Origin of the sequence: Natronomonas amylolytica, from assembly GCF_037031205.1 — an archaeon.
In the GTDB taxonomy this organism is placed as follows: Archaea; Halobacteriota; Halobacteria; order Halobacteriales; family Haloarculaceae; genus Natronomonas; species Natronomonas amylolytica.
This window is the reverse complement of the sequence record NZ_JAYEZM010000009.1, coordinates 1-57,671: the sequence shown is the minus strand read 5'-3', so window position 1 is coordinate 57,671 and position 57,671 is coordinate 1. Positions and strand designations below refer to the sequence as shown.

Sequence of the window (57,671 nt, the reverse complement as noted above, 5' to 3'; positions counted from 1 at the left end):
GACGTGCAGTTCGATTTGACGGCCCACATCACGCCGAAGAACCAGGAGCGGGCGCGGAACGAACTGCAGGATATCGCTGACGACCTTCAGGTGGACGCTGACCTTGAACAGAGCGTGCGGAGTGCCTACCTACAGGAACGCGCCAACGAGGCCGCAGCGACGTACAAGGCCGTCGAGAACGGCGCGAATGTCTTCGACCAGGGGATGTTCATCACGGTCCGGGCCGACGAGAAGGAGGACCTCCGCGACGCCGTCCAGAAGGTCAAGAGCGCGCTCCGCGACGACCCGGCGAACCTCACGCCGAAGACGGCGATCTGCCGGCAGGATCTCGCCCTTCAGTCCGCCGCACCCATCGGTGACAACGAGTTCGGGCGGACGTCGATTGCGCTCGGCGGCGCCGTCGGCGCGCTGCTGTCCTCGCCGCACAACGCGACGATCCTCGAGGAGGGCGGCGTCGAGTTCGGGATTCACAAAGACAACCAGAGCCCGGTCGTCATCGACCCGTTCGCGCGGGACAACGGGTACGCGATGTTCACCGTCGGCGACACCGGCTCCGGGAAGTCGTTCAGTTCGAAACAGAACTTCATCCGGTCGATCGAGCAGAGCAAGGACCGTATCGGCATCATCCTCGAGCCGTTGAACAACTGGGCGGGGGTCGCCGAAGCGCTCGATGCCAAACGCATCACGGTCGGCGGGACGCTCGGGCTGAATCCCTTGGAGATTCGGGAGACGCCCGAGCACGTCCAGCGGGCGATGGGCGAGGACGCCAGCCCGTTCAACGAGAAACTCGACGACGCGATGAGCTTCCTCACGAACTTCTTCGCGCTGCGGGGCATCTCGCTGGGTGACCGCCGAACGACGCTCGAACTCGGGCTCAAGCGAGCGTACAAGCGCAACGGCATCACTGACGACATCTCGACGCACGACAACCCGAGCCCGACGATTCAGGATATGATGGACGTCTTCGAGGAGATGGTCAACGACCCCGAGGAGTTCGTCGTCCGGTCCGACGAGGAAGCGGGGAAGATCAAGGAGGACGCGACGTGGCTCCTTGACCAGCTCCGCCCCTTCGAGGACGACGGTCGGCACGGCAACCTCGGCCAAGAGTCCGACTTCGATATCCGCGACGAGAAGGTGATCTACCTCGACCTCGCCCAGCAGGAGGGCAGCGTCGACAGCAGCACTGCGCTGACGATGCAGCTCCTGATCTCGCTGGTGTACGAGCGGGCGAAAGTCTCGGAGAAGGAGGTCGTGTTCTACATCGACGAGGCGCGCTACATCATGCAGGACGCCGCGAGCCTGGCGTTCCTCGAGACGGTGTTCCGTCACCACCGGCATCACGACCTCTCGATCCGGCTGGTCACGCAGACCGTCGACGAGTTCTTCGAGCACGCCGAGAGCGAGGCCATCCTGGACCAGTGTGCGGTCAAGCAGTTCCACCGCCTCGACGGGATGGACGAGGAGTGGGCCGACGAGTTCGGCCTGAATTACGCACAGATGCGGTTCGTCCAAGATGCCGTGCCGGGCAACGAGGACGCCGGCTTCTCCGAGGCGCTGGTGGGCGTCGACGGCGAGTGGCGCGGCATCCAGGTCAAAGCGATGCCCAAGGAGAAGCAAGTCATCGACTTCGACCCGACCTCCCAAGTTCGGGCCTCACTCCCCGGCGCCGGCGATGAGGCCGTCGATACCGAGATGCAGGAGTTCCAGGACGAGCTCGAACATCGAGCAACGAACGGAACGAACGAAACGAGCGAACTGAACGAGGAATCAGACGCCGTCGAAGCTGAGCCAGACGGCGGGTCAACGGAGGACACCAACGATGGCTGAGTACCTGCGCGTTACGCCGACATCCGAGCGGCTTGACCCGGAGAGTATCCCTCGAGTCCTCGATAGCCTACACAAACTGACCACGCCCGGCTCGTCGGGCCTCGGGGCGAAGCTGAACCCACTCCACAGTGAGACACCACCCCGATTCGAGTTCCTCGCAATCAGTGATGGCCCCGACGACCCAGTGGAGTTCTTCTACGGGGCCGATGCCCACCTCGATACGCTTGAGAAGCGCCTCCGCTCCATCTATCCAAGCACGTTCGACATCGAGCGCGTCGACGTCGACGTCGCCGCTCGGCTCATTCAGCCAGTCGAGTTCACACCGCAGGAGTTCGTGGAACACTACGAGGCCGGGCGGCTGCAGTACGAATTTGGCCCGGCAGAACAGTACGACATCGTCGACGAGGAATCAGGGGACTCCGAGCCAGCCGAAGCAGACCCCGTTGTCGACGGCGGTACGGCATCCACGAGCGTCCCCGATCATCACGTGACTGTCGGGGACTCGGCCCTGGAACTAGCGCCGCCCGATGCACTTCCAGACGACGAGGAAGAGCGACGGGCCATCGAGAAGCCAACGATGACACCGGCGGGAACGATTCTGGCTCGCCCGGCTCAAGACGCTGTCTCGCCGCTCGGTGTTCGGTGGTGTGGATCCGCGTCGCGGAAGCAGGACTGGATGACCTCGCTGACGCCGTTCACGGCGGAGGAAACGAATGGCGACCTCTCGTCCGTCGACGAACCGGGCGCGGCGCTGGCGTCGCTGATCGACCACCTGATGGAGGCGACAGCGCCGACCGCGTTCCAGGTCGTCTTCCAACGGCGTGCCAGCTGGCAGTCCGACGCGGAGGTGCGGAAAGAGGATCTCGTCGACGGCCGCGATACGTTCTTCCAGGAGGTCGTCGGGTCGTTGCTCGAGGTCGAGGACCAGCGGAGCGATCAGGACGATCGGCAGCTGAGCGAGGCCGTCGAGAAGCGGATCGAGTACATCGACGCGAAGAACGCCAAACGGTCGTTCACGGTCAACATCCGGGCCGTCGGCGTCCCCACCGACGACACCCGCGACGACCTCGATGCCCGGATGGACTCGCTCCTCCCTGTGTTCGACCCGCTTGATGGACCGTTCTACGAGGTCGAGGGGCAACGCCTCCGGGACAGCGGCTTCCGTGAGAAAACGAAGGAGAAGAAGGCGCGGGCCTCTCTCCAGCGCCTCCTCAATCGCGAGTTGACGACGGGACGAGGGAAGACCCGCCCCGAGCTGGTCCTCAGCGGGACGGAGCTCGCGAACTTCGTCCTCGTCCCCTCCTCCGAACAGTTGACCGTCGAAGGGACGCGGGGAACGAGGGCCGAACAGCAGAGTCGGAACCCGCTCCCGTGGCCGAATCCGGATCTAATCCAGCAGTTCCAGGACGGGATGGCCATCGGCTACGCGCTCGACGAGAACGGTGAGCCACGGCCGGACCCCATTCGGATCCCGCCGGACCTGTTGCCGACGCATTACGGGCGGTTCGCGTCGACTGGTGGCGGGAAGTCCAAGGCCATCATCAACGACGCCCTCTCGCTCCGCGAAACGACTGGTGGCCCCGTCGTCCTCGTCGACCCGAAGGGCGACGGGATGTGTGAGAACTACCTGCGCTGCCACTACGAGCGGTTCGGTGGCCTCGATGACGTCTACCACTTCCGCGTCCCAGAGACAATCCCCGCGTTCTCCTTCTTCGACATCCGGCCCGCGCTCGAAGCGGGTCGCAACCGAGAGGACGCGATTCAGGACAAGGTCGACCACTTCCACGACATCCTCCGGATGATTATGGGTCGCGAGCAGTACGGGCAGGCGTTCGTCGCGAACGAGATTCTGAGCTACCTGATCAAGGCGCTGTTCGACGAGGAGTACGGGAGCGACGTGTTCGGGCTGGACGACCTCTTCGCTGCTGCCCTCCGGATGCAGCGCGACCAGACGATTCCCCCGGTCTCAGCGGACAACCAGAACATCGAGGAATCGCTGACGCGCCACTTCGCGAAGGACAACCACCAGTTCCAGGTGTCGATGGACGCCGTCGGGAACCGCCTCGACAAGCTCAAAGAGGACGCGCATCTTCGGCGGATCTTCAGCCACGTCCCCGAGCAGAACGAGGCCGGCGAGTACGTCGACAACCGCTTCGACTTCCGCGAATTCCTCGATGAAGACGCCACCATCATCTTCGACCTCGGTGACCTCCGACCGGAGGCACAGCGAGCGATCACACTCCTGCTGTTGAGCAACCTCTGGGACGCCGTGCAGGTGCGCCGGCGCGATGGCCAGACCGACTACGAGAAGCTCACGAACCTCATCATCGAAGAGGCGGCGCCGGTTGCGTCGACGAAGCTCGTCTCCGAGCAGCTACTGCCGCAGGGCCGATCGTTCGGGCTGAGTATGGGGCTCGTGATGCAGTTCCCTGAACAGGTGCGGAACCGGAACGAGCGGGCCTACGACGAGGTGCTGAACAACATCAAGACGAAGCTCATCGGCAATATCTCGATCGAGCGCGACCTCGCGGAGTCGCTTGCCCACGAGGACCTCAGCCCGACCGAACTCCGCAACCGAATCAACACGCTCCCAAGTGGCGAGTGGATCGCCCAACTCCCGAGTCCATCGTTCGGCGAGACTGGTCCGCCGCCATTTTCGCTTCAACCGCTCCCGATTGCGCCGGGGCATCCAGAAAGCGATCAGCCGCTCACAGAGCCCCAGGAAGACCATTTCGAGTCCGTGTCCCGGCCACGGATGGTCGAGCGGACACAGGCCCAGTACGGGCTGACAGAGCCGACTGAGTCGAGCACTTCCCCAGAGGAGACTGGTTGGGGGAGTTCGGGGGCTGAGACGACTGGCTCGGCTGCCGACGGCGACTCAGGAACGGACCCGACGCAATCCGCGTTCATCAGCGAATCGACGACCGAGGACGCGTCGACGTCGACTCCGCAGCCCGAGACGGACAGCGACCCAGATGCAGACGATTCCGAGATGAGTCCCCTGTTCGGGCAGACTACCGAGACGGACGAGGAGTCAGCTGCTGACCAAGCAGCGGGGCCGGAGAACGGGGCAACACCCGTTCAGGAAAGTAGCGTGCCCGTCCCCGATGACGAACTCCAACAACGCGGGCTCAGCCGTGACGACGTCCGATTCCTGAATCGGGTCCTCGACGTGATGAACCGAGAGGACGACGAGTACACGCTACTGGACAGGATGAGCCAGCTCCGGGACGAATACGACGACCTCCATATGGAGCGGCTCACGGAGCAGGACCTCCTGGAAGCGGACTCCGCGGCCGGGCGCAAGTACTACACCGTCCTCCCGGACGGTCGAGACCTCCTCGGGAGAGAATTGAAGGCGGGGCCAGGAGCGGGCGATCTCGGCGAGAAAACGCCGCATAAGGTTGGCGTCCGGCTCCTCGAGCTGTGGCTCCAGCAGCGGGATGACGTCGGTCGCGTGGACCCGTACTACGAAACCGACGACGGCACGGTACTGGACGTGGCCGGCTTCGACGAGGACGGCGAGCTTGTCTGGGCCGGAGAAGCAGAGCTCGCGAGTAACAACCGGCACGCCCCGGTCGAGGATTACGACAAACTCAGCGCGGTGGACGCCGACGCAATCTGGGCCTTCAACAATCGCGAGACGGCGCTCGATGTCCTGGAGAGCCTTGCCGACGCGGATCGGATCGGCGAGCGGGTCAGCGGGCGGGCGGCACGGTCGTTCGCGACCATCAGAGACGCCGTCGACGAGTTCGATGCTGCGGGCCTGACTACCGTTCGGGGCTTCAAAAATCTCGACCAAGAACTCAACCAATGACCTGGCGACAGGCGACCCGCGAGGAGATTTACGCCTACTACGCCGAGGAGTTCCCCCGCTATCTGGACGACCTGCCGGAATTCATCACGGCGACCGGTCCGAAACAGTACGCCATCGCCTTCCGAGAGTCCCACCCGGTTCGCAAAGACGAGGTGCCGGCCAAGGACTTCATCCGGCGGGATACGTGGCAGACAGATCCGTCGGGGGACCGAACGACATCCGAGTTCAACGACTTCGAGGACGTCGTCGACTTCATTCAACACCCCGCTCGCAACGACCCATTGGGGCGGAGCGAGTTCGCACTCGCTGATCCGGAGGTGCTGGAGAAACCGGACCCACGGCCCGACGCCGTCTACTACGCGCTAGATCACTGGGAACGACCCTGGGTCCTCCTCGTTGACATCGACGCGAAAGAGATCGCCCGGGCCCGAGCGGACGAGATGGTCTCAGCGGATGTCGACGATCGGGACGACGATGCGCTCCTCGACGCTGCGGGCATCCTCGACGCCGCTCCCGAGGGGTATCCGTACGCCTTCGAAGATGTCACCCGCGCCATCGAGTACGGGTTCGAGCTGAGGGATATCTTCGAGGACGATTTCGACGCCGAGGAAACGATGGTCGTCTACAGCGGGCAGGGTGTCCACGTCTACCTACTGGATACCGATCCGGCGCACCGATACGACGAGCAGAGTCGCGAGGTGTTGAACGACCTTCTCCTCGAGACGTACGACATCCCGATCGACCCCGTCGTGACCGCTGACCGCCGGCGGGTCGCCCGCTTGCCCTATTCACTTCACGCCGACGTCTGTAGCATCGTCCAACCCATCGAGAGCCCGGCGTTCGACGTTCGGTCGGCGACACCGGAGGTGATCGACGAATGAGTCCGAGTACGCCCACCGACGACGAGGACATGGCGTATCGAGTTGCGGCACTCCCACTGGAGTACGGTGAGACCCGCATCAACCAGCTGTTTACGCGTGGGTACAATCGATACGTCGTCGACGGCGAGGACCAACCCGAGGACCTCGTGAACGACGTCGAGCGGTTCGGGACGGCGGCGTTCAAAGAGCAGGTTCGTGCCGACGCCGCTGATGAGCCGTTCGTCGACGAACCGGGGACGCTCACTGTGCTCGCGACCCTAAGTGCGATCTGTGTGAAAGAGCACCCGAAGTTCGAACACGCGTCGCCTCGGAACATCCAGGTGCTCTACGACATTCGAGAGCTGTACGTCAACAATCTCGCCTCCCTCATCCGCGCCCACGGCGATGGGTCACTCCAGCAGGACATCGCCGACGTGCTGTACAGCAAGGAGCCCGGTGAGGATGGCCCACATCCGGGTCGGGTCTGTACGGGCATCACGGAGATGCCGGAGTTCGGGGATGGCCTGTACCTCGAAATCCCGATGGCGGCGGCGTCACGCAAATGCCTCGTTCGAGAGGGCAAGTCATCGACGGGGAGTGACGATGGCGGAGAGATACTGACGCAAGTGAAGGACAACAACCTGTACGTCCCGGTCGGTGATTTCGACAGCAAGTATCGGGACTACGCTGAGCGGGCGTTCAAGAAGTTCCTGCGGGTGCAAGAAGACGGGCTCTCCGACGACCAGCTGACGTGGCTGACCACGAACGAGTCGGCAATTACGGAGCGGATCGACCGCTTCCTCGAGACCGGCCATCACGAGCGCATCTGGCGGAACTGGGACCGTGGGGAGCGGACGATTCGCGTCCTCCGGCGGGCCCTGAGTGACGCGCCCGACGACGTGGCGCAAAAGGGTGAGTTCCACACGGCGAAAGAGCTCTATCGAGCTGTTACGGCGTACGATGCGGAGGACGACTGGGAGTCCTCAGTAACAGACTGGATATCGAGTCCGAGCAGTCTCGCGAAGACGCTGGCTGACCACGAGTCCCACTCGGCCGTCACGATCGATCGCGACGGGCGCGTCAATACGTACCGAATCGGGCGAGCCGGGGCCAGCGCCGAGCAGATCGAGGTGCGGGAGATCGAGGACCTCTTCGAACTCCCGTGTATGGCGAATATGGAGGAGCGGCTACACGAGAAGAAGCCCGTTCGGAAGGACCTCTACAACTTCGCGCGGATGGTGATGTGGTTACCGCAGTATCAGGACAGCAGCCTCGACGAGATCGTCGCGGACCTCAAGGGCGTCTTCTCTCGGTGGCCGTGGTACGACGAACAGGAGACCGAGTACCAGGTCCGCTACGAGTTCTCGAACACCATCGACGGGGACACGCCATTGCCGATGAACTGCGATAACGACGATCTGCAGCGCTACTGTATCGGCCAGGACCAGTGTCCCTACTCGATCTGGGGCAGCCTCCCATTCCCGGATGAGATGTACGAGCAAGTCGACGAGGAATCAGCTGGGCCTACTGATCAATTCTGAACTGCTGATTTCATTCTTAGTTTGAATACTATCGAATAGTACCCTTTCCCGTGAAACGGCTGATAGACCCGTACACAATTACTGCTGGAAACTCCAGCGTTTGTGATGCATATTCTCGCTCAACGCCAGATACAGCTAGAGGTATGGTATAACCGCTATAAAAGTCGATTCCAGGTCCGAGATAAGAAACGGCTATTCTCCCCTTCCTATTAGTATCAGTTGTGCTAAACGGGTGATATCTGGTGACTTGGAGGGATGAGATCATTCATCACGAGGGCCGGAAGGAAACTCAAGGACCTTTTCGGAGGTGATCAGGAGGTGGAGACAGATTCGTCACCCTTGGCAGTCAGTTATGTCCCACGGGAAGGCGTCCAAGAACAGATAGTTCAGCGCCTAGACGGAGAGAAAAATCTGTTTCATATTGCGGGCGAGCCAGGTGTTGGGAAGACCTTTCTCCTTGACTGGGTGGAGGACGAGTTCGGTGACGAATACGCGGTCGAACGGGTTGAGTTAGGCTCTCACCACAGTATCCAGACGGTGGCGCAGAAAATTTACCGGACGATACTTGGTGATATCCCAGAATCGGTGAAGGAAGGCGACCGAGAGATCACCGGTATCTCGGGAAGCGCTAGCGCTGGCGGGTTCGGAGGCGGGGGCGGGGTCTCATGGACACGAAACCCCCCAGAGTGGGCGGAAGATAGATTCCAATATATTGAAGCACTGGATCAGATGGCTGACTACATCCCAGACGGTCATAAGCGACTCATCTGTCTTGATGACATCCACAACGTTGACGATGACGAGAAGAAAATAAAAGATTCTCTCAGCGAGATTGCCGAAGTGCTTGGACCGGAAGTTACCTTACTGTCAGTAGGCCGACTACAGTTCAAAGGCCAAGTTCCGGTAATCCGACTTTCTACGTTCAGTGAGGCACAGTCCGTCGAACTCCTGATGAACGAAGTACCTGAAATGGAACCAGCGACGGCACGGGAACTCCATGACCGGGTGAGTGGCCATCCATACTACTTGGGCCTCTTGGCAGATATCGAGGATCCCGCCGCCGCTATCGAGGTCCCTGAGGAAGACATCCGTGACTATATTGAAGAGGAGTATCTGGAAGCGCTGGGTGGAGATGAAGAGCGGTTCCTCCAGGCGACATCCCCGCTGACCGAGCTAGATGAGTATGTTTGTAGCGCTGTATTGGCGGACGAAGACGGGTTTGATCAGGTTGGTGTCCGCCGGTTGTTACGTGATCTCAACAAGCGGGTGATCGTCCAAGACAAGAGGACCGGCCCCGACGGGACGACTCGGTACGCGATCCACGACAAGTTCAGAGAGTTCTTGCTCCGCCAGGAGTCGAATCCGGGTGAAATCCACGTAGCAGCGTTTGAGTTCTATACAGATCAGCTTCGAGGCCAGATTGCGTCTGATGAAACTAATTTCGAACAGGGGACACAGTCCACCACGCTCTGCACCCATCACCTGTCCGCTCTGATCGAGTTACAGGAGCAACAGCAGAGCGTAGCTGGTTTTCTGGAAAGAGCATTAGGAGAGGATGGATTGCCGTTCTATACGGCGACTGTTCTTCTTGACGAGCTCAAAGCGTGGCCGACAGATGATGTACCGGAAACCGTCGTGTCGACGGTGCTGTCTACCTTGGAGGATCGAGAGCCGCTTGCACGGTACTTTTTCGACGAGAAAGTCGATCGATCGTGGGCCGAACAACTCTACGATCAAGAAGTCTTCGCTGATCCAGGTATCCCTCACATGCAGTACCTGTCCAGCATCATCGACGTTCACCCGGACTTTGTGGTCAAGGTTATTACTAATCTCGACAGCGAAGATCCGAACACGCGACGGTGGCTAATCAGCATCGCAGGCGATCTGCCCGCGGATGCAGCGGCTGAGACGGCTACTATTATCGAGTCGTGGGTCTCAGAATCAGAGTCGTTCCACCAACTGGATTTCTATGCGATACAGCTAATCCAGCATTTGGTTGAACATGACGAGATAGAGGCCGCAGTGACCGTGTTAGGCGGTGTACTTCGGGCACCACAACGCGATGCCGACCTCGACTGGCAGCAGGACGAGCAGTTCGAACAGTATGAACTCCACGAGCTGTTTCAGGAGACACGTGAGATCTTTGTTGAGGCGTGTGGCCACGAGTTCCTCAATGCATTAGATGAGGCATTACGAAGGATCTTGGATGCCGGAACGGATCCTGAAGGAGAGCCGATTTATGAATCAGTAGCTAGCCGAACCCCGATACCGGACCTTGATTACGGTGAGAACAATTCCGGTGAACGGAAGCATATCCTCTTCACGTATCTGAGCCTCGCTGCCAACCAGTGGGTTAGTGCTGATCCAAACGAAGATAGCCGGGAAGATTTGATCACATCATATCTAGAGGATCCTATTCCTGCGTTCCGGCGTATCGGCTTGTTTCTCCTCAGTCAGCACCCTGATACATATCAAGACCTCGTTGCCGATGAGTTAGGAGAGGAGACAAACTACGACGATGATAATATCCAGTATGATTTCTATAGACTGGTAGAAACCGCGTTTTCCTCTCTCGACGACGACCAGCAGAATCAGGTTTACAAGGTACTCCGCGAAGGGCCACAGGATAGACAGTGGATTGAGGACCGGGCGGCCCACGAAGCGCCAGATCGTGAGCAGTCTGAAGACGAAATTGTACAGGAGCGTGTGGAGCGGTGGCGATTGAAACGCTTGTATCTCCTTGATGGAGAAGTCTCAGCTGACCAGCAGGAGTATATTGACTTCTTAGTCGAAAAATACGGGGTTCCAGAAAGGACTGCGTCCGAGCCGTATACACCATCGGTCCGTGGTGGTTTTGTGGATGAACGAGGACCGGAAGATCTTGAGACGCTTCGTACTTGGTCCGCTGAAACCGTCCTACAGATGTGTGTGGACTGGAAACCACCTGAAGACCAATTGTGGTCTTTCGATGATGATGAGCGGGTAGAGGTCAGTCACTGGGGGTTTGCCAAACAGCTCTCCCAGTTGGTTAAGGAGCAGCCAGCTTCGTACGCAGAGAGAATCAATATTCTGGAAGAGGCGAAACCACAGTACGCGGATGTCGTTCTGGACGGGCTTGCTGAGGCGCTACAGAACGATGGGCGGTTCTCCTGGCAGCCAGTCCTATCGTTTTGCGAGACGGTGACAGATGAACCAGGTCAGTGGCCGTCTCGGTGCCGTACCTCAATTGCCCGGCTTCTCCGAGAGGGTATCCAGTCAGACCAGACTGATTTCCCCAGGAAGTACTTAGTCCGCGTTGAGGGGCTGTTGGTTCATTTGCTCACGGAGGTCGGTCTTGAGACAATTGAAGAACTGCCGCATAGTTGGAAAGGTGGCGTCGGTGACCCTGAAGAGGAAGTACGGAGAAACGGGGTCAGTACAGTTGTCAGTTATATATGGTGGAAGGACCAGAACGATTGTTTAGGTGACGATGGGTTAGATGAGCCTCTCCGAGGAGCAATCCAGACAAGGATAATTGAAGATAGCGCTGTCCCGGTGCGGACGGCTTTGGGCAGGCATTTCCAGACGTTCTGGGCAGCAGATAAAGATCTGATTCAGTCACATTTGGACGACCTCTTTCCAAGAGGCGATGAAAACGAGGCGAAGCAGCTGTTTTCGGCAGTGTGGAACGGGTACACTAGAGGTAACCCACTCCTTCAACCAGCATTCTCCGAGCTACGGCCTTTCTACAGGCATGCATTAGATTTGCTGGCCGAAGATGAGTCTGATGAGGGATGGATCACTGCAGCGACGACAGCGTCCCATATTGGTATGGCGTATGTCGTTGAAGACGAATCACTTGACGACGATGAGAGTTTAATACGACAATTCTATGATATGATGCATTCGGAGACAACAGCAAACGTGGCCGATGCATTCTCACAAGTCCTTGATAACGAGGACAGCCCGCTCGACGATCACTGGGACGCGATCCGTGAGCTCTGGCAGTGGCGACTTGGTCAAGTCGAAAGTGAAATAACCGATATCGAAGATGCCGCCGAGTACCATAAAGAATTCAGATATTTCCTTCAATGTCTTCAACACACTGATGCAGCCAGTCTGGAGGACGAACAGGACCTTGTGGAGCGGACTGCTCCTTTCCTCGTTAATCAAGCCCCGCATGTGCGGATTCTTGAGGAATGGTTAGGCGAACAGTCAGCGACCTACCCTGCTGCAGCGATATCCGTTTACCACGCTGTTATTGAAGCGGTTCCTGATGGAGAATGGCACAATGTTGCCCGTTCAAGCAAAGACGAGATGCGAGAGACGCTGTATACAAACGCCATCCACGCAGGGGATGAACCAGGATCCCATGCGTACAAGGTCGCAAACCGATTCGCAGCAGCCGGGTACGAGATAGATAAAGAGTTTCTTGACAGCTACCTCAGTAACGACGATTCCCGCTAACATCCTTATTTAAATCGACTACATAAACCACCCCATCTGAATTTTTTTAGCAATTTCACAGAGCCAGACGTCTCTCAGATAACCGAAAGTTAGACTTTAGACCAGAACCAGAAACTTCTGATTCCCGTCGAGCTATTTTCAGCACCTAACACGACCGAAACCGGTGGAATATAGGGGATTTCGCGATTCGAAGTGCCAAGCCGAAGAACCTCGAGAGATTCAGACCCGGTGAAGCAACGGTTCCAAAGTATTCAGATACGTCCGTAATCTCCTTCGTTACCCCGCCGTCGAGCAATTTTTCAAATCACAGTATTATCCTGGAACTCGTCGAGGTACTTTCTACGCGCTCAAATCGGCCCGACGGGGTTCTTCTACGATTTGAGGTCGTTATTTCGCCTTTCATATCGCGGTTTTCGTCCAAAGAAAGAGGCGATATGCAATGTGCGAAGGCCGCCGGCTCTCTCAGGCCGAGGGGCCGTCACAGGGGTAGCGGACCTACGGAAGTATCAGATTTAGCGCATAGGTTGACCGAGTACGTTTCGGTGGTGTCTGTTGCCCCCGCGAGGGGGTGGCGGGGCGCATCACGTGCCCCCGATAAACGATGGCTTCGGACCAACGCAGCAAGAGACGAGTAGCGGATCACGCAGCAACTACCACTGACGGTGAGGCGCCGTGGGCGGACCTCGAGATGACGGTTCCGACCGACCGGGATCACGCATCGGTCGTCGCGCTCGTGGAGTGTGCTCTCGTCGAGCTCACACACGAGGCCGTGGGCGCCGTCTTCGTCTCACGGCAGGTCGGGCGATCGACGCGGACGCAGTATGTCGCTGCCGGCGACGTCGGCGAGCAGTTCCAGAAACGGCACTTCGACGAACGGCTGGGCTGGCACGAGACCACCATCCCTCGACGAGCCGTTCGCGACGAGCTCATCACTCAGCTCTCGCGGTCGGCGTCGACGGCGGCGGAGCGGTCAGGTGAAGGAGCAGCCAGCGGCTCAGACATCTTCGTCGTGAAGCCAGTTCGAGAGTTCCGAACGCCGTAGCAGCTAGCCTTAACCAACATTTCCGGCCGATACCGGCACAGTGTTGGTTAACGGTGGGCTGGATCCACTCCCTGGCTCCCACCCACCGCCCGACTCCTCCAGTGAGTGTATCCTGGCGGCCGGGCGATCCGAGGAGGTGCCGAATCTGTACGCCATGAGTTGTTTGTCGGCGCCGGAAGGCGTGCAGCGCGCAACAGCGTGCGCTGCGTGACTCACCATGCCTGGTCCCGATCCTCACGACGACACGAGTCGCGACTACGAACAGTTCGAGAAAGAACTGCTCGCCCAAGACCGCGACGCCGCCGGCGGCGACACGGCGGACGTCGACGACAGGACGGCCCAGAACCTGATCAACGACCTCGTCGACGCGGACATCGTCACTCCGGTTCCTGAAGACCAAGTTCTGGTTCACGAGCCGAGCGGCACCACGTTCGACTCATCGACGCAGCTGGCCGTCTTCCATCGCGGCTGGACGGCCGGCCGCGACGCCGACACGGAGGGCGAGTGATGCAGCAGACCCTTGTCGGCTGTGCGTTTTGCGACGCGCCGCCCGGTACCGAGACTGGCAAGGCCCACACCTGGGGGCAGGACGAGCGGGTCACCCACCCAATCTGTGTCGACTGCGCGATTCAGACGGAGCCGGATCCCGACGAGCGCGATCACGTCGCCTGTGACGGCTGTGGGCTGGTCGTCGATACGCTCGCAGCGCTCACGCGATTCCGTGTCGAGCTCGGGCATCTGGAAGGCCCGTTGCAGTTGTGCGCCCGCTGTAACCCCGGTGGCCTAGCCACCTACTGGACGCGTGACCTCGAGGAGCATCTCGTCGCGGCGCCGGCGGATTGACCCCAACACTCTTTACTGTTTCGCTGTAAACTGTAATCAAGAACGAATCGTGTCACGCACCTCAAACCGCGCGGACGGCGACATCGTCCAGGACTTCCTCTCGGTCGCCGATCTCCTCGAGGAGCCACAGCTGGCCCAGCTGTACGCATACCTCGCTCGGGAGGGCGAGGCGACCGTCCAGGACGTGATGGACGACCTCGAACTCGCCCAGGGGACGGCCTACAGCTACGTCAACCGGCTCGTCGACGCCGGCGTCGTCAACGTCACCGACGACGAGCAGCCCCGCCGGTACGCCGCCCGTGAGATCGACCTGACCGTGACGACGGCCGCCGGTGACCGCGAGTACACGATCACGCCGGCGCTGATCGACGCCGTCGGCCGCCGCGAGACGGACGCCGACATTGACACCTACATCGACCGTCACGGCGTCGCCGGCCTCGCGACCGCGCTCACCTACGCGGTCGCCCGTGAACGCGGCGAAGTGACCCACCGACTGATGGCGGAGGACCTGGACATCTCGCCGCTGGCTGCGGAGATGATTCTCCAGGCGCTCCGGCCCGTCGTCCACGAACATTACGAGATAGAGGAGTCAGGGGCGGGACTCGACGAGTTGGACGTCGGCGACGCGGCTGACGACGCGTGAGCCGGCTCCACATCGCCGACACCGGCCTGTTCGTCGCGATGGGACAGCCGTCGAACAGCCGGTACAAGGCTGTTCGGCGATTCGCTCGCCGGAACGACGTCACCTTCGTCCTGCCCGAACGGGTGTACGAGGAGCTGACCGCCGACGAGTCCGACGTCGAGGCTCCACCCATCGACACCGCGATCGACGAGGGCTGGGCGACGGTTGCGTCACCGTTGGAGTTCTCCGAGTCGGTCGTCTCGCGGGTGATGGACGGTGTCCAGCGGTACATCGCGAACGCGGACGACCGGCCTGCCGACGAGGTCGAGCGTGCCGACGCCGCCCTCGCCGCCCTCGCTGCCCAGCATCTCAACGCGGGGACGGCAACCGAGGTCTACATCTACACGACCGATATCGCGGCCGGCGAGGGGGCCAAAACCGTCCTCGCGAGCGAGGGCTACGGGGACTCGGTGACGTTCGTGAACGGCTTCCGGTTCATCGAGGACCTGGTCGCCGGCGACAGCTGACTGAATGCTAGGCTGATTCGGTGGAAGAGGACACTCGAAAGCCCTCGGCCGCTCGACGTCCCGCGACCGCCGCTGCGCGCCTCGTGCCTGCGGTGCTTGCGGGGTCGGGGGACGCCCGAGACGGCCTCGCCCTTTCTGAGTCCGCCAGGACGGTAGCTGGATCGCCGAGCGATGTGGCCGGCTGGACAGGTGTGTACGTATCGGCCCGCCCCGCTCGCCGCTGCCGCCCTCCGCGAGAACTCGGGGAGTCGAGAGTTGCGAACTAGAATTTATACGATTTGGTCTTCTGGAAGCCGTATGAGCAACGGATCGCTGGGGAAGCGTCGTGATTTTCGGTCGCTATTTGATGAACTGGACGGCGTCGCTCTCTGGACAGCGTCCGAACCGGGGGAATTCGAGTACATCAGTGCGGGCTTCGAAGATATCTGGGGTATCCCACCTGAGGAGATCGAAGACGACATCGGGAAACTGATTGAGTCGATTCATCCCGATGACCGAGATCGCGTTCGCGCAAACATCGAGGAATCAACCCGCGAACTCCGTGATACGGAGTATGAGGGGCGCGTTGTTCGCCCGGATGGTTCGGTCCGGTGGACGCTCAATCGGCAAGTTATACTACAGGATGAGGCGGGAAATGTCTCGGAGATCATCGGCATTTCCACCGACATCACCGATCAAAAACGACGCGAGCAAGAGCTGGAACTATTGAATCGGATTGTTCGGCACGATATCCGGAACGATATGGCGGTCGTGCTGGGCTGGGCAGAAATGCTCGACGACCACGTCGACGACGAGGGGCGCGAATATCTGCAGAAGATCCTTGCCAGCGGTGAGCACGTCGTTGAACTGACCGAGGTCGCGCGTGAGTACGTGGAAACGGTCGTCTCGGATGAAGCGGTCGCCGTGGAACCCGTGCCACTGCGTTCGGTCCTGGAAACCGAACTGTCGCTTCGCGAGGAGTCCTTCCCGGAGGCAGAGTTCAGCCTGGAAAATTCGCCGCCCGACGTAGAGGTCGCTGCCAACAGTATGCTCAGTTCGGTCTTCAGGAACCTCCTCAACAACGCTGTCCAACACAACGACGCGGATACCCCTCATATCGAGGTTTCGTTTGAGGTACGAGACGACGAGGTTAAAGTTCGAATCGCCGACAACGGGCCCGGAATCCCCGACGACCACAAAGACACCGTGTTTGGCAAAGGAGAACGGGGGCTCGGAAGTCCCGGTACGGGAATCGGTCTCTATCTTGTTGACACGCTTGTCACCGAATACGGTGGCGAGATCTGGGTGGAGGATAATGAGCCGTCAGGCGCTGTCTTCGTTGTCCAGCTCCCACTCGCAGAGTAAATACATCTACTCGGCAAATTGGTACGCTGGATTGTTCTTGGGGACAACTGAGTAAGTAGAGCGACACCTCGTGTCAGTGCCGGCGTCGACGCGGGGACCGGGATTTGATGCGAATACCCATTGTATCGTCTGTAACTGCTAAGAACACAGTATAGCCTCACCGGCTCGCACCGCTCGCCGCGTTCCGCCCTCCACGTCGCTCGCGACTACATATCTGTGGTGGACTTAAGAAAGATTGATAAGGTTACTTGTCTTTATGGAAAGTATGGTTTCCACTAGTACCAAAATCACCGCCCTATTCATTGGTCTCGCGGTTGTCCTCTGGCTCGGAACTATTCAGGTCACCGACGATACAATCATCCAAGGGATCGTTCTGCTAGGTGTCGGGATTATTCTCCCCACCGCGATTAATGAGTATCGTCGACAGAACGCAGGCAACACGGAATAAAACACCTGAATACATCGAGATGAAACTGTTACCTCTCAAATACAACGCCTTACTTTTCGGAGTGACTGCTGTTATTACAGCGGGTTTGTATACACTGCTTGGCGAATTGAATCCGGTGATGATTTGGGGAACTCCCATCGGGGCTGTCATCGGGATTAATATCGGATATACAACCCAGTATCGACGAGGGTCTGCAAATCTATTCGATGAACGAGACTACGAGATTCTGGATACAGCAATGGCGTGGGGCTTCGTGATCGTCTTACTCGGCATTCCCGCAGTCTTAACGTATCGAAGCATTCAGCCGCCATCAAGTGTAACTGATTTCATCTGGATCAGCCTGCTTGGGATTATCGTTACCGGCTCGGTCGCAGGAGTATTAGAACTACAGCATCGGAATCTGGCGTGAGGGTTGTATGAATAACCAACTCAAAGTGTACCGGGCAAAACATGATCTAACTCAAGCGGATCTCGCACAGGCTGTTGGAGTGAGTCGGCAAACGATTAATTCAATTGAGAATGGTCGATATGACCCCTCGCTTGAACTTGCATTCAAGCTCGCGGACTGTTTTGATTGCCATGTCGAAGAACTCTTTCAGCCTGATAGCGCAACATCGACAGCAAACCCGACCACTGCTCTCGACAGTGACGTTGAACCGAGTTGAATGTCTGACTGACCGGAGATACTAACGACATTAAGCGTAGTTTGTGAGCGCCTGCAAAGGGTGCAGGCGCGTTCGGTCGTGCCTGTACAACACAGGTGATTCGAGATGCGACACCACCAGCAGCGACAGGTGTATCGTCAGACGGAGGCGCAATGACCGATGGCGGTCGAACTGGACGAAATCGAGGAGGCCGAAGTCGAACTGGAAGAGTGGCTAGTCGAACAGGCCGAGAACGGCGTCCCGGAAATCGTCCTAATCGGACTTCTTCGGGACTACGCGGACGACATCGAACATCTCGGCTACGTGCCGCGAATGTGGGGTGGGTCAGAGCGATGAGACGGACCAATACCTTCGAGGTCGTCCCACAGTCGGAACAAGACGAGGCCGTCCTTCGACGCCTCCTCGATGCATCAGCGAGCCTCTGGAACCAGTTGACGTATGCGCGCCGGCAGCAGTTCTTCGCCGGCGGGAGCATCTGGGAGTGTGACGGCTACTACGACGAGTACGTCGATGTGTTGGGGTCGGCGACGACCCAGCAGGTTACCCGCGTCAACGACGCCGCTTGGCGGTCGTTCTTCGAGACGGTCGAGGAGGCCGACCAGGAGGTCAGCCCACCGGGCTACTGGGGGAACCAAGCCGACGGACGCGACCTGCGGACCTACATTCGCAACGGGGCCTACACGATCAGCTGGGGCGAGCGCTCCAGGCTCGAAGTGCCCATCGGCAGCCAGCTCAAAGACGAGTACGGCTTCGGTCAGTTCGAACGGCTCCGGGTTGCCGTCCACGGTGAACCGCACTGGCAGGGCGAGCAGGGCCGTCTCCACCTCACCTACGACGACGTCGACGAGACTTATCGCGCCCACCAGCCGGTGACCGTCTCCGAGGCGGAACAGGCGACGCCGACGGGGACGGACGTCGCCGCGCTCGATATCGGCGCGAACGTCCTCGTGGCGTGTACGACGACGAGTGGCGACCAGTACTGGTACAGTGGTCAGGAGCCGTTCCGGCAGTTCCGTGAGACGACCGAGCGCATCGCCGACGCCAAAGCGAAGCTGCCGGCGGGCCAGCAGACCAGCAACCGAATCCAGCGGCTCTATCGGAAGCGGTCCCGTCGGCGCGACCACGCCGTGAACGCGCTCCTTCGTGATCTGGTCGAGCGACTCCACGACGACGGTGTCGAAACCATCTACCACGGCGACCTCACCGGTGTCCTCGGCGAGTACTGGTCGGTCGAGGCGAACCTCAAAGCGCGTACCTTCTGGGCGCATCGACGATGTCTCGACCAGCTCGCGAACGTCTGCGAGGAGTACAGCATCGAAGTAGCGTCGGTCTCCGAGGCGTGGACCTCCCAGACGTGTCCGGAGTGCGGCGAACGCGAGCAGACCCGCCGGCATCGCGAGACGCTGACCTGTCCGTGTGGCTTCGAGGGCCACGCCGACCTCGTCGCGTCGCGGACGCTACTCGAACAAGCGACGAACACCGAGGTCAGGCCGACGGCACGGCCCGTGCGGTTCCAGTGGGACGACCACCAGTGGTTCCCTGTCGAGGAAGCCACGGTGGCTCCCAACGAATAGCGCACAGACCCGCAAGGTGCCGCCGTGGTGTCGCCGTGACACCAGCGAGCGGACGCTCTGGTTTTCCAGAGTGGATGTCGATCCGCTGGTCGATCGCTTTTCGACTTGACTGTATCCCGTATTCGGTACGATATTTTAGGACCACTTCACCATCGGATATCGGGGCGAGCAATAATACCCTCTACTGTCTATTCTCAGTCAAGGTTAGATACCAGAACAAGTCCTCTCGAATTCCTGAGAATCTTCTAACGGGTCCCATTGGATCATCAAACCGTACATCACGAATGGATTGTGCAAAAGCATCTTGTATCCGATCCAGGCTCAGATTGTCAAATGACGAATGGTTTGGAAGAACGGTATATTCAATGCCAGCTGAGCGAAGTGAATTCGCAGTTTCCTCGGTCGGAGACTCCCAAAACATAAATTCGAGAGCGGTTGTTCCATCGTCTTGTAGTGGTCGCGCTTTGGAACGGAGTTTTGGAATTTCATCACTGAATCGTACCGCACCGGGATCTGCCTTACATTCGATTACACGATATTGGTCCTGTTCTATGACCAGAAGATCAACTTCTCCAGCACCAAGATCTTCAGACCAAAATACTGGCAGATCGCCCTCCTGAGCAGTTAGAGCGAAGTACCCCAGTAATTCTAAAAGAACTCCTCGAGCCGAATTGAGTTTCATAGACGCGTCTTGTGCCTCAAGCTCATTTTGAAGATAATCATCTGCAAGCCGAGTTGCCATCAGTCGGCGAAATTCCTCAATCCCAATTGTTAGTTCACGGACCTCGATTGGCCAGAAATCTTGAACTTCAGCAATACATTTTTCAATATATTTAACAGCAGCTTCTGACCCCGAAAAGTCGGTGCCCACCTCGTAGAAAATAAGCCATCCTGAAGGATCGCCAATGCCACGGTGTCCCAGTCGTTGAAGGAGGGCATACGAATATCGGTTCCCCTCACCACTCTTTACAGGATGTTTGAAACGAGCAACGTGAATCGGGAAGTCAGCATCTTCCCGAAGGAATGTAATTGCAAGTCCCCAGAGAGTCGTCTCAAACGTTGCATCCTTGCTGAAAGTGGTTGACCCCAGCCATTCGGCATTATTCCAGAATAGCACATAATCAAGCTCCTCCTCGAGTGTAAGTTCTGATCGACTGGGTGGTTCTACACTCGTTAAAAACGGGGAGAGTACATCCTCTGGGATTTCTGAACGAGCTTCGAGTATGTCATCGGGTTCAACCAATCGTCCCCCGGTTAGTGATTCTAATTGCTTATCAATTGGCGTGAGAAATTGTCCCCGGATATCACCGTAAAAGGTCTGTAACGAGAGCTCAGAACTATCTCCTCTATGGTCGGATGACCACGTAGTTACTTTGTTCAAATCAGGAAGAACTGAATCCTGATACGTATTTTCGTCCTGAAGGAGTTCTCTCCATACAAATTGAACCGTTCTTACATAACCACTGATAGCGTTCTCTCTTGGACCGCTCAATAACCAGCGATCCAAATTTGTTGGTCCATATCCACGAGGACCATATTGGCGAGTGTTAGTATATCGATCCACCAATTGAATACGTGTAGCGTACTCAATAGCGGTATCTTTTGAGAGATTAGCCTCAGGAACAGGTTCGGCGATTTCTATTAATTTCGCTGAGAGATCAAGAAGGGGTGCTACTGCGTCCTGTACTGTAGATATGTTCTCCCAGTCCGTTACTGGTCTAATCTGTTGTTGAATCTGTTTTAGATTCCTAAAAAAGTCTAATCGTTCATTTGATTCGGGGATTTTGTCAGGGTCGATCATCTCTCCTTCTGCTCGCTGAAGGACATACGGATAATCCAGATCAAAAACTGGGCTGATACTACCACCAACCGCAAGTGCACGGATACCTGTCTCGAAGAAGAACACATACCCAGGAACCAGGTCATCCAAGTCATCCTCTTTGTTTTCGCAAATCCATTCCTCGAAGTGTTCAGTTGAGCTCGCAATCTTGAGGGGGTGAAGAAGACTTGCGATATAACCCACATCCGGCGAAAGAGCCGGGATCTCTTCTTCCGATTCCATTCTGGATACACAAATACCGTGGTGAGATAAGTCTCTTATCCACCATTTCAAGTTCGTACTAATGGCCCGGATTCGTATTTGACAGATTCAATGGCGGCAATTTCAGAGGAAAGAATGCTCCCGCGCGGCCCGCACCGCTCGCCGCATTCCGCCCTCCGCGTCGCTCGCGACCGACCATTCCGGGCTGCCTGCCTGCAGTAGCGGGCGGGCTGCCGGGCTAAAGTGCATGTGCCCTCGACGCCAGCGCTTCACCCGTTCGGGTCCTGCGGACCTCGGCAGAGCCGACCGCGACGGACGTGGTTGCGTCGCGGCGAACGGGGAATGCGCTGGCCGCTCGCTCCGGGCGGGTCGGCGCGCGGTGCTGGTAGGAGCCACCTCATGCAGGCGCGCTCTCGCTCGCGCCCGGTAGGGCGCTCGCGAAGGCGCGAGCGAGAGCGCGCAGATGATTCTGTCGGTCGTTGTCGTCGGAAAACCGCGATGTTGGAGCATCGCGGAGTCGGCGCGTGAGCGCCTTCGGTCTTTGGTGAGACCAATGTCAAGTAACAGCTCTAGTAGCAAGGTCGTTACGGTGGATGAACAGGCATTCGAGAAAGCGGGCGGTCAGGCGGTCGATGAAGACGGCTTCCCGGTCGTCGACGAGACGCCGGAGTTCGAGGCCGCGGTCGAGCAGGAGACGCAAGCGAAGGTGGATGCGAACCACCCGGACGGGATCGCGGACACGAGCACCGAGCGGATTCACGGTGTCACCCTCGAACAGGAGGAGCGCATTCGGGCGCGGGAAGCCGAACTGGAGCGCATCAGTGCCCAGGCCGAGCTGGGCACGCAGGACGGTCGCGAGCAGCGCACGCGAGAGGTCGTCAGCGAGCAGTGTGGTCGTGACGAGCCGGCGCCGGCGGAGCGCACGGATCCCCGAGAGAAGCTGACGCAAGAGGAACTCGCGGCGGTCAACGAGCAGGCGATGCGGATCAGCGACGAAGTGCAGGGCGGCTGGTCGAGAGCGGTCGTCGCGAAGCAGCTGGCCGAGAAGGTGCAGCGCGGGCGGGACGTCACGAAGGCGGTGCTGGAGACCCTCGAGGAACTGAAGGCGGCGCCGGGGGCGATCGTGCCCATCACGGACGTGCCGGACGTCCCGGTCGGTGAGGTGACGGTCGAAGGCACAGTGAGCGAACTCTGGGATCCCAGTTCCCCAGCCATCGCCCAAGTCGGACTCATCGAAGACGAAAGCGGGCGTACGAAATTCACGATCTGGGAGAAGAGCAAGAAGACGGTAGTTAGAGAAGGGCAGACAGTCCGGTTCCGGGCCGTCAAGAAGAACTGGTACCAGGGACGGTGCAGCATCGCCATCACGGGCTGGAGCAGGATCGAATTCCCAGAGCGCGGTCGGTGGTGGGAAGAGTAGACGAGCGCGTCGCCCTCCTTTTTTGCTGTGTGCCGGACCGACCCTGACCCCGCCGCCCCACCCTCCGCTCCGTGCTCGCTTCGCTGCGCGCGCAGCCACGACCTCGAGAACCGGATTTTCATCCAATCCAGAAACCTTGCGAAAGAGTGAGCAATCCAAGAGACTTGATCCGGATCCGGAGGGAGGAGACGAGTGTTCGGGGTTTACTTTCTGGCAGCAGATATCGTTCGGTAACATGGAGCCGTCAGGTATTGTCGACGACTCGTTCCGTAGCCTATTCGATAAGGTGGCAGAGATAATCCACGAACAGGGCGGCTTTGAGCAGGCACATAAAACACTGAACGAGCATTTCCGGTACTTGGAAAAGGGAAATAGCCGGGCAGTATATGAAATTCCGTCGAAGGTAGCAGACGAGGCTAATCGCCTCGTAGTGAAGTTTGCTCTTCCTGAATCCGGTAACTCTGGGACGGAAGAGGCACTATATCCCGAAGAGTATACGGAGGGCTGGATGTCGAATTGGCACGAGATCATTTTAACCGATTTTGCACCACTGGAGGACGTGATTGTTCCAGTACTCGATCACCACGAAGACGCGTTATGGACTGTGATGCCGTATGCTGAAACGTTGCCTCAATCTCAGGAGGTAACGCAACAGCTTGGGCCACTAACCGATAAAATCGAGGAGACGAACGTGGAGTTCGTGAGCCACGGTCAGACGACTGGTCAACCTGAAATATACCAAATCAAGGCGTGGGGGAATTACCAGGATGAGTACCGGCTTCGAGATTATGGTGGGATCGTGGTCGCTGATGAGGGATTCCTAGAACAGCTTCCATACCCGTTGTCAGAGCCGGATATCTAAATTTCAGCGGGGCCTTGATGGTCCCGTATTTCTAACTGCTTTGTAAGAATGGCTGAGGAGGAGGCTAAGGAATTTGATTTTGACGAGTTCATGGAGACGATTGAGGAACGGCGAAGGGAGCGTCGGGAGCAGGTTTCCTTCGAGTGGGTGGAATCCATCCGTGAGGCTGGCGAACTCTACCGGAAATTGGAGGATATTGACGCTGTGTCTGATGAGCTGAATCGCCCTGAGGAACGCATCAGGGAGGCTGTTACAGTCTACCGGTTGATTTTTGAGGAGCCCCCGGAGGAAGTCGCAGTGAAAGCGTCGACGCCTGGTCGAGCGTTCTTCTCGCTTGAGCAGGACGTTACTGAAGAACTGGATGATGACGAGGAGGAACCTATCGAAGACCTGCTACGGGAGTACGTGGGTGCGGTCTACCTAGAGCATAACGTGGACGAAGAGCCAATAGGCGAGCCTCCAGAGGGAGCAACGCCACCACCAGCGGTGGACTTTGCGGAGATCGGTGAACAGATAGCAGATAGCTTCACGTTTCCTACAGAGTCGATATTGGCTGCCAGTAGGATCGGGGAGTTTCAGGAGAGTATCATGGAACCGTTCGCCGCGAGTCAGGCGAGTATCCTCGCCAGTATCACGGAACCCATCGCCACTCAGCAAGCGAGTTTGATCGCGAGTATCGCGGAGCCGATGATAGCTCGCCAGGAGCGTATGGTTTCGTCATTAGTAGCTGCCAGTCTGCCAGATATGACGAAGCAGCTCCAGCTGCAGCAGTCCATCGTGAACTCGGCGATCTCGGGGGCGTTATCGGATGCGATGACTGACATACAGGTTCCAGAGCCTATTCTCGCTGATCTTGCTTCAATTCAGCCAGCAATCAACGCCGCTGCTGTCGCCGGAAGAGTAGAAGGTCATCCGGGCACTGGAAGAGAAGGTGTTGTTGAAGCTTCTACGACCACAGCAGAGGTGGAGGCACCGGGATCGACGATTTCGTCGGCAGGGCCTGCTGATGCGACGATGGAAGCCGCGACACCGAATGCCAATGCGTTCTCAACGGAACTAGCGTTCGAGATTCCGGCGATGTTGGTCCAGTCAATCCTGGGGACTGGGCCAGCTCGTGCCTGGTTTAACGGTCTGTCCAAAGGAGCACAACAGTCCGTAATTGGGGGTCTTATGGTCGGTTTGTCTTACTACTTCACCCAAGATTTGACTCTTTCCGGTATCGCAGCTACCGTCATGACTCCTGGTATTCGCGATATTTTGACCGATGACTAACGGCGTTTTCCTCAATCAGGTAGAAACCGATTGACAGACGTGTTCTGTATTTCGCAGCGTCGGAGGTCAATTACTGAAGCGAAGTCAAGATCCGGAGGCTACAATCCGCTGAGAGAGATGGACGTAACTCGGTTGATGATCCTCTTGGTGTATTCAATTGGTTCGAAGTCCTCGTACTCTTCCTCGGTAAGCACTCGTTCTTCGGGCGTACCCGAGGAGCCACCGGAGCCACCGGTCTTCCGGTAGTATATCTTCTTTCCAATAAAGACCATCACTGCTTCAAGCAGTGTTACCATGGCAATGGCGGTTACGACTGTAATCACCATTCCAACTGGGCTCGTTGTCGTAAACTGGTTGAGCGTCAGATCTGGTGCGATATAGGGATGGACGAACAGCTTGATTGCTCCACCCCCAAAGAGTGCGAGGAACGCCCAAACTGACAGAGTTTTTAACTCATCGATGGGCGACTTAGTGAGTGCAATTAGTGCGGCGAACGGTGAGAGGATGGCGAGGAAAGCGAGTACCGGATGGACGCTTCCGTTGAGGTTCGCCAAGTAGAGATCGAGCCCGCCGATTCCTGCAGCACCCACAAGAATGTGATGACGTCGCTCGAAACCGTATGACCACTTCACTAATCCACGTATGTCAAGCATAGCGACAAATTCGACTACAGTCCACTTCAATCTTCTTCCGCACAGAAATATTGAAAGCGGGTTATGAGCGCTACATACCGGGTATCCGTCCATGGATTTCTTATCTCTGACATTAGCTCACCAGGGTTGAACATCGATGGCGTAAAGATGATTTGAGAATTGACAAAGAGACTCTGCGGTCAACACAAATAGTTCCGGCCACGTTTCGGGACTCCTCGTTACTGAAGTGAAGAGTTGGGTGTCTATCATCCCCTCAATGGGTGAGGGGATCGCTATACTGGCGAGTTCCCGAATCACGGTGAGAACAATGGCAACCAGAGACATCTACGAGAGCGGATTCGACGAAGACGTCCGAACGGAATCGAGTGCGAACCAGTGTCCCGAGTGCGACGGCCGAGTCACTACGAACGCGGTCGAAACAGTCTGCGAGGACTGTGGCCTGGTCATCGACGAACAGCGTATCGATAACGGGCCGGAGTGGCGGGCGTACGACGACGAGGAGTGTGAACGAACGGGCGCCCCACTTACTGCGGCTCGCCACGATCGCGGCCTGTCGACGGAAATCGGTCGCGGCACCGATGCCAAGGGGAACGAGATCTCTGGAAAGAAGCGACGGCGACTCGCACGGATGCGCCGTGAACAGACCCGTGGTCGTTGGCGGTCGAAAGCGGAACGGAATCTCGCCCACGGATTGGGCGAAGTGCGTCGGTTGGCGAGTGCCCTCGAACTCTCCGATTCGGTCCGCGACCAGGCGTGTCAGCTCTTCCGGAGCGCCCAGAACGAGGATCTGCTTCGTGGCAGATCCATCGAGGCCATCGCCGCGGCCAGCGTCTACGGGGCCTGCCGGTGTAACGGCCTCTCGCGGTTAGTGGACGACGTCAGCGAGATGGCCCGCGTCGCGGAATCGCGAGTCACGAACGCGTACAAAACGCTGAACGAAGAGCTGGGCCTCCCCGCTGAGCCCGTCTCTCCCAGCATGTTCGTGCCGCGACTCGCCTCGGACCTCGAGTGTCCGGACGAGATCCGACAGCGGGCCCGAGCCCTCGCGGAACAGGCCGAGGAGCGCGGCGTCACGACGGGCGTCCATCCGGCCGGGTTCGCCGCGGCCTGCCTCTACAAGGCCGGTCGCGAAGAAGGGCGATGGTTGACGCAATCCGAGGCCGCGGACGTAGCGAACGCCTCGAAGGCGACTGTCCGGGCACACCGGGATACGTTGGAGGAACAGGTCGCCTGAGGCAGTCCCCTGTTTCTCCGTCTGTATTGCATATCGTTCGATCCACGCTACGATTTAAACACGAAGACGAGCCATGTTCTCTGTAGACTGCTCTATGAACGGTCGTTACTCCGACTTTGAGGAATTGCGGCCGACCGGCGAGGCATCCCACATTCCGGACACGAGGCTGGACAACGGGTGTGAAGGTGACCCCCGACGGCAACGCGTCGCGACGAGCGCTGGTGGCTATCCTGATGCGCCGACGGCCGCCGATGGCGAGTGCAAGTCGTGTGGGGCGTCAGTCCCAGCCGGCCAGACGAAATGCCGGTTCTGTCTCACTAACCATCTCGGGAGTGACGCCACTAACACGAACGAGGCAGCGTCGACGACGTGCCTCGGCATCGTACACCTGGTCGTCGAGTCGGCCACGTTCTACGGCGCCGTCGCGAGGGGCGGCGCGGCAGCAAACCTCCTCTCCGCTAACGAGGCGGAGCCGGTCGTCGACGACTACACGCTCATCTACGATCTCAACGAGGCGCCGGCGCGCCAGCTGGTCGAGCAATGGCCCTCACTTCCCGACGCGGTACAGGTGTCGTCAGAGGAGGGAGAGCGGCTTCTCAGTGCCGCCCGTGACCGGACTGGGTGGCACGGGCAGGGAGCATCGGAGCATCAGGAGCAGCCCCCGACGCGGCTCTACGACCAGCGTGGGGACGGCATCCGCGACGCGTCGCGTCTCGACGCGGTCCTCGACGACGCCGACGACGCGGTGTGGCTGGTTCCAGCGATGGCGCTAACCGAATCTACAGGTGAAGCTGGGGCTTATCAGCAGGAGTCGTCGGTACCGACGACGCAGGAACTCGACTGTCAAAACTGTGTACAGGCGACCGAGCATCGGTTCAAGACCCACGAGTCGGTCCCGGATGAAGCGTGGACGGGACAACCGATCTGGGAGTGCCGGGTGTGTGGCTCGGCTCGCTACGGCCCCAATCTCGAGTAGGGCCAGCGCTGGGCGTCGATTAACCAACAACCTGCGAGTAGCGTCGAGGTTCGTTGGTTAAGGCCGCGATCTCCTGCAAGCCCGACACCAGTCTCGATGGTGGGTCTTTCCGCGCCAGCGAGCGGTGAGGCGCTTCCGATGGAGCAAGAGTTCAAACAAGGGTACCGGATGCATCGTATACTCAGCAATCTCAACCGACTCGACATCGACCGATTGGACGATGCGGATCGAGAGCGAGTCGAGACCGCGAGAGACCTCCTGGAGGAGGTGAGTCTTCTCACGCGGCCGGGCGACGGAGCCGGGGCGGACGCCCACGCAGATTCCTAACTGGCGTCGCCGGCCACGCCCAGGGAGGCAGCTCTCACGTCGGTTTATCGCCCCCGGCAGAGGTGCGGGGGCGACCCCGTGAAGTCCAGACATGGCGACACTACAAGCTGCGACGACGTCGACTGGCGCGATCGTATCGGATCCGCAGGCAGTCCGCGAGCTCTGTGAGAGCTACTGCTTCGGGACGCTCGACTGGGAAGTGACCGAAGACGGAGAGCTCACCATCTGGGGATACGACGACTTCGAGGTGCACGAGGCGCGGGAGAACGGCCTGCCGGACTACGAAGGCGGGATCGTGACCCACGAATTCCTGCGAGAACTCGCCGACCACCTCGAAGCTGACGAAGAACTCGATATCCAGACAGCGGGGTTCACCAAGTGCCGCTTCCCAGTCCTGGCGAAGCGGTACGTCGTTCGCGACGGCGAAGTCCTCCACGCGGACCTCAGTTCCCCCGACCCGATCGACGAGTAGCGTTGTTCGTCCCCCGAGAGGGGTGCGGGGCGATCCAGTCGCGGTCGCCCCGTGAGGTGATTGCTCCATGGGACACCGCGCACTCGTTGCGTACGAACGCACAGACGGACAGTACACGCTCCACTACAGCCATTGGGGCCCAGCGAACCTCAAGCTCAAGCGCCGAATTTCGGCTGAATCGCCGTTCGGTGGTGACGACACCGACTCCAAGTGGGCGAAACAGCTGCTGGCGGAACTGGCCGATGGCCTCAAGGCAGAAGCCGTCGACGGCTACCTCGCCGGCGAGGATCGACCGTCGACAGTCGTCGAGCCGAAACCCCGCGCCACCGGGCTCACCCTCGACGAGATCGTCGCTGACCACCTCGACTACCTCCACCTCGAGGCGTTCTTCGTGGTGTCGACGACGTTCGAGGTGACCGCCTATCGGACGCTGTGGTTCGGGCTCCAGTACGACTCGGAGACAGTCGAACAGGGAGAGACAGTCGGGAACGGCGCGCTCGCGACGGTACGCTGGTATAACGGCGAGCCAGTCGGCGACAGCCACCTGCAGGGACAGTTCGCGGCCCTCAAAGACGTCGTCGGCGACATGATCGACAAGGGCGTCTTCACGCCGTCGACGGCGAGACAGTACCTGAAGCGGAAGCTCGCTGAGCGGGTCGGAGACCGACAGGAGCTGCTCATTCCGACTGGTGAATCTCCCTTCGAAAAAGCCAATCTCGGCAAGTCGTAGAAAATTTGCTAGAGGGCAGAACAGCTCTCCTCACCTGTTTACAGGTGATTGCTACTCTCGACCGCTACCTTAGCGCTGGGGGACTTGTCCTATACAAAAGCGGGGCGAGATGGTGTAATTCTACCTTATATAGTGTATCTGAGCGTCACTCCTCCCAGTGAATTGCACGCTCAACAACCTCTTGTTCTTCCGGATGGAACTCGGAAAGCTTCACTTGAACCTCCCTACTCTGTGACCGAACGGTTCGCTCGCGCGAATCGAGCGTTGAGAACGGGTTCGGGACCTGAATCAGTCTCGCATCGCCGCTCTTTCCGGATTCAAGCTCCACTGCGACGTATAGATAGTATGCTTCTCGGAGGTTTTCGTTTCGTGCCGACTTCCACTCGTTCCAGCTGATCGACGGCCGCCGCGTGTTCGATCCAGACGATTTTAGCTCGATACACCGTTCTGGCTCGCTGGTGTCTCGAGCTACCACCAAGAAATCGAATCCTGGATATGGCTTGGATATCACGCCCCGCTCCTCCAATGATTCCAGAACTGGGCCGGCGATGTCGTCATTCCTCGCTTCGAGGTAGAGGTCACGCGTGTGTACGTCGTGGACGTACTTTTCTGGCTCTGGACAGCCCTCTTCGCGAAGACGCTGAAGTTCAGCGTGGTACGTTGCCTCCATCCCAAACTCATCGACTTTGTCGATATAGTTCGCCGTCACCTTGGTCTGTCGCGACGAGGATGCTTTGGAACCTCCACCACTAGTGTTCCCAGATGCTTCCGAGTGTGAACTGCCACCCGTATCCGTGTTCCCAACCGAGAGCGTGGAACTGTCGCCAATTCCGGTCAGCTGTTGAGCTGACGGTACTCGTGACCCATCCCGAACCGTGGTACCAGAGTCCGAGGACTCGGATGAAGGTTCGTCCGAGTTCGTAGACCCAGTAGTGGTCGACTCATTTCTACCCGTCGTGATCTGCTCACCGTCGAATCCGGCGTTGGCGACTGTTTCAATTTGACGTTGTTCTGCTCGTCCCTCGTACGCTGCCCGCCTGGCCTCAAGCTCTCTCCGACTAGCTGGCGCGCCAGCCGCCTTCAGTTGCGATTGCATCGCTCCTCTGTCGGGCGCTTGTTGCAGGAGTACGTACAGCGACTCCCAGCTCCCCAGGCCGTGATACTCTGCGAATGCTTTCGATATCGATTCCACCGGGGCGTCTCGAACCGGATCGGAGCTGTCCGCAACGACGTACACTCGCGTCCGATTCCCGTGATCGTCCCGCTCGATGAAGTACTCCGCCGGCCGCGTCAAAGGATCCGCTTTCGGACTATCCCGAAGCTCATAACTGACCTTCAGAGAGCCGACAAGGACTATTTGGTCGACGAACCGGGACAGTCCACCTGCGTCCTCCTGTTGGCTGCTCCGCGTCGCTTTTAACCGACAAAGTACGTATGGCGCCGCCACGTCCAGCCATTCCTCTCGGAATCGCTCTGTCACCGCAATGCGTTCCTCGTCGATCTGCGGCGTCTCCTTAACGGCCTCGACCAAGTCGATCATCCCGAAGTGCTTACCGATCGCCGGCGTATCCTCGCGAGTTAACGCGAAGATAGGAATCGCCAGTCCCTCAAACCGTAATGCTTCCTCGTGACTCCGCGTAAAGTATGTCGCTGAAGCCTCGTGGAACTGTATCTCATCACCGGCCATACAGGGGACAGGCACTGAATCGAGGCCGGTTTCAGTCGGCTCCCACCCTGAAGACTGGATCTGACCTTGGTTGTCAAGTGGCGGCAAGTCCTCGCTCAGATTGCTATACGCCGCTTCGATTTCAGAGAGATAATATGCGCTAGGATCAGTCTCGTTCTCCATTTCCGTGAAGACTGATCTGATTCGTTCTGCAACCGTTCTGGCGTCACATGGCGTGAGCGTCCGCGTCTCAACACGCCGCCGAATCGATAGTGCATCGAGTAAATCAGGAGCATTCTCAGCTAGTTCCCCATACACCTCTCGGCGAAGCGTCGGTAAGAGCGGATGTCGACTGTCGCCGATGTCAACCGAGTATCGCTGTAAGTCCCTGTCGTTGAGTAACCATGCGTCCTCAGGGGGGACTTGCCCGAGCGTACTCGGCAACCAAGGGGCACGCTGGAGCTGCCAGAGCCAGAGATTCGGTAGGACACCTTCAATCTCATCCTGATCGAACAGGTAGGTCGTCTGATACCGGAGTCGGTTGTTGGAATAGAGCGCTACGGTTGCGTCCGCGTGCTCCGAGATCTTCCCCCACCATGTGTACAGGTGCCCCATCAGCAGTTTGCCGAACTCCGGATCCTTCCCTGCCTCGAGTAGTGCGTGATCGTACTCTAGTCCGTTGACTTGCCAGATGTACGGTCGCTCCCCGTCATCTTCGCTCACCGCCTCGTATGCAGCAGACTCCAGCTTCGTCAGGTACGTATCGAGGTCGCCTTCGGAGAGCGTACTTGGACTGAACTGGCTCTCCGGATCAAGCGTGGAATTAGACCCAGGATCGATGTGTTCCGTGGCGCTGTAGCGGTGTGACTGGGTGGGATGGAAGAACGGTGTGATACGAATATGCTCGCAGACCCCGATCCACTGGAAGAACTCACGCCACTTCGACCAGTCGTCAGAATCGTCTAGCCCGAATTCCCTCGGCGGTGCCAGCACCGGTGGCGATACCCCTGCCGTCTGGAGGAGTTGCTCTACTCGGCCCGCAGTGGGCTTGTTACGCTGCCAGCTCGCACCGAAGTATACCTCATAGGCACGCGCCCACTCACCATCCGCCGTTGGGACCGGAAGCATACATAAGTCGTAGTAAGGGTCGTTGCTGCGGTACGTGTACGGTAGCGGCTCCTTTGGGGAGGCTGGCGGTTTCCCAGTCGTGCTGCTCGTCGCCAATCGCTGGACGAACTCGAGTACCTCGGGGTCACGTAGTGGGCTGTCGTCGACGTCGCCGGATGATGGCCCCGGGAGGAGTGGGAATACACCCTTTTCGGCAATATCCTGGAACCCGAAGTCGTTGATGTCCCAAAGTGCATCCAGAACGTTCTCGTACTCCCCACCGTCAAGGAGCTCAGTCCGAGCATCCGAATCGGCCTGTTGAGAGCCCTCCGTGTAATAGAGTTCATTCGGGAACAGACGAATTCCCGAGAGTGCATCCGTCGGGACACTCTGTTGTGGTGGGAAGAAGCATTCGACCGACTCCGGCGTCGGCTCGTGTTTGTAGTACTCGCCGTGCGTTCCAACCAAAGGATCGCCGACCGGGAACACCGCTTCCGCCCGAGCAGCCTCAGCGAGCCGTCGCTTATCCGTACTATCAGTAAGCGTTAGCCACGTTTCCGCCAGCGCGAACACGATAGGGTCGACTGTAAGTTGCTCAGGCGCGTCTCGATACTGAAGAATGGCATTTTCGTCCGGAGCGGCACCGAGAACAGCGGGGGTGTGATGAGGCCTGAGTCGAGTTGCCCCCAGCTCTTCAAGGATCGCAGCGACATCGTGTTCGAGAAGTGGTGTTGCGGGGAACCAGCCTCCTATTTCAGCCTCATCGTTCACCAGCTCAAAACGGTCCTGCCCGTACACCATCGCCGTAAGAGGACCGACTCGTGCTGCGTCCGGATGCGTGTATGGAAGAACAATTTCAGAAAGTGGCCGCCGATCAGCGTCGGACGTCGAATCGCCAGACGCCACTTGTTCTAACCGAGGAACAAAGGCCACTCCTTCGAAGGCATCCTGAAGTGCCTCCACAAAGCAACGGTTCACCGGGTTTGTCCGCGTCGTCTCGTCGGCGTTTACTGCCGTAAAGTCGATCGTCCGGAGGAACTCGTCGAGCGCCGTATCGGTCTCTTTTACGAAGGATAGGACGTCAGCGGCGAGGAGGTCGGCCACCCGCTGGAACAGCCAGCCATTCAACCCCATGACGGCACCAGTTTCCGGGTTTGTCGGCATATTTAGACTTCTTCGAGAGGTGCTCACCTGGAATGTCCCATTCAGCAGCGCGGGAATAGGGCTTCGCTCCTCGGTCGGCAAGAAAACGTGGACGAACGGGCGCTCATTCGCGTCGTCGCCGACAAACAACGGTCTAAGAGATGTATTGTCGTCATCCTCGAGTCTGAACGCGACACTCAACCGTAATTTACCGATATCGTCGAGAATAGCCGAGTCGATTCCTGCAAACGACCGATCCGGAACATCATACTCGCGGGCGAATGAGATGAGTTCTTCCGAGATCTCTTCAGGAGTGTCCGGATCAAGATCACCACGTCGTTCGATCCCGATAACGGATGCTGCAGTCTTTCCTCGCCAGTCCCGCCGAGTCTTCTCCCAGACACGTTGACGGTTACCGACGGCGAACTCGACACGATCCGTTTTCGGAAGCAACGCAACAGTCTCTCGCGTGACCTGCTCCTTGAACGTCGACTCAATCGTCTCGAAGATCCGTTCTTGATTCTCGTCTTTGAGCGGTAGTCGAAACACCGTCGAATATCCCGTTTTGAGTAGTTCCGACACGCGAGTACCGGGTTCACTTGGGAACGGAATCGACATCAGCGGGACGTTGTCAATCTCTCCGTCGGTCTCGACGCCCTCCTTACGCAGTTTCTTCTCGATTACGTCACGTGTCTTTTCCCGGTCGAACTCGGCAGCAAGCAGCCCGCCACCATTCTGCGAAAAAATCGCCGGGTTCGATGTGATATCCAGAATCGACGTTAAACCCCTCCCCTTGTGCCCGATAGTGGCTTCATCACCTTCGTCACCTTTCGTTGTCTGGGTGAGCGTCGTAATTGCATCCAGATCCGCAGCATCGAATGGCCGCCCAGTGTTGGCAACAAGCAGACTGTCTCCGCGCAGTTCGAATCGAACCTTTCGTGGCTTGTCGCTGTCTTCCGGCATCTCGTCATCCGCATTCTGCAAGAGTTCGAACACAAACCGTCGACTATAGTCTGCACTGTCCGCCGCCTCCAGTTTGAAGTCCTTACTCACCAACGGCGGTTCATTCGCATACGTTCCCAGCTTCGTTTCTCGTATATCCTGCAGATTAGTGATAGCCCGTTGTTCTGCCATTATCCCCCATTCAAACACGTCACACGCATAACGTTGAGGCACTAGCGAACCGGCAATCAAGAGGCATCATTTGAGTGCAGATTGCAGAAGAACCGTTTTCAGGCACCATTCACAGGAGCTGTTTTTCAGGGGTCGGAATGGGTGAGCCCCGCCATAGGCTCGTGATTCGATGACCTCAGACGACGACCCGTTTCACGACTGCGAGTTGGATTCCGAGGCGATCCTCGGAACACACACGTTCGAAGACGTCCTGTTCACCGATGAGACGGAAACCCCGGTGAACGTGCTCACCGGCGAGACACCGGCGCATTCGCAAGCAACTGTCGAGGAAGCGAAAGAGTTCGCTGCGAGTATCGACACGGCGACGCCCCAGATCGCGCTCCCCGCATCCGTCGAGTCGCAGGTCGAAACACAGAGCAAGCCCTACACGGCGGCCGCGTTCTTCCACTTCAAGGCGACTGGCTCGCTCGAACGGCACCGCGCCTACCACGCCGCCTACGAGGCGGACGCGTTCCTGGTCGACTTCGAGACAGACTACGCGTCGGGCGACCTGACCATCACTGTCGAACGAGCGGACGAATCCTGAGAATCCGCCGTCACGAGGAGAGTTTTTCGAGCGCCGGCGATGGGTGCCGGCGCAGCTGGAGCGAGCAACGACACCCGGTGCGTCGGTGTTTCGAGGTGTTCGAGATGCACATGGTGATTTACGCTCTGGTAGAGGCATCGACGCACGACGACGCCCTGGCCACCGGAAAGTCAGTGTTCGACCGCCTGGTCGGCGCGGACCCACACGCCGGCGCCGTCTTCGATTACTATGTGACCTTCGACGAGGAGGACACGTCCGTTGCGGGGAAGGCGCGATGGGGTGAGTTGCCGACTGCAGCCCCTGTCGACTCTGATGACGGCGAAGACCTGCTCGAGCGTGGCTGGGAGGCGACGAAGAAGGAATTCGAGCGGAATCTCGACCGGGTGAAAGAGGCCATCGAGGAGCTCTCCGACGAGGAGATCATGCGTGACGAGGACCTCGCCCGGCACGCCTTCCACAAGGTCGGTGCGTACGATGGCCCGACGGTCTTCCTGTACACCGAACACGGAACCGGCATTCGTCACCGTGGACAGCTGGATCGACTCCTCGAGGAGAGTGAAGAGCTCTGGATCGTACCCGCTGACGTCCACTTCTGAATAATGCCTCCCATCACTAATTGGCGACGCGAGAGCCGCTCGCCGACACTCGCGTATCGGAACACCGAGACCGGTGCGCGAGCCGTGCTGCATCGTGCGCCGGACTCCTACCGGTACAAGTGGCGCGGGGTGATTCTCGTCGACGGCTACCCGGTCTGGTCGCAGGGATACGATACGAAGGACGCGACATCGTTCCGTGACGAGCTCCGGGAGCGGTCCGCCCCGGCCCTCCGCTGTCCGGAGTGTCCGAACAACGACGTTCGCGTCGGCGAGAAGGCAGCAGACGGGGCGAAAATCCAGCGGTGGTTCGACTGCCCCGACTGTGGGTACGAAGCCCCCTCATGCATCGTCTACGGCGCAGAACGGTGAGTGAGTGAGCGGTGGGCGCTGTTTTTCGGCCGGGCACGAGGTGGTGGCCCGGTACGACCGGGTGAGTCAACCAATGAGTCTCGAAGTACTTGACCGACACAGCGAGGCACTGTTCGAGTTCCTCTGGTGTCCCGTCTGCGGGCAGGAGGTCTTCACTCACATCCCGTTCGAGGGGGTGTTCTGCAAGAACTGCAACACCCAGGTCGAACTCCAGGAATCCCGAGAGACGCGCGGCTACGAGGAGGCCGTGCTCGCCTGCTTCGATACAACCACGACCTGAAACCTCCACGTCGACGAGAAGCTACGTCGCGACCTGCCTGATGGATCGGTGCGCGTGAAGATCCTCGGCGCACCGGGCGCCTACAAGATAGACTGGTGGAGTCCAGAACCAGGTGAGGACTGGGAACCTGTGGAGCGCGGAGAATTCGATGACGTCGAGGAGCCAGACAAGGTGTCGCATCTGGCGTAGTGTCTTGTTGAATTTCAGTTTGTAACGATTTTAGCGGCTCCGCTGCATAGAGGGTCATATCGGTTACTATATCCACGTTTTATGTACCAGGCCAACTATCCCCACAGAAGCTAGTTCGACTCGCACACACCGGTGCCGCCCAAGTCAGGTCCGTTTGGCATCCAGAATTAATTCTCTGACGATGAAAATAAACACGAGTACGACGACGAGTATAGCCCCCCACACGAGTGCGGAAAAGCTGGTCGGACCAATCGCAACACCGAGCACAGCGATGACTGACGGGATCATTTGTTTTCCTCTCCGTTCCGACCCCCGTCGGCCATCGGTTCATCCAAGCTCCGGATATCGCGATCCACGCTGGAGAGGTCGATGTCAGCGTCCCAGAGGGCAATGGTGAGGATTGTCCCGCCGGTTGACGCGACGGTCGCCCCGACGAAAGCGGATAGAAACGCAGGGGCGGGGAGCAATGGGCCAAGCTCCGGAATTGACCCAATCGGCCCCCGCAGGAGCGGGAAGTAGGTGACACCAACCGCGAATCCAGCGAGACCCGAGACGACGGCCCCTGCCCCGGAAAGCCGCTCGGAATACAACCCGGCGAGAAATGGAACGAAAAGCGCAGCAGCGAGCAGGTCTGCCGTCAGGAACAGTTCGAGCACGCTGTATCCTTGTGAGCCGATAACAATTGACCCGATTCCGACTGTTCCGGTCAGGACGCGACTGCCAACCCAAAGGGTCCGCTGGGTCGGCCGATCGAGCAGCCGTGCGAGGTCGGCGGTGATGACGCTCGCGATAGCGTTAAACATCGTGTCCGCAGAACTCATCACGAGCAGGACTGCGAGGACGACAACCGTGAGCGTCACCCAATCCGGAAAGGCAGACTCAACGACGAGAAAGAACGCGATGCTGGCGCCGCCGGATTCAGTCAGGCCGAGAGCCGTGGCAACAATCCCGAACAAGCCGGCTAGTAGAATCATCGGAACCACTGTGACAGCCGCGACGCCGAATCCCCACCGAAGCGACGAGCCCCCGTCGGCAGCGTAAACACGTTGCCACATGCCCTGGTTCAGCAGGTTCGCACCGAGGATGGCGAAGGCAACGTAAACGCCGAATTTGAGCCCGGGACCGAACGTCGGATCCAGTAATGTCGCGTCCGCGGCAATCGCTGCAGCGTGTATTTCGCCAGCTCCACCCAACGCAAACACGGCGCCACCGAAACCGACGGCAAGCAGCGGGAGCAGGACAAGCGTCTGGACGGTATCCGTGACAATACTCGCCACGAGTCCCCCGTACGCCGTGTAAATGAGAGCAAAGCCGCCCACTAGGAGGGCCGTCTGCCACCGGGGAATCCCGGTGATGAGTGAGAGGGCGCCGGCGATCCCAGTCATCTCGGCCGCGAGGAAAATGAACATGTAGAACACGGATACGACGAGCACGAACAGGTACATCCCGGTCCCGAAGCGAGCGTAGGCAAATTCGGTGAGTGAATGACCGGCCGGAACGATAGCACGGATGCGTGTGCCGACCGGAATAAACAGGAGGAGCGGAATCGCACTCCCAATCGCGTAGCCGAGAATGGCCGGGAGACCGCCGAAGGCAGCCCCGGCCTCAGCAGGACTGAACAGGATCCAGACGCCCATCATCGAAGCGATAATCGTCGCGGTGAGGGTTCCAGGACCGGCTGAGTCGCGGGCGGAGATGTAATCCTCGACAGATCGAACCCGACCGCGGGCCGCGAACAGACCGAACGCGGTAACAGCCAGGATCGTGAGAATGACGGCGGTGAGTGCGAAGGCTGTTGAAATCATTACTGACCCCCCTCCCCATAGGTCTCACCAGCCGCGTAGGCATCGTCAAAGAAAGCAACTTCGAGGTCGACGGTCCGGCAGAAGATTCGCTCAATCTCTCGTTCCCGTGCGGGCGAGAGCGTGGGGCCGTAGGCATCCAACTGGCCGCGGAGCCAGGTCACGAATTCCTCGAAGGAGGGGTTTGCGTGTAGCTCTATCCAGTCGGCGAAGTAGAACGGAAGGTCGGCCGCCGCTTCGTGCGCTGAAGCTTCGCGTGTCGCCCACTCGGCGTAGATCCACTCCGCTGGAACGATAGCTGCGAGTGTTTCAGCATAGCCGCCCTCACGGGCAGTACGACCGAACAAGTCGACGAACGCGGCTGTAGTCGTGGACAATTCTGGCTGTTCCCACCGAGTATCATCGACGCCAAGTGCGCTGAAAGAACGCTCGAAGTAGTTGTTTTCCTCATCAGTCAGGGTATCGAGAAATTCGATGTGTGCGCGCTTCGCTGAGACATCAGGTGCTTGGGCTACTGCGAAGCCGAACGTACTCACGAGGACGTCCAAGAACGCGTAGTCCTGGACGAGGTATTCGCCGAAGACCGCCTCGGATAGCGCGCCACGACCGAGCTCGCGGGTGAACCGATGATCGACAGCGTTCGTCCAGTCGGGGTCGGCACGCTTCCGCAGCCAGTCAGTGAAACGGGGGTCGCTGACGGTGGCCCGGTAATCGTCGTATCTATCGGGGACGTCGGTCATAGGCTCCAACCCTCCTGCGTGTAGGCCATCTCCCAGAACCGATATTCGAGCTTCGCGCTGGTTAGGAACGCCGCTCTCATAGCGTCGTGTTCACCGGGGAACCGTTCGCCACACCGGTCGACGAAGTCGCGACACCAGCTCGTTGCTTCGCGGAACTCGTCGCTGGTGTACATCTCGATGAACGGCGTGTACCGGTGTTCGCCGGAGGCGAGCGACGCCATATGCTCTCCGACGTCGAGGTAGCCCTGCATGCACGGGTACAACGCGGCAGCGATCTCCGCAATCGAGCCCTCGTACGCCGTCCGGATCAAGAAATTCGTGTAGGCCACGCATGTGGGTGCTTTCTCGACTGCTTCGAGCTCGCCGTCGGAAATCCCGTAATCGGCCGCGAAGTTGCGATGGAGATCCATTTCGTGGTCGAGCACCTGGTGGGCCACGCTGAGTAAGTGCGTCATCGTCTCCTCGTTGGTGGCCTTGGTACCCGCGAGCGCGAACAGTCGAGCGTAGTCTTGGAGGTACCGGTAGTCCTGTTTAATCCAGTGCTCGAACGCCGCTTCGTCGAGCGTTCCCGTCGCGAGTTCGTGGACGAAGGGGTGATCCTTCTGGGCCGCCCATACATCCTGTCCCGCCTCAAGGAGTGTGTCGCTGAATGGCACTACAGAGCCGTACCGTCTGAGAGAAGATATAACTTTCCTATATTAGTGGGTTATATCTTGGGCGTTGTCAACCGCTCCGAACCGATGACTGTCGGACATGTCACTACCGAACCGATACAACAGTTCCTGCTTCTGTTCCGATGGTCAGTCTAGCTCGAACGTTCGATCCGCCTAAGACCGGAGGTCCGACGGTGCTGTCCGTTCCTGGCGTGACACCGGGTCGTCCGTTCCTAGCTCGTTGGAATCGAACGCGTCGAGGAGAACGCATGTCGCGCGGTCGAAATATTCCGCGAACTGTTTCACCTCGACGGATTCGTGCTGGAGTAGAATGTTCGCGTCATTGACGAAGACAGCGTTTGGATCCGGGGCAGCGTCAAGAATTTCGATACCACGTTTCGCATTGTCCTTGGCAAGTACAACCGCCTCCGCCCCATCGGCCCCTTCCGCCCGAGGAGCATGCGCGTCGAGGACGCCGTGCCAGACACCTTGGGGAATGGTGATGAAACGGTCCAAACGACCGCCAAGGACCCGGCCGTCGCGTTCTAATTCGGGCGCGAACTCTAGAACCACGACCCTATCAGTTCCATGCCGGTCGACCCAGGCCTCGAGAGCGCGGGTAGTGAGACAGGTCTTTCCGGCCTGGGACGGTCCGACGATCAGCGTCGAACCGGCCAGCGGGAACGGACCCCGGTCACGCCAGGGACACCTCCTTGTGGACGTACTGTCCGAGGGAGACGAGCGTCGCGGCAGCGAGAACGAGCGCGAATGCAAGCACGAGTCCGGAAAGCAGATCCAGGCCGGTCGTAATCTGCTCCCTGACGAAGTTGGCCGCGAGACCACCCGAAACGGCGAGTAACGCGAGCCCACCGAGGTTCGGAGCGCTGAGTTCGAGGCGCCGACGCTCTCGGCGTTCAACAGGTAGAGAACAATAGCGATAGCGAAGGGCGTTCCGACCGTACCAAGCGCGAGGACGAGAACGAGCTGGCCGATGACTTCACCGCCGATGAATGCACCGAGTACCGACAGCACGGCAAAGACTGCGAGGAGCACCCGGTACCGCGTGTCGTCGACGGTTGTGCCCCAGCCAAGTTTGTCGGCAACGAGGAACGGCGGAACGATGGTGTTGCCGCCGAGCGTCGAGACGGCGGCGGCGCCGAGACCAAGCAGGAACAGCCACCTAGCGGCCGGGCCGACCAGCGGCCCGAGCGCCTGGGCCGCACCGACGGTCGTCAGATCCGGATCGGTTAGTGTACTCGCCGTGACGAGAAAGATGGCGATGCTGTAGATGCCGAACGCGACCAGCATCGACGCCAGAATGTCCACCGTCGCGAGGTCATAGTCACGTTCCGTCCAGCCCCGGGCACGCATTGTGTAGGAGTGCATCGTGATCAGCGTGATGTGGACGGCGCCCCCGAGGATCCCTGCCGCGACCAGTGCGCTGCCGCCGGGCAGCGTTGGCACCAGCCCTTGGGCGGCCTGGCCGAAGTCGATCGAGACAACAAATAGTGAGGCGACGAAGGCCAAGACGACCGCTGTGACAAGCAGCTTCGCGAAGAGCTCAACGAATCGGTATCCTCGACCGGCCAGACCCAAAACGAGGATCCCTCCCCAGACGATGCTCCAGAGGCGGGCGTCGATTCCCGTGATCGTCGCCGAAACTGAAGCGACGGTCTTCATGATGACGAGCTGGGCGACACCAGCCGCGATGACGACGTCCGCGACTAGGATCCACGCCCAGGTCGCTCCAAGATGTTCCTCGACGACGCCGACAATTCCCCGCTCAGTAAGCAGACCCAGCCGCATCGCGAGGTACTGTGCCAGGGCGCCGGCGAATGCTGAGAGCACGACAACCCAGAGGAGTTGATAGTCGAGGATCGCCCCCGCGACCAAGGATGGCCCCATTGCGCCGAGGTATTCGCGGACTGTCCCTGTGTCGAATGAATATTATTCACAAATAACAAGCCTAGCAGAAAAGGGTGACTCTATTCAGTCAGTGAGGAATCGGCCTGATTGGGTACGTCCCATCACTCGATGTTCACGGGTGCCGGTGCAATACGGATCTCGTTCACTAGTGGGTACGATTTATTGTGAATCGCTTGGTCCTTTCCGTATGTCACTTCACCTCCCAAGCGAGATCGTCGTTGAGCGAGTCCTCCCCACCATCCGTGTCTGTCTTGCCGGGGAACTGGCTAATCGTGGAATGACCCAGCAAGAGGTGGCGGAACATATTGGAGTCTCCCAGGCCGCCGTCTCGAAGTACATCAGCGGCGACGTGGCAGTCGAAGAACGCATCGAAGACCATCCTCTGACCGCCAAGACGGTCACGCGTATCGCCGAGGGATTCGCCTCCGGACAGATGGACGGATACGAGGCACTCGACGAACTGCTCGCGCTCGTACGTGCTTTTGAAGACCGTGGCCCAGTGTGTGAACTGCACGAGGAAGTGATGCCCTCGCTCGCCGGTCTCGGCTGTGACCTCTGTGTCCGTGGCACCGACGAGCGCCTTGCCGCAGAACGAGAGACGTTGACGGACGTCCGGACAGCGGCACGCATCCTGGCGACGGCATCTGGCATGGCGACATACATCCCGAACGTCGGAACGAACGTTGGATGTGCACTCCCCAGTGCAAACGACGCTACCGAGGTCGCTGCGATTCCCGGCCGGATCTACGCGATCGACGGCCGCGTCGAGATCCCAGCAAACCCGGAGTTTGGGGCATCGAGACACGTTGCGACGGTCGTGCTGGCTGCGATGTCTCAGGACGACGAACTACGTGGCGCGGTCAACATCGCAACCGACGATGAGCTCCTCTCTATCGCTCGGGACCATGGCTTGGACCCGATGGAGTTCGACGCCGAGTACGATGACCGAAACCAGAGACTCCTGGAACGGTTCGCGTCTCGGGAGGTCGTTCCGCGGATTATCTACCACCGCGGCGCATTCGGAATCGAACCCATCACGTACGTCCTTGGGGACACGGCGGAAGACGCTGCTCGCCTCGCGGTCTCGCTCATTGAAGCGACCCAAGGTACCGAGTGACGCGGTTTTGACCATTACCGATTTGTACCTGTCGGTTATATTCCCGATATGTCCACATTACGACGGCCAGCCCCGGTCAAACTCCCCCAAACCTTGACAATCGCTGGAAGTGACTCCGGCGGCGGCGCAGGCGTCCAGGCGGACCTCAAGACGATGGAGGCACTCGACACCTTCGCGACGAGTGCGATCACGAGCCTAACGGCACAGAACACTGTTGGCGTGGAATCGATCCATCCCGTCCCAGTCGAGGAAATCGAGGCCCAGGTCGACGCCATCCGTGACGATTTCGAGTTGCAGGCCGTCAAGACGGGTATGCTGGGTGTTGAACCGGTGGTAGAGACAGTCACGTCGTACGCTGCTGACATGGACGTTCCCTTCGTCGTCGATCCGGTTATGGTCGCCACCTCGGGAGATCGATTGCTCGATCATGACGCTGAAGCTGCCTATAAAGAGTTGATTGCTGAGTCGACGGTCGTGACGCCAAACGCTGACGAAGCCGAAATACTCACGGACATTCCGATCGCGGACCCGGACTCGATGCAGACAGCGGGACAGCGACTTGTGGAGATGGGAGCCGAGACAGCACTCATAAAAGGGGGCCATGTCGGCGGAGAGCATGTCGTTCGAGATGTCATCGTGACTCAGGACGACGTAACCACCCTCAAGAATGCGAGAGTAGACTCGGTTGCGACACACGGCTCGGGATGTACACTCTCGAGTGCGATCGCGGCTCGACTGGCTCACGGCGAGGACATCCCGGATGCAATCGAATTCGGCGTGGATTTCATGACTCGCGCCATTAGATACCCGCTCGACGTCGGCGAGGGACCAGGGACGGTCCACCACCTCGCGAACATCCGGGATCGGTCAGCCAGACAGCCCACCCAGGAAACGGTCGAATCCGTCGTGCAGCAGTTGGTCTCGGCTGACGTGTCGGCGATCGTTCCGGAAGTCGGGATGAACGTGGTCGGAGCCACACCCTACGCGGAACGACCGGGAGACACAGTCGCTGTCGAGGGGCGGATCGCCCAAACGATGTCCGGGATCCGCTCGACGCGGGGAACACGCTTTGGCGCCTCGAGCCATGTCGCCCGCTTCCTGCTGTCGGCGCAGGAACACGATCCCGCCCTCCGATTCGCGGCGAACCTCCGGTTCAACGATGCTATCGAGAGAGTCTTGGAGGAGATCGACGCCACAGTTGTCGAGATCGACCGCTCGAACGAACCGGAACCGGGCGAGGAGGGATCGACCATGAGCTGGGCGGCCGAGCGAGCTTTCGAGCAGTGTGAGACCACGCCGGCGATCGTCTTCGATCGAGGTGATGTGGGCAAGGAACCAATTACGCGCCTGCTTGCAAAAGAGGACGACCTCACAACCCGTGCACTCTCAATAGCCGAGAGAATATGAATCGACCGCGATAGTCGGATACTTCTCCAATAAAGCAGGATTAGAAAACATCACACTTGTCTCATATTGAGCAGGTATACTTACGAATCAGACAATTTAGGAAGTAATCTCAAAAGGGAATGATGAGACTGTGCCGAGATAATTCCCTGTATTCAACTAATCTATGACTGGGTGTGTTGTTTCTGCGCCGGCGATGGGTACCGGCACACACGCGCCGGCGAATACCGATGTCGACACGGAGCCAACTCCGATTCGTCCAACGAGTCGAACAGACCGGTGAGACAGATGGCGGCGCCGACCGCGTCGCGCAGGTGTACCGGCATTCGGACGGATACCCGGGGAGCGTCCTCCGGAATCTCGCACAGTTGAAAGAGCTGCTCGATGCGACTCACGCCGAACGGGGACCGGGCTACACGGCTGCGACGTTTGTGTTCCTGGACAAGATCTCCACGATTGAGCTCTATCTGGATGGCGACCCAGAGCGAACGATCGACGCGGCTCAGCCAGCGGATCTCCTCGAGCCGCCCAATATGGAGCATCTGGACCAGCCGCTGTTCCTGCTGGGCCACGGCGTCGAGAATCCGGCCAACGGCATCCACGGCGACGAGGAATACCTCGACGTCGTCGAATCCCTCGGTAAACTGCCTGGTATCGAGGGGAACCGTCACGTGGAAATTCTCGGTGACCAGCGTCGCGACATCGTCGTCGGCCACCTTCGAATTGCCGCGCTCAGCGTGGACAACGAACTGTGTGCGGTCGTTAATCCGGTGGATGACACCGACAGAGGTCTCGAAGACAGCGTTCGTGTCGGCGGTGATCGCGACCACCGGCCGAAACGTTACCTGCGAGTGCGGCACCGGCAGATCCGCGGCCTCAATGTCGCGGAACGCCTCCTGGACGGGTGCGTTGACGTCCGCAGCCGGGTCGTACGGTCGGAGCGTCTCGTCACACAGGATCTCGATGCGGCCGTTGTAGAGATGGAGACCAATTTCGTCGGTGATCTCCCGGAGGTCCTCGCCGTCGATCAGCTCGATGGGATGAGGATCATCGTTCTGCAGGAGCCGATCTGCGTACTTCTCAGCAGGGTTCGTAAATCGATCAGTGGTTGCGACCATCCCCGCTTGGGGCCGCCGAAGTCGAACGTCGCGATTGCCGAGTGGAGTTTCTGGACGACCGGCCGCCCGACCGTCCCGGTGTGCTTGCGCTCGACGATGATCGCCCGTCGCGTCCCATCGACGACCTCCTCCATGATGACGTCCCGCCCCTCGTCGGCCGTCCGCTCTGCCTGGCGGACGTTTTCGTAGCCGAGGTTCCGGAAGACGTCCTCGATCAAGTCTTCGAACTCGAATCCAGAGAGGTCGTCCAGTACAGCCATCCGAATGTAATTGGACAGCATCTTGCTATAAGTAAATACGTTGCCGACGATAGCGACGAAGTCGCGACGACGGGAGCGCTGTTGTTGCTGTACGTCCCGCAAGGGGTGCGGGACGACACATCCGTCTCGGGTTACCGATGAGTTCTGAGAGCAACAGCGAGATCGCCCCCGACAACTGGTGGTTGCATCGACGAACAGACGACGATCATTTCGTGTTCGCCTACGAATTCTCGAAATCCGTCCTTTGCCACGTCCAGCAATCCTCGGACTGGCTGGTCCGGGTCGATCGAGCCGATGGGACGATCCTCTTCAGCCAGCACGACCTCCGGTCGCCAGCAGCGGCGTTCGACCTCGCCGAGAGCGTCATGGAGCTCTGTACGATGCTCCATCGGGAGGTCGTCACGGAGCGAAGTCAAGCGCGAAAGCCGATGTACGTCGGTCCCCGACCAACCGGGGTCGCGAGCGCAAGCAATCAGGGAGCCGGACGCAGTCCAGATACCGCCCGTCGGCCGTCGGATTTCTTCCCCCGCCAGCCCCCGGAACGACCACGAGATTTGGGCCACTGGGAGGGTGAGTTCCGATGACTAGCGGCCGAGCGTACCGCGGCGAACGCTGTATCATCTTCGCGACCACTATGAATCCCGCCGGTATCAAACGAGACCGTGTAGAAGAGGAACTCAGGGACGAATATGGTTGGAGAGTGAATATATACGATTTTGAACGTCTCCGAAATCGATTGGTAGGGAACAACCGAAATCATGATCTGGCTAAGGAACACCTGAATACAGACCCAGATCGGGCCCATGTGGATACATCAGAGTTTGTTTTAGACAACTTGCGTCAGCAATACGATGAGATCCAGAACGAAAGCGACATTCAACAGACTGCCCGGCTTGTTGAGAATCTTATTGAGGATTTGTTTGAAAAGACGGTCCCTGATGTTGGAGTCCGGAAAAGCCAATATTTTGGCTCAACCGGCGCATACGAGTTCATACTGACGAATAATTCGACGCGATACCCATGGCGAGGAATGGGACCGTTTGTATTTGCGGATTGTAAATGGTTATCAAAGCCGATTGGAGCTCAAGAGATCCGCAATATGTCCTCAAAAGCGGATATGCTCCATCCAGAATGCTCAGGGACGGTTATATTTTCTCAAAAGGGTCTGAGCGATTCTGGTCAGCAACTCGTACGTGAACTCTTTGCTCAGGGAAAGTACGTAATTGTGTTTGATCAAGACGATTTAGAGAGGATGCTGGAAGATGGATACACCGATGAAATTCTCGAAAGTATTGCAGATTCGCTATGGCTCTAAGAATTAGATCTACAAGATGAGCCTGAGACAAGAACACTGAATCTCACTTCAGAGAGTTGGTTTCGGCTCTCCCCGCTACGACGCCTTTCACTGTTGGGAGGACCATCCGCGGGTTCCAAACCCGGAGTAGGTTCGGCTACGCTGCTCCAGCACCGAGTAACGACAGTGTGGCAGTTTCGCGGCGGTTCGGTTAACTAACAGCCAGCCACTTCCTGAGTTAGTGTTGGTTAACGTGGTGTTGTTATTGCGCCCGGCAGAGGGGCGCAGGGCGCGAGACGATGCAGGCGGCCGTCGATGAGCGTTCCTGCGTCGAGGTGACTGAGATGAAAGACCCAGAATCGAGAACCATCTTCGCTGGCGTCGATGGACGTACCGACACCGAACTGCCCGAGTGGTACCGACAGCGTCACGGGGGCGGCGACGCCGTGCCGAGGCGATCCGCGACCTCCCGCCGGCGTGACTTCGCGACCGGTTTTTCGTGCCCCCAGAGAGGGCGAGGGCTCCTTCGAGAGCCCTCAGAGGTGACTTCCAGTGAGTCAACAACAGAGTCCCGACAACGTCTTGATCGACGAGATCCCGATCGATATCGACAACACGCAATCAGCGGAGGTCGATTCCGCCGACGTCCCCGACGAAATCGAATCCATCACCCGTGGGCTCGCCGGTGAACAGCCGCCGACGAATCCCATAGTGGTTCTCAAAGCGGCCCGGTGGTGGTACATTCACGGCAAGGGCGGGACAGATCCCGCCTTCCAGTGGGCCATCGAGTGGACGCGTCACCTTGCGACCGACACGCCTAGCGACGTCGAGCGGTTCGACGAGTTCCTCGAGTACCTCGTCTCGGTTGGCTTTGCGGACGAACGCCACGAGCTCCGCTGACCGACAGAGCGGTTTTTTGAACGCCCCAGAGGGGGCGGCGCGGTCTGAACAGACGCAGTCGCCGTGAATTCGATTCGGTGAACACAATGGCTACGACTAGTGGCTCGTCGGTCTCCTTCGACCAGACCGATACGCGATCCGACGAGATGAACAGCACTATCGAACAGTGGATCGACGACCTCGTCGCCGGCGTTGACGACGCGCAGGCCAGTGCGAAATTCCAGGAGTGGCTTGACGTCCAGAGTCGCTTCCACGACTACTCCTACCGGAACACGCTCCTCATCAAGCGGCAATGTCCCGAGGCGAGTCGGGTGGCGGGCTACCGTACGTGGCAGGAGAAGTTCGACCGCCACGTCAAGAAGGGCGAGTCGGCCATCTGGATCTGGGCGCCGATCATCACGAAGCAATGTCCAGAGTGCGAGAACTCGCCAAGCTACCACGAGGACAGCGACTGTGACTACGACGAGACGCCGCCCGAGGAGTGGTCCGAGGGGCTGGTCGGGTTCAAGCCCGTGCCGGTGTACGATATCTCCCAGACCGAGGGCGAGCCGCTTCCCGACCTGGACACAGAAGCGACCGGCGACGCCGGCGACCTCGTCGAACAGTTGCCTGTCGCCGCTGATGATCTCGGCGTGACGGTGCGAATCGTTCCAGCCGAGGAGTGGACCCACGGCGAGGCGAAGGGCATCTGCGAGCAGCTGAGCCTCGTCGACGTCCAGCCGCTTGTCGAGGTGCGTGATCGGGAGAACGAGGCCGACCTTGCGCGGACGCTGATTCACGAGTACGCACACGCCCTGCTCCACTTCGACGTCGACGACGACACCGAGCGGGCGAAACGCGAAGTCGAGGCCGAAGCCGTCGCGTACGTCGTCGGGCGGTACTGCGGGCTCGACACTAGCGGGTCAGCGTTCTACCTCACTTCGTGGGAGTCGGACGATCCCGAGGTCGTTCGCGAGCGCCTTGGCCGGATTAGTCGAACGGCAGAAGAACTCATCGACGTTCTCGAGGGCGAATCCTCGTCCTCACATAGTTAACCAACGTGGTGATGGATTTCTTCCACTCTGTTGGTTAGAGTCTCCGCATGGGTTCAGCTTATCAGAACACTAACCCTTCTCCCGACCGGACAAGATTGACCGACGCCGCGTCCCGTCGTGTTAAGTTAAGCATGATTCCACCAGACGGCGAAGGCTTGAAGCCATGATTCTGCCGTCGTCGGCTTCACGTGGCTAAACGTATTTGAAAATGAAGAGGTACGCCGTTTTACTTCTCTAAAGACACGTTCGACAGCATTCCGATTTCCGTGGCGACACGTCTGAAATCGGAGGCCGAGTCGGCTGAGTGCAGCCTTCAGGTGGTGCGCATTATCGACGAGAATCGTCGCTTGAGTGACCGGCGCTTTCTGTGTGAGTTCGCGGAGAAAGTGGACGGTGAGTTGCGTTGTCCTCGTCGGAAAGAGCCGTACATGGAGGAATTTGTTCGTGTCTGGATCGACAGCAGCGTACAGCCACCAGCGTTCGTCGTCGAGTTGAATCACGGTTTCGTCGACGGCGATGTGATTCGGCTCCACCTCAGAGGTCGGCTGTAGATCGGCTTTCTGCACCCAGTTATGAATAGCAGTCCGACTCCGTTCGACACCCAACCTCTCAAGGAACTGTTTGGTATTTGAAAGTGATAAACCCGCCAAGTGCAGCTGAATACCAACTTCAATGATCTGGCGGGGTGTCCGCTCGCGCTCAACAAACGCTAAGTCAATCCAGCCGGTATCACCGTCGAGGCGGTCGATTTCGACCATAGACCACTCGAAACACCGACCGCCTCGCTCTTAACTTAACAGCGCCCCGCGTCCGGAACGAGCTTTTATACTGCTGCATCCGTTTAAACTGGTAAAGCCGGTCGTATCAGCCGCTACAGCCCAATTAGGATTTGCAGTAGTTAGCAAAGTTCTCCAGGACTAGTGTGGCGTTCGAGTCCGCAAACGTGTACTCATCTGGATTCCAGTCACTAGGACGGTCGCTTACCCGCGTTGTGAATTCGGGATGGAACTGCACTGTCCAGAGAGGGGCGTCATGATGTGTACTACAGAAAAACTCGTTGTACGATGCCTTCGCCGTCGCTTCCATACCGCTTCCCAGTTCGGTCACGAGGTCGGAGTGAAGCACCGGTACGATTGGCTCGACATCGGTCAGGATCTCGTCACTGTTTGTCTGTTCCATCTCAATGAACCTCGAGCGTCGACAATCTTCTTCAACTTGCCCGCCAAGTGCGTAGTTCACCTGCTGGTGACCGAAGCAGATACCTAAGAGCGGGATCTGTTTGTCGATACACCGCTCGATGAGATCGTACTGTGGTTCGAGCCACGATTGGTGTTCGATCTCGTATACGCTCGCTGTACTTCCACTCAGGACGATGCCGTCGTAGGCATCCGGTTCGGGCGGCTCCTTGTCTCCAGCAGCCACGACGTACTCGCTGTCTGGAAGGAGCCGATCGATTTCCGGCCCGAGAAACCGATAGTCCGGTTGAACCTCGTTATCGAGGACTAATATCATTATCCTCTCGGTATCGTTTAAACACAATAAATCTGTATGGTATTGTCTGTAATTCACTATCAGGCACAATCTTCCGAACATGCGAACAAAATTAGATGCATACCTGGCCTCTTCTCTGAAGTTGCCCCCCGCACGAGACGGACTACCCAAACCAGTATCGGCCAAGTAAACCAGTACGTCTTATTCCGAGCGTGGTTGGTCAGTAATTGGCTCGCGTTCGAAGCGTGTAGACGAAATTGTTCAGGTCGATGGGAAAGGCATTCCCGCGAGTTGCTCACCTACCGTCGCTTGAATGGACCAGCTTTCACCAAGCTTTCTGACATCGAGTTGTAAAGTCCTACCTCTCTAAAGCTTGAAAATCGCTCCTTCGTCGTGAACGAAGTCGCTCGGGGTAACGTGCGTGTCTCGATTGAAAATAATCTGGAATCTGACGCCCATCCCGGTTGTGGAGAATCCTAACCAACTCTTGATGCCCTAGATTGGCTGGGAGATCGAGCCAATGCTCGCCCTCGGGATTGCTTGTGAGATCACCGTAGATGTCGAGTAATCCATCGTCAACGAATTCGTCAAGGCATCAATGAACGGTGCCGAGTTCCAAAGATGTTTAGCCATGTTGAGCCGATGATGACAGAATCCTAGCCTTAAACTTTCGCTGTCTGGTGTGATCTGCATAACTTACCCCGAACCGTTACTCGCCCGAGGCGGATGCGGGGAGTGGATGGCAGGTGAGGTCAGGACTGCCAAGAGAACGCGGTCTCGAGCTCGTGTAGCTCATGTCCGTCCGTCTCCGCCGCCCGTTCGAGGTAGTCCCGCAGGTCCTCGCGGACGGACGGATGGGCGCGGTTCTCGACTAGTTCGCGGGCGCGCTCTCGTGGGAACGTACCCCGGAGGTCGGCGACGCCCTGCTCGGTTACGATGATATCGATGTCGTGTTCGGTGTGGTCGGCGTGTGGGACCATCGGGACGATGCGGGAGATGTCTTCCCCGTCGGCCGTCGATGGCAAGGCAATGACGGACAGCGGCGCGTTCCGGATGAAGTCGCCGCTGCCGCTGACGCCGTTGAGCATCTTCGACCCGTTCACGTGCGTGGAGTTGACGTGTCCGTAGAGGTCGCCTCCAGCGCGCTGTTGACGGCCACGACGCCGAAGCAATCGATGAGCGAGGCAGAGTTGGAGACGTCGGCCGGGCGGAGGACGACGTCCTCGGCGTAACGCTCGGCGTTCTCGAACAGGCGATCTTGGCCCGCCGTAGACAGCGCCAGCGACGTAGCGCTGGCCGCCCGCAGTTGCCCCTCATCGAGTAGGTCAAGCAGGCCGTCTTGGATGACCTCACCGTAGTAGACGAGATTGCGGTCGCCGAAGTCTGCGTCAGCCAGCGCGCCAATCAGGGCGTTGCCGATACTGCCGACGCCGAACTGCACCCAGAACGACTGGAAACAGAAACTCCGGACAGACGCACAGAAGACGATTGGCCGTGGCTTGGATCGTGACTTTGTTGTATGTGGTAAATCGATTCCCAGAACCACCGCGTGTCGTTGACGAAGCCCGTGACCGACTCCAAAAAGAGTTCGGCATTCCTATCACAATTCTCATTCGAACAGACCTCCACACACAGTTGACGACCCATCGGATCGAAATCAGGAGCCATCGCTGCGCCGTTAGGCGAACACGCGCGCGTATTCGATTACGTATTTAGGTAGACGTAAACCTGTTTGACCCAGTAGCGGATGGGATTTCTCTCAAGCGTTCCCGCGCCGAGTTCGACCACTATCGGTTGATCGATGATGGTTGCCCAGATTGGTTCGGCCACCTCTAACAGTTCCTCAGTGAAGCTTATGGGCGACCGTAGCTCCTCTTTCCATGGTATAATTAGGTTATACCTGCGACACGCGACGGTCAGCATCTAAATGATCGCGCAGACGGTTTGCGAGAAATTCTACACCCACGACCAGCACGAGGATGACTAGGATCGCCGCCATCACCCGGGTGTAGTTGCGAGCGCGAAACGCCATGATGAGGGGATAGCCGATCCCGCCAGCACCGACGATTCCGAGTACGGAACTCTTCCGAGCGTTGAGTTCGAGGTAGAACAGCGTCCACGCGACGTAGGCCGTCATCACTTGCGGGAATCGCGCGGCCGACATCGTCGCAAGGGGCCCGGCTCCAGTCGACGCGACCGCCTCAACCGGGCGGACGTCGATCTCCTCCATCTCGTCGGCGAAGAGTCGCCCAAGGTCGCCAACCGTCCCGATGGCGATCGCAAGTGCGCCGGCGACGGGACCGAGGCCAGCGAGGATCACGAACAGCAGGGCGTACACCATGCTTGGCACAGCCCGGATGCCCCCGAGCACAAGCCGGACGGGGCCATGGACGGCGGCCGACGTCACGTTACTCGCCGCGAGGAATCCGAGCACGAGCGCAAGCGGCAGGCCGAGCGCCGTGCCGACGGCCGCGATTGCCAGCGTCTCAAGCGCGGCCGGGAGGAGGGTCGACGCGTCGCCCCGGAGCTGGGCCCAGAGTGGCGCCGGCGCGAGCATCTCCTCAAACAGTACCGATGCGAGGTTCTCACGGTGTGCATAGAGGTATCCGAGGTCGAAACCGAGCCACCGCGCGGTCACCCCGATCCCAATGAGAATGACGACAAACGCGACGATCCGGGTCGCGGTCCGGCGTCGCCACTGACGCTGTATCCGTTCGAGTTCCGTCTCAATCGCATTCGTGTTGGGAGCGTCATCGTCCGCTCTCGTGTTCTCGTCGTCGAACGCTGGTTTCCCGTCCTTATTCGTCTCATCAGCCATCGTACACCTCCGAGAGACGCTCGGAGTCGACCGCGTCCGCAGATTCGTCGAGAACGAGGCGGCCGTTCTGGAGACCGAGGTACCGATCCGCGACAGACCGGGCGAGCCCGGGCTGATGAAGGCTCACAAGACCGATCAGGTTTCTGCGACGGATCACCGAGGCGAGCCGGCGGAGGACGGACCGCCCGGTCATTGGATCAAGTGAGGCAACCGGTTCGTCAGCCAATACGACTGCAGGTTCTTGATGAAGCGCGCGGGCGATCCCAACCCGCTGGCGCTGTCCGCCAGAGAGGTTGGTCACCCGGCGAGCGCCATAGCCGCCCAGTCCGACTGCGTGGAGCCGTTCGATTGCCGCCCGTTTCTCGGCGCGCGCGTGCCAACCGAGAAGCTCCCGCCAGACTGGTTCCCGACTGAGGCCACCATCGAGGACGCTCTCAAGCGCTGACTTCCCACCGAGCAGCGCTCCCTCCTGAAAGACCAGCGCGACGTTTTCGGGATCGATCGGCTCACTCTCCAGTCGGACCATCCCCGCGTCGGGACGCTCGAGGCCGTCGATGCATCGCAGGAGCGTAGTCTTCCCGGCCCCCGAGCGCCCAACGAGGACAGTCAGTTGACCCGGACGTAAGTCGACAGAGATGTCCGTGATTGCGGGTTCCCCGTCGTAGCGTTTCTCGAGTGCGGTCAGAGCGAGCATCCTGGAACGTTACTCGTCATCGCCGTCTGCGCTCGCTTCAAGATCGTCGATATTGATTCCCATCGTCTCGGCGACGTCGCGGACAGGGTCGTAGGTACCCGGTTTGACCTCGCCGAACCGATCAATGCGATGGTCTTCAAGCGCCTCCTCGGGGGTGTTAATCAACCGTTCGGTGAGCGTCTCACGTACCGATTCGGGCGTCCCCGGCTTCGCGACAATCGGATCGAACGGGATCGGTTCGCTCTCGGCAATTTTGACGATTGCGTCGTCGTCGGGGTGCTGGAAGTCACCGTAGGCGGCCGCATCGACATGACCCGCGTCGAGCGTTTCGAACGACGCACCGTGACTGCCAGCCCACTCGATCTCCAAGTCCGACGGTTCGGTGTCGACATCGCCGACGTCGAGACCTGCTTGGTTGAGCATATATCGAGGGAACAGCCCGCCACTGCTCGAGAGTGGGTCAACCATCGCGACTGTTTTTCCCTCCAGATCAGCTAAAGTCTCGATTTCGGTGTCAGCGCGTGTTGCAATATAAGAGTGGTAGGCATCGCTCCCGTGCGACCAGTTTATCACGAGCGGGTGAATGCCCTCATCGGCGGCCATCGCGTAGATGATGGGCGAGAGGTTCGCTAGTTCCGTGTGTCCCTGGACGACGCTTTCGATCGCGGCGCTGTAGCTTGTCGTCGGAACTCCTTGTACGTCGTCAACGCCCTCTAAGCCCTCAGCGAGCCACTCGAAAGTGTCCGCGTACTGCTCTTGAAGTTCTTCAGCATCTTGGAACGGTGGCAGAGCAAACTCGATTGTCCCATCGGCCCACTCGTCGACCGAACTGGCGGAATCGTCGTTATCGCTGCCATCCAGACATCCAGCAGCACTGATCGTCGCAGCGCCGGCGAGAGAGCTGAGGTACTGTCGTCGGTTCATATGTAGGAATGTAACTACCCAATGATAACACCTGCGAATATACTCAAAGCGTACGGGCACTCACTAGTACCATTGCCGGTGATCCCGGCTGCAAAAAACAGTTGTATTTAAAAGAACGATACAAACCGAAAATTAAGCCAATGTCTGACTATCACTACGCCGTAGGCACCAAGTAGTTGGTATTCAGGAGTTGGTTGAGCAGATCTAGGTCTTGCAAAGCACGTCGTGGAAACAGGAAGCCCCTGTCTCAAGGATCTACCGAAGGCGGTGAGTAGGCAGGTGCAATTCATTGCCACGTCGATATACCGGAAAAAGTAATCTACTGCTGCTCACATATCTCATGTATGGAGGAAGATGAAGCACTAGCTGCAATTTACGAGTGGCTTCCCAAGGCCGGTGATGACGCTGCCGTCGTTGATGAGCTGATTTTCGCAACCGACATGCTCCACGAGCGGACCGATTTCCCAGAGGGGATGACCCAATATACAGCCGGTTGGCGAGCCGTGGGCGCATCCCTGTCCGATATCGCAGCCATGGGTGCCGAGGCGACCGCTGCTATTGCAGTATATGCGGCACCTCAGTTCGAGCCCGATGAACTACATTCGTTCATCGAGGGGGCTCGCGACGTCTGCGAGCTGACGGATAGCCAATATGTCGGCGGTGATCTTGATCAACACGAGGAATTAACAGTCGTTTCATCTGTAATTGGGTATACAGACACCCCCACACTCCGATCGACGGCTTCACCGGGTGATGCCGTTGCTGTAACTGGAACGCTCGGACGGACCGGAGCAGCCCTACGGCTGTTCGAACAAGGAGCACACGAGCAAGCCAACGCCCTCTTTCAGTTCGAACCCCGCGTCACGGCTGGCCAAGCACTCGCGCCGTACGCCTCTGCTATGATGGATTCGAGCGATGGGTTGGCTCGCTCACTCCATCAGTTGGCTGACGCGAGCGACTGTGGCTTCGTGATCGACTGGGACCAAATTCCCCTTGACAATACAGTTCGAGAAACAGCGGTTACAGATGCTGAAGAGCGCGAACTCGGGGTCTACACCGGAGAAGACTTCGAACTAGTGTTTACGATTCCCCACAACCAGATTGATACTGTACGAGACGCCTGCTCAGTACCGATAACTATTATCGGGGATGTTACGGACCATGGTGTGATGATTGATGACCAGCCACTCCCTAATCGGGGATTCACACATGGGTACTAAAATATAAAACTGATAGAAGTGAACGATCTCGGCTGGGATAGATGATCCAATCCGAAGCGGATCTACCGATTTATCCAAAATCACATCTTCAGATCTCCAACACAACCGTAGTCATTTCACGAGAGTCTATTTTCGGCGAAATTACCGAGGTTGCAGCCGACTATCCAAACATGATGATATTGTACCGCACAGAGAGCGTCGTAAAGTAGGAGAGGTGTCCGTTCGTGCCTTCGGTTATACTGTCGTATTTCGATATCGTAACAACTCCAGAGAGATGGTTCGATACCGGTATTCACATATTGAAGCTGGTGGACCTGGCGAGGGGGCCACAGAACATTGAGTAATCAACGGGATTCCAACAAAAAGATGACTTATATTCGCGTCTAATTACCGACTTCGAGCGCGCGCTCGACGACGCCCTCGCTGTACAGTTCGGCGAGGTCGTCGTGCTGGTCGGGACGGTTGTGGTAGACGTCCTTGAACAGCTTGATCGGCGTCATGAGGGCCTGATAGGTCGCCTCGTCCCACATGCGGTCCTGAGCGACGTCGACCTGCACGCCGTCGATCTCGACCGTGGCGGACTGGGTCATCGCGATGGCACCCTGTCCGGCTTCCTTGGCCGCTTCGAACTCCTCCATGGAGTCGACGATGTCGTCCATGCTCGGGACGTAATCCAGCAGGTCCAGCAGTTCCGCGACCAGTTCCTCTTCGTCGTCGAAGACGTACTCGTCGCCGGCGACTTCGAGTTCGTAGCTGCCGTCTTCCTCCTCGAGGTCGACGTCTTCGCCGGAGTAGACCTGCACGCCGTCCCGGTCTTCGAGTTCGGCCGTGCGGCCGCCAGCGTCGAGGATCCAGTAGCCGGCTGCCGGCGGGAGCGGGCTCTTGTTGGCCTCGACGACCTGCCCGGGCGTCAGCGACCAGATGCCGAGCATACCCATGGCGTTGTTGGCGGTGATGCGGTCGTGGTAGCCCTCGACGTCACGGATGTCGTCGTAGGGGCCGTCGACGGAGATGAGGCCCGCCGCGCTCGCGGCGCGGGAGGTGTTGTGGCGGAGTTCCTTCCACTCGGGAAGGCCGCCGGTCGGCGTGATAGCGCGCATGTCCTTGGTGTAGTCGACCTCGCCGTCGACCAGCAGGAAGAGGCGCTGGAGGTTGTTCGAGGGCTTGCCCATCTCGTCGCGGAGCTTGCCCATCGCGAGTTCGGCCGAGCCGGACTCGATGATGACGGACATGTTGAGGCTGCCCTCTTCGAGGCCGTGCTCGTTCTCGACGATGGTGATGAACTCGTCGGCCTTCTTCCAGTCGTCGATGTCGCCGACTTCCGGGATGACGAACCCGTCGATGTTCTCGACGGCGCCGTTCGCGGGGTCGGCGATTTCGAGCATGTGCTGGAAGCCCTTGTAGCGCGTCTCGGGGCTGTCGCGGTGCCAGACGACGCGGGGGTGGATTTCGCCGGGGAACTCGTCGCCGTCCTCGGCGACGACTTCGGCGATGTTCTCGGCGCCCTCGTCGCGCATGTTCGGCGCGGTGGCGTCCTCGTTGTCCGGGACCCAGACGTCCGGGGCCTGCATGCCACGGAGTCCGATGGCGCTGCGGAGTTTCTTGGCGGAGTCGTCGACGCCCTTCTCTGCGGTCGGGGTCGTAAAGAACGTGCGCACGAACT

Annotated in this window: 48 protein-coding genes and 6 pseudogenes (1 of these 54 running past the window's edge); 37 read left to right on the top strand and 17 right to left on the bottom strand. The window is 58.8% G+C overall.

Features of this window, described 5'->3' with window-relative positions:
- From U5914_RS13350 to U5914_RS13280, 16 genes are all read left to right on the top strand, one after another.
- On the top strand, positions 1-1,827 hold the 3' portion of the coding sequence (locus U5914_RS13350) for a VirB4 family type IV secretion system protein (RefSeq protein ID WP_336136263.1). The gene continues 408 nt to the left of window position 1, outside the view; 1,827 of the gene's 2,235 nt are visible here — the last part of the coding sequence; the start codon falls outside the window, past its left edge; the stop codon is at positions 1,825-1,827.
- On the top strand, positions 1,820-5,644 hold the full coding sequence (locus U5914_RS13345; RefSeq protein ID WP_336136262.1) for an ATP-binding protein: 3,825 nt from the start codon (positions 1,820-1,822) through the stop codon (positions 5,642-5,644). Before U5914_RS13350 ends, U5914_RS13345 begins: the two co-directional genes overlap by 8 nt.
- Positions 5,641-6,525 (top strand): bifunctional DNA primase/polymerase, encoded by an 885-nt coding sequence (locus tag U5914_RS13340; RefSeq protein ID WP_336136261.1) that lies wholly within the window; start codon positions 5,641-5,643, stop codon positions 6,523-6,525. The genes U5914_RS13345 and U5914_RS13340 overlap by 4 nt, the downstream gene beginning before the upstream one ends.
- Complete coding sequence (locus U5914_RS13335; protein ID WP_336136260.1) at positions 6,522-8,045, top strand: primase-associated protein; 1,524 nt, start codon at positions 6,522-6,524, stop codon at positions 8,043-8,045. The genes U5914_RS13340 and U5914_RS13335 overlap by 4 nt, the downstream gene beginning before the upstream one ends.
- A gap of 255 nt (positions 8,046-8,300) precedes the next feature.
- Positions 8,301-12,491 carry a hypothetical protein gene (locus U5914_RS13330; RefSeq protein WP_336136259.1) on the top strand — a complete coding sequence of 1,397 codons (4,191 nt, stop codon included), beginning with the start codon at positions 8,301-8,303 and terminating at the stop codon, positions 12,489-12,491.
- Between the two features lie 601 nt (positions 12,492-13,092).
- Entirely contained in the window at positions 13,093-13,533 is a 441-nt protein-coding gene (locus U5914_RS13325) for a DUF8030 family protein (RefSeq protein ID WP_418766764.1), read from the top strand.
- 217 nt (positions 13,534-13,750) lie between these two features.
- Positions 13,751-14,041, top strand: a complete 291-nt coding sequence (locus U5914_RS13320) for a DUF8069 family protein (protein ID WP_336136257.1) — start codon at positions 13,751-13,753, stop codon at positions 14,039-14,041.
- On the top strand, positions 14,041-14,376 hold the full coding sequence (locus U5914_RS13315) for a DUF7558 family protein (protein ID WP_336136256.1): 336 nt from the start codon (positions 14,041-14,043) through the stop codon (positions 14,374-14,376). Before U5914_RS13320 ends, U5914_RS13315 begins: the two co-directional genes overlap by 1 nt.
- Before the next feature lie 49 nt (positions 14,377-14,425).
- Entirely contained in the window at positions 14,426-15,019 is a 594-nt protein-coding gene (locus tag U5914_RS13310; protein WP_336136255.1) for a DUF7437 domain-containing protein, read from the top strand.
- The gene (locus U5914_RS13305; RefSeq protein ID WP_336136254.1) at positions 15,016-15,525 is read left to right on the top strand and encodes a PIN domain-containing protein; all 510 of its coding nucleotides are present in this window, start codon (positions 15,016-15,018) and stop codon (positions 15,523-15,525) included. The genes U5914_RS13310 and U5914_RS13305 overlap by 4 nt, the downstream gene beginning before the upstream one ends.
- Positions 15,526-15,822: 297 nt before the next feature.
- Entirely contained in the window at positions 15,823-16,869 is a 1,047-nt protein-coding gene (locus U5914_RS13300; protein WP_336136253.1) for a PAS domain-containing sensor histidine kinase, read from the top strand.
- A gap of 256 nt (positions 16,870-17,125) precedes the next feature.
- Positions 17,126-17,317, top strand: a complete 192-nt coding sequence (locus U5914_RS16945) for a DUF7987 family protein (RefSeq protein ID WP_465260926.1) — start codon at positions 17,126-17,128, stop codon at positions 17,315-17,317.
- Complete coding sequence (locus U5914_RS13295) at positions 17,280-17,726, top strand: hypothetical protein (RefSeq protein WP_256412836.1); 447 nt, start codon at positions 17,280-17,282, stop codon at positions 17,724-17,726. The genes U5914_RS16945 and U5914_RS13295 overlap by 38 nt, the downstream gene beginning before the upstream one ends.
- A 7-nt stretch (positions 17,727-17,733) precedes the next feature.
- Entirely contained in the window at positions 17,734-17,982 is a 249-nt protein-coding gene (locus U5914_RS13290; RefSeq protein WP_256412835.1) for a helix-turn-helix transcriptional regulator, read from the top strand.
- A 159-nt stretch (positions 17,983-18,141) separates the two neighbouring features.
- Positions 18,142-18,318: a hypothetical protein gene (locus U5914_RS13285; protein ID WP_336136252.1), complete on the top strand. Its 177-nt coding sequence runs from the start codon at positions 18,142-18,144 to the stop codon at positions 18,316-18,318.
- On the top strand, positions 18,315-19,556 hold the full coding sequence (locus U5914_RS13280; protein ID WP_336136251.1) for an RNA-guided endonuclease InsQ/TnpB family protein: 1,242 nt from the start codon (positions 18,315-18,317) through the stop codon (positions 19,554-19,556). The genes U5914_RS13285 and U5914_RS13280 overlap by 4 nt, the downstream gene beginning before the upstream one ends.
- Before the next feature lie 181 nt (positions 19,557-19,737).
- On the opposite strand, the gene U5914_RS13275 is transcribed toward U5914_RS13280, so the two are convergent.
- On the bottom strand, positions 19,738-21,618 hold the full coding sequence (locus U5914_RS13275) for a hypothetical protein (protein ID WP_336136250.1): 1,881 nt from the start codon (positions 21,616-21,618) through the stop codon (positions 19,738-19,740).
- Between the two features lie 532 nt (positions 21,619-22,150).
- Here U5914_RS13275 and U5914_RS13270 point away from each other — a divergent pair.
- The 3 genes from U5914_RS13270 (at position 22,151) to U5914_RS13260 (ending at position 25,151) form a co-directional block, all read left to right on the top strand.
- Entirely contained in the window at positions 22,151-23,017 is an 867-nt protein-coding gene (locus tag U5914_RS13270; RefSeq protein ID WP_336136249.1) for a DNA-binding protein, read from the top strand.
- Between the two features lie 235 nt (positions 23,018-23,252).
- Entirely contained in the window at positions 23,253-23,879 is a 627-nt protein-coding gene (locus U5914_RS13265; RefSeq protein WP_336136248.1) for a hypothetical protein, read from the top strand.
- Positions 23,880-23,927: 48 nt separating this feature from the next.
- Positions 23,928-25,151 carry a hypothetical protein gene (locus tag U5914_RS13260; RefSeq protein WP_336136247.1) on the top strand — a complete coding sequence of 408 codons (1,224 nt, stop codon included), beginning with the start codon at positions 23,928-23,930 and terminating at the stop codon, positions 25,149-25,151.
- A 98-nt stretch (positions 25,152-25,249) separates the two neighbouring features.
- Here U5914_RS13260 and U5914_RS13255 read toward each other — a convergent pair whose 3' ends face one another.
- Positions 25,250-25,804, bottom strand: a complete 555-nt coding sequence (locus U5914_RS13255; RefSeq protein ID WP_336136246.1) for a hypothetical protein — start codon at positions 25,802-25,804, stop codon at positions 25,250-25,252.
- 307 nt (positions 25,805-26,111) lie between these two features.
- Here U5914_RS13255 and U5914_RS13250 point away from each other — a divergent pair, with 307 nt between their 5' ends.
- The 5 genes from U5914_RS13250 (at position 26,112) to U5914_RS13230 (ending at position 29,543) form a co-directional block, all read left to right on the top strand.
- Positions 26,112-27,038: a transcription initiation factor IIB gene (locus U5914_RS13250; RefSeq protein ID WP_336136245.1), complete on the top strand. Its 927-nt coding sequence runs from the start codon at positions 26,112-26,114 to the stop codon at positions 27,036-27,038.
- Positions 27,039-27,132: 94 nt separating this feature from the next.
- Entirely contained in the window at positions 27,133-28,014 is an 882-nt protein-coding gene (locus U5914_RS13245; RefSeq protein WP_336136244.1) for a biosurfactant protein 1, read from the top strand.
- 138 nt (positions 28,015-28,152) lie between these two features.
- Positions 28,153-28,341, top strand: a complete 189-nt coding sequence (locus U5914_RS13240; protein WP_336136333.1) for a DUF8012 family protein — start codon at positions 28,153-28,155, stop codon at positions 28,339-28,341.
- Positions 28,342-28,432: 91 nt separating this feature from the next.
- Entirely contained in the window at positions 28,433-28,813 is a 381-nt protein-coding gene (locus tag U5914_RS13235; protein ID WP_336136243.1) for a hypothetical protein, read from the top strand.
- A gap of 67 nt (positions 28,814-28,880) precedes the next feature.
- Positions 28,881-29,543, top strand: coding sequence for a DUF6735 family protein (locus U5914_RS13230; protein ID WP_336136242.1), 663 nt, complete (start codon positions 28,881-28,883; stop codon positions 29,541-29,543).
- Positions 29,544-29,688: 145 nt separating this feature from the next.
- On the opposite strand, the gene U5914_RS13225 is transcribed toward U5914_RS13230, so the two are convergent.
- Positions 29,689-34,593, bottom strand: a complete 4,905-nt coding sequence (locus U5914_RS13225) for a sacsin N-terminal ATP-binding-like domain-containing protein (RefSeq protein ID WP_336136241.1) — start codon at positions 34,591-34,593, stop codon at positions 29,689-29,691.
- A gap of 169 nt (positions 34,594-34,762) precedes the next feature.
- On the opposite strand from U5914_RS13225, the gene U5914_RS13220 reads away from it, so the two are divergent.
- From U5914_RS13220 to U5914_RS13205, 4 genes and pseudogenes are all read left to right on the top strand, one after another.
- Positions 34,763-35,179, top strand: coding sequence for a DUF8025 family protein (locus U5914_RS13220; RefSeq protein WP_336136240.1), 417 nt, complete (start codon positions 34,763-34,765; stop codon positions 35,177-35,179).
- Between the two features lie 104 nt (positions 35,180-35,283).
- Complete coding sequence (locus tag U5914_RS13215) at positions 35,284-35,775, top strand: DUF7995 family protein (RefSeq protein ID WP_204749985.1); 492 nt, start codon at positions 35,284-35,286, stop codon at positions 35,773-35,775.
- A gap of 3 nt (positions 35,776-35,778) precedes the next feature.
- Entirely contained in the window at positions 35,779-36,144 is a 366-nt protein-coding gene (locus U5914_RS13210) for a DUF7568 family protein (RefSeq protein ID WP_336136239.1), read from the top strand.
- A 73-nt stretch (positions 36,145-36,217) separates the two neighbouring features.
- Positions 36,218-36,613: pseudogene (locus U5914_RS13205) on the top strand (DUF7567 family protein).
- Between the two features lie 284 nt (positions 36,614-36,897).
- Here the strand turns inward: U5914_RS13205 and U5914_RS13200 are convergent.
- The 5 genes and pseudogenes from U5914_RS13200 to U5914_RS13180 all read right to left on the bottom strand — a co-directional run bounded on the left by U5914_RS13200 (position 36,898) and on the right by U5914_RS13180 (position 41,713).
- Positions 36,898-38,418 (bottom strand): sodium:solute symporter family transporter, encoded by a 1,521-nt coding sequence (locus U5914_RS13200; protein WP_336136238.1) that lies wholly within the window; start codon positions 38,416-38,418, stop codon positions 36,898-36,900.
- Entirely contained in the window at positions 38,418-39,155 is a 738-nt protein-coding gene (locus tag U5914_RS13195) for a TenA family protein (protein WP_336136237.1), read from the bottom strand. The genes U5914_RS13200 and U5914_RS13195 overlap by 1 nt, the downstream gene beginning before the upstream one ends.
- Positions 39,152-39,811: a thiaminase II gene (gene tenA, locus U5914_RS13190; RefSeq protein ID WP_336136236.1), complete on the bottom strand. Its 660-nt coding sequence runs from the start codon at positions 39,809-39,811 to the stop codon at positions 39,152-39,154. Before tenA ends, U5914_RS13195 begins: the two co-directional genes overlap by 4 nt.
- Before the next feature lie 171 nt (positions 39,812-39,982).
- Positions 39,983-40,324: a hypothetical protein gene (locus tag U5914_RS13185; RefSeq protein WP_336136235.1), complete on the bottom strand. Its 342-nt coding sequence runs from the start codon at positions 40,322-40,324 to the stop codon at positions 39,983-39,985.
- A 178-nt stretch (positions 40,325-40,502) separates the two neighbouring features.
- Positions 40,503-41,713 (bottom strand): annotated as a pseudogene (locus tag U5914_RS13180) (divalent metal cation transporter).
- 208 nt (positions 41,714-41,921) lie between these two features.
- Between U5914_RS13180 and U5914_RS13175 the strand changes: the two are divergent.
- The 3 genes and pseudogenes from U5914_RS13175 to U5914_RS13165 all read left to right on the top strand — a co-directional run.
- Entirely contained in the window at positions 41,922-42,851 is a 930-nt protein-coding gene (locus U5914_RS13175; protein WP_336136234.1) for a thiamine-phosphate synthase family protein, read from the top strand.
- Positions 42,852-42,899: 48 nt separating this feature from the next.
- Positions 42,900-44,258 carry a bifunctional hydroxymethylpyrimidine kinase/phosphomethylpyrimidine kinase gene (thiD, locus tag U5914_RS13170; protein ID WP_336136233.1) on the top strand — a complete coding sequence of 453 codons (1,359 nt, stop codon included), beginning with the start codon at positions 42,900-42,902 and terminating at the stop codon, positions 44,256-44,258.
- Positions 44,259-44,485: 227 nt separating this feature from the next.
- Positions 44,486-44,887: pseudogene (locus U5914_RS13165) on the top strand (hypothetical protein); the annotation flags it as partial.
- Here the strand turns inward: U5914_RS13165 and U5914_RS13160 are convergent.
- A pseudogene (locus U5914_RS13160) lies at positions 44,873-45,633 on the bottom strand (restriction endonuclease); the annotation flags it as partial. The pseudogenes U5914_RS13165 and U5914_RS13160 overlap by 15 nt on opposite strands.
- A 137-nt stretch (positions 45,634-45,770) precedes the next feature.
- Here U5914_RS13160 and U5914_RS13155 point away from each other — a divergent pair.
- From U5914_RS13155 to U5914_RS13140, 4 genes are all read left to right on the top strand, one after another.
- A complete protein-coding gene (locus U5914_RS13155; protein ID WP_336136232.1) occupies positions 45,771-46,217 on the top strand; it encodes a hypothetical protein in 447 nt (148 codons plus the stop codon).
- Positions 46,214-46,948, top strand: a complete 735-nt coding sequence (locus U5914_RS13150; RefSeq protein ID WP_336136231.1) for a hypothetical protein — start codon at positions 46,214-46,216, stop codon at positions 46,946-46,948. Before U5914_RS13155 ends, U5914_RS13150 begins: the two co-directional genes overlap by 4 nt.
- A 531-nt stretch (positions 46,949-47,479) precedes the next feature.
- Positions 47,480-47,827 (top strand): DUF8013 domain-containing protein, encoded by a 348-nt coding sequence (locus U5914_RS13145; protein WP_336136230.1) that lies wholly within the window; start codon positions 47,480-47,482, stop codon positions 47,825-47,827.
- 86 nt (positions 47,828-47,913) lie between these two features.
- Positions 47,914-48,861 (top strand): ArdC-like ssDNA-binding domain-containing protein, encoded by a 948-nt coding sequence (locus U5914_RS13140; RefSeq protein WP_336136229.1) that lies wholly within the window; start codon positions 47,914-47,916, stop codon positions 48,859-48,861.
- Between the two features lie 125 nt (positions 48,862-48,986).
- Here the strand turns inward: U5914_RS13140 and U5914_RS13135 are convergent, their stop codons facing one another.
- From U5914_RS13135 to U5914_RS13100, 7 genes and pseudogenes are all read right to left on the bottom strand, one after another.
- Positions 48,987-49,619, bottom strand: coding sequence for an IS6 family transposase (locus U5914_RS13135; protein ID WP_336136228.1), 633 nt, complete (start codon positions 49,617-49,619; stop codon positions 48,987-48,989).
- Between the two features lie 124 nt (positions 49,620-49,743).
- A complete protein-coding gene (locus tag U5914_RS13130) occupies positions 49,744-50,373 on the bottom strand; it encodes a type 1 glutamine amidotransferase (RefSeq protein WP_336136227.1) in 630 nt (209 codons plus the stop codon).
- Positions 50,374-51,104: 731 nt separating this feature from the next.
- A pseudogene (locus tag U5914_RS16875) lies at positions 51,105-51,793 on the bottom strand (acetyl-CoA hydrolase/transferase C-terminal domain-containing protein); the annotation flags it as partial.
- Positions 51,794-52,056: 263 nt separating this feature from the next.
- Positions 52,057-52,275 carry a thiaminase II/PqqC family protein gene (locus tag U5914_RS13115; RefSeq protein WP_336136224.1) on the bottom strand — a complete coding sequence of 73 codons (219 nt, stop codon included), beginning with the start codon at positions 52,273-52,275 and terminating at the stop codon, positions 52,057-52,059.
- A complete protein-coding gene (gene phnE, locus U5914_RS13110; RefSeq protein ID WP_336136223.1) occupies positions 52,247-53,170 on the bottom strand; it encodes a phosphonate ABC transporter, permease protein PhnE in 924 nt (307 codons plus the stop codon). The genes U5914_RS13115 and phnE overlap by 29 nt, the downstream gene beginning before the upstream one ends.
- Positions 53,163-53,864 carry a phosphonate ABC transporter ATP-binding protein gene (locus tag U5914_RS13105; RefSeq protein WP_336136222.1) on the bottom strand — a complete coding sequence of 234 codons (702 nt, stop codon included), beginning with the start codon at positions 53,862-53,864 and terminating at the stop codon, positions 53,163-53,165. The genes phnE and U5914_RS13105 overlap by 8 nt, the downstream gene beginning before the upstream one ends.
- 9 nt (positions 53,865-53,873) lie before the next feature.
- Complete coding sequence (locus U5914_RS13100; protein ID WP_336136221.1) at positions 53,874-54,788, bottom strand: phosphate/phosphite/phosphonate ABC transporter substrate-binding protein; 915 nt, start codon at positions 54,786-54,788, stop codon at positions 53,874-53,876.
- Positions 54,789-55,132: 344 nt separating this feature from the next.
- On the opposite strand from U5914_RS13100, the gene thiL reads away from it, so the two are divergent.
- Both thiL and U5914_RS13090 read left to right on the top strand, forming a co-directional pair.
- On the top strand, positions 55,133-56,008 hold the full coding sequence (thiL, locus tag U5914_RS13095) for a thiamine-phosphate kinase (protein WP_336136220.1): 876 nt from the start codon (positions 55,133-55,135) through the stop codon (positions 56,006-56,008).
- Positions 56,009-56,174: 166 nt separating this feature from the next.
- A pseudogene (locus tag U5914_RS13090) lies at positions 56,175-56,348 on the top strand (site-specific integrase); the annotation flags it as partial.
- 43 nt (positions 56,349-56,391) lie between these two features.
- Here U5914_RS13090 and aceB read toward each other — a convergent pair.
- Positions 56,392-57,671, bottom strand: a 1,280-nt coding sequence (gene aceB, locus U5914_RS13085; protein WP_336136219.1) for a malate synthase AceB, incomplete at its 5' end; no start/stop codon positions are given.

Bases quoted from the DNA above. Each gene is read 5' to 3' on its own strand.
- U5914_RS13345 (WP_336136262.1), top strand. From the start codon at position 1,820: ATGGCTGAGTACCTGCGCGTTACGCCGACATCCGAGCGGCTTGACCCG.
- U5914_RS13340 (WP_336136261.1), top strand. From the start codon at position 5,641: ATGACCTGGCGACAGGCGACCCGCGAGGAGATTTACGCCTACTACGCC.
- U5914_RS13335 (WP_336136260.1), top strand. From the start codon at position 6,522: ATGAGTCCGAGTACGCCCACCGACGACGAGGACATGGCGTATCGAGTT.
- U5914_RS13330 (WP_336136259.1), top strand. From the start codon at position 8,301: ATGAGATCATTCATCACGAGGGCCGGAAGGAAACTCAAGGACCTTTTC.
- U5914_RS13325 (WP_418766764.1), top strand. From the start codon at position 13,093: ATGGCTTCGGACCAACGCAGCAAGAGACGAGTAGCGGATCACGCAGCA.
- U5914_RS13320 (WP_336136257.1), top strand. From the start codon at position 13,751: ATGCCTGGTCCCGATCCTCACGACGACACGAGTCGCGACTACGAACAG.
- U5914_RS13315 (WP_336136256.1), top strand. From the start codon at position 14,041: ATGCAGCAGACCCTTGTCGGCTGTGCGTTTTGCGACGCGCCGCCCGGT.
- U5914_RS13300 (WP_336136253.1), top strand. From the start codon at position 15,823: ATGAGCAACGGATCGCTGGGGAAGCGTCGTGATTTTCGGTCGCTATTT.
- U5914_RS16945 (WP_465260926.1), top strand. From the start codon at position 17,126: ATGGAAAGTATGGTTTCCACTAGTACCAAAATCACCGCCCTATTCATT.
- U5914_RS13295 (WP_256412836.1), top strand. From the start codon at position 17,280: ATGAGTATCGTCGACAGAACGCAGGCAACACGGAATAAAACACCTGAA.
- U5914_RS13290 (WP_256412835.1), top strand. From the start codon at position 17,734: ATGAATAACCAACTCAAAGTGTACCGGGCAAAACATGATCTAACTCAA.
- U5914_RS13285 (WP_336136252.1), top strand. From the start codon at position 18,142: ATGGCGGTCGAACTGGACGAAATCGAGGAGGCCGAAGTCGAACTGGAA.
- U5914_RS13280 (WP_336136251.1), top strand. From the start codon at position 18,315: ATGAGACGGACCAATACCTTCGAGGTCGTCCCACAGTCGGAACAAGAC.
- U5914_RS13275 (WP_336136250.1), bottom strand. From the start codon at position 21,618: ATGGAATCGGAAGAAGAGATCCCGGCTCTTTCGCCGGATGTGGGTTAT.
- U5914_RS13270 (WP_336136249.1), top strand. From the start codon at position 22,151: ATGTCAAGTAACAGCTCTAGTAGCAAGGTCGTTACGGTGGATGAACAG.
- U5914_RS13265 (WP_336136248.1), top strand. From the start codon at position 23,253: ATGGAGCCGTCAGGTATTGTCGACGACTCGTTCCGTAGCCTATTCGAT.
- U5914_RS13260 (WP_336136247.1), top strand. From the start codon at position 23,928: ATGGCTGAGGAGGAGGCTAAGGAATTTGATTTTGACGAGTTCATGGAG.
- U5914_RS13255 (WP_336136246.1), bottom strand. From the start codon at position 25,804: ATGCTTGACATACGTGGATTAGTGAAGTGGTCATACGGTTTCGAGCGA.
- U5914_RS13250 (WP_336136245.1), top strand. From the start codon at position 26,112: ATGGCAACCAGAGACATCTACGAGAGCGGATTCGACGAAGACGTCCGA.
- U5914_RS13245 (WP_336136244.1), top strand. From the start codon at position 27,133: ATGAACGGTCGTTACTCCGACTTTGAGGAATTGCGGCCGACCGGCGAG.
- U5914_RS13240 (WP_336136333.1), top strand. From the start codon at position 28,153: ATGGAGCAAGAGTTCAAACAAGGGTACCGGATGCATCGTATACTCAGC.
- U5914_RS13235 (WP_336136243.1), top strand. From the start codon at position 28,433: ATGGCGACACTACAAGCTGCGACGACGTCGACTGGCGCGATCGTATCG.
- U5914_RS13230 (WP_336136242.1), top strand. From the start codon at position 28,881: ATGGGACACCGCGCACTCGTTGCGTACGAACGCACAGACGGACAGTAC.
- U5914_RS13225 (WP_336136241.1), bottom strand. From the start codon at position 34,593: ATGGCAGAACAACGGGCTATCACTAATCTGCAGGATATACGAGAAACG.
- U5914_RS13220 (WP_336136240.1), top strand. From the start codon at position 34,763: ATGACCTCAGACGACGACCCGTTTCACGACTGCGAGTTGGATTCCGAG.
- U5914_RS13215 (WP_204749985.1), top strand. From the start codon at position 35,284: ATGCACATGGTGATTTACGCTCTGGTAGAGGCATCGACGCACGACGAC.
- U5914_RS13210 (WP_336136239.1), top strand. From the start codon at position 35,779: ATGCCTCCCATCACTAATTGGCGACGCGAGAGCCGCTCGCCGACACTC.
- U5914_RS13200 (WP_336136238.1), bottom strand. From the start codon at position 38,418: ATGATTTCAACAGCCTTCGCACTCACCGCCGTCATTCTCACGATCCTG.
- U5914_RS13195 (WP_336136237.1), bottom strand. From the start codon at position 39,155: ATGACCGACGTCCCCGATAGATACGACGATTACCGGGCCACCGTCAGC.
- U5914_RS13175 (WP_336136234.1), top strand. From the start codon at position 41,922: ATGTCACTTCACCTCCCAAGCGAGATCGTCGTTGAGCGAGTCCTCCCC.
- thiD (WP_336136233.1), top strand. From the start codon at position 42,900: ATGTCCACATTACGACGGCCAGCCCCGGTCAAACTCCCCCAAACCTTG.
- U5914_RS13155 (WP_336136232.1), top strand. From the start codon at position 45,771: ATGAGTTCTGAGAGCAACAGCGAGATCGCCCCCGACAACTGGTGGTTG.
- U5914_RS13150 (WP_336136231.1), top strand. From the start codon at position 46,214: ATGACTAGCGGCCGAGCGTACCGCGGCGAACGCTGTATCATCTTCGCG.
- U5914_RS13140 (WP_336136229.1), top strand. From the start codon at position 47,914: ATGGCTACGACTAGTGGCTCGTCGGTCTCCTTCGACCAGACCGATACG.
- U5914_RS13135 (WP_336136228.1), bottom strand. From the start codon at position 49,619: ATGGTCGAAATCGACCGCCTCGACGGTGATACCGGCTGGATTGACTTA.
- U5914_RS13130 (WP_336136227.1), bottom strand. From the start codon at position 50,373: ATGATATTAGTCCTCGATAACGAGGTTCAACCGGACTATCGGTTTCTC.
- U5914_RS13115 (WP_336136224.1), bottom strand. From the start codon at position 52,275: ATGCTGACCGTCGCGTGTCGCAGGTATAACCTAATTATACCATGGAAA.
- phnE (WP_336136223.1), bottom strand. From the start codon at position 53,170: ATGGCTGATGAGACGAATAAGGACGGGAAACCAGCGTTCGACGACGAG.
- U5914_RS13105 (WP_336136222.1), bottom strand. From the start codon at position 53,864: ATGCTCGCTCTGACCGCACTCGAGAAACGCTACGACGGGGAACCCGCA.
- U5914_RS13100 (WP_336136221.1), bottom strand. From the start codon at position 54,788: ATGAACCGACGACAGTACCTCAGCTCTCTCGCCGGCGCTGCGACGATC.
- thiL (WP_336136220.1), top strand. From the start codon at position 55,133: ATGGAGGAAGATGAAGCACTAGCTGCAATTTACGAGTGGCTTCCCAAG.